Annotated in this window: 59 protein-coding genes, 1 pseudogene and 2 other annotated features (2 of these 62 running past the window's edge); of the genes and pseudogenes, 51 read left to right on the top strand and 9 right to left on the bottom strand. The window is 41.4% G+C overall.

The window, feature by feature from the left end:
• Window positions 1-282: the final stretch of a zinc-binding dehydrogenase gene (locus HMPREF2957_RS04280; protein WP_070677779.1), read on the top strand. The gene continues 756 nt to the left of window position 1, outside the view; the window shows 282 of its 1038 coding nt (coding positions 757-1038); the start codon falls outside the window, past its left edge; the stop codon is at window positions 280-282.
• A 64-nt stretch (window positions 283-346) separates the two neighbouring features.
• Here the strand turns inward: HMPREF2957_RS04280 and HMPREF2957_RS04275 are convergent, their stop codons facing one another.
• Complete coding sequence (locus HMPREF2957_RS04275; RefSeq protein WP_070677755.1) at window positions 347-1348, bottom strand: LacI family DNA-binding transcriptional regulator; 1002 nt, start codon at window positions 1346-1348, stop codon at window positions 347-349.
• 168 nt (window positions 1349-1516) lie between these two features.
• On the opposite strand from HMPREF2957_RS04275, the gene HMPREF2957_RS04270 reads away from it, so the two are divergent.
• From HMPREF2957_RS04270 to HMPREF2957_RS04260, 3 genes are all read left to right on the top strand, one after another.
• On the top strand, window positions 1517-2695 hold the full coding sequence (locus HMPREF2957_RS04270) for a galactokinase (RefSeq protein ID WP_049494334.1): 1179 nt from the start codon (window positions 1517-1519) through the stop codon (window positions 2693-2695).
• An 18-nt stretch (window positions 2696-2713) separates the two neighbouring features.
• Complete coding sequence (locus HMPREF2957_RS04265) at window positions 2714-4195, top strand: UDP-glucose--hexose-1-phosphate uridylyltransferase (protein ID WP_070677753.1); 1482 nt, start codon at window positions 2714-2716, stop codon at window positions 4193-4195.
• A 69-nt stretch (window positions 4196-4264) separates the two neighbouring features.
• Window positions 4265-4669 carry a PaaI family thioesterase gene (locus HMPREF2957_RS04260; RefSeq protein ID WP_006152721.1) on the top strand — a complete coding sequence of 135 codons (405 nt, stop codon included), beginning with the start codon at window positions 4265-4267 and terminating at the stop codon, window positions 4667-4669.
• 65 nt (window positions 4670-4734) lie between these two features.
• Here the strand turns inward: HMPREF2957_RS04260 and HMPREF2957_RS09365 are convergent.
• Window positions 4735-4824, bottom strand: a pseudogene (locus HMPREF2957_RS09365) (VOC family protein); the annotation flags it as partial.
• Between the two features lie 103 nt (window positions 4825-4927).
• Here HMPREF2957_RS09365 and HMPREF2957_RS04255 point away from each other — a divergent pair.
• Window positions 4928-5545: a hypothetical protein gene (locus HMPREF2957_RS04255; RefSeq protein ID WP_070677751.1), complete on the top strand. Its 618-nt coding sequence runs from the start codon at window positions 4928-4930 to the stop codon at window positions 5543-5545.
• An 84-nt stretch (window positions 5546-5629) separates the two neighbouring features.
• Here HMPREF2957_RS04255 and HMPREF2957_RS04250 read toward each other — a convergent pair whose 3' ends face one another.
• Both HMPREF2957_RS04250 and HMPREF2957_RS04245 read right to left on the bottom strand, forming a co-directional pair.
• Entirely contained in the window at window positions 5630-6016 is a 387-nt protein-coding gene (locus HMPREF2957_RS04250) for a bleomycin resistance protein (RefSeq protein WP_070677749.1), read from the bottom strand.
• An 11-nt stretch (window positions 6017-6027) separates the two neighbouring features.
• Window positions 6028-6855, bottom strand: a complete 828-nt coding sequence (locus HMPREF2957_RS04245; protein ID WP_070677747.1) for an exodeoxyribonuclease III — start codon at window positions 6853-6855, stop codon at window positions 6028-6030.
• 262 nt (window positions 6856-7117) lie between these two features.
• On the opposite strand from HMPREF2957_RS04245, the gene HMPREF2957_RS04240 reads away from it, so the two are divergent.
• The 12 genes from HMPREF2957_RS04240 (at window position 7118) to trpA (ending at window position 21093) form a co-directional block, all read left to right on the top strand.
• Window positions 7118-8863 (top strand): ABC transporter ATP-binding protein, encoded by a 1746-nt coding sequence (locus HMPREF2957_RS04240; protein ID WP_070677745.1) that lies wholly within the window; start codon window positions 7118-7120, stop codon window positions 8861-8863.
• Window positions 8853-10595, top strand: a complete 1743-nt coding sequence (locus HMPREF2957_RS04235; RefSeq protein ID WP_070677743.1) for an ABC transporter ATP-binding protein — start codon at window positions 8853-8855, stop codon at window positions 10593-10595. Before HMPREF2957_RS04240 ends, HMPREF2957_RS04235 begins: the two co-directional genes overlap by 11 nt.
• 106 nt (window positions 10596-10701) lie before the next feature.
• Window positions 10702-11394, top strand: a complete 693-nt coding sequence (locus HMPREF2957_RS04230) for a sugar transferase (RefSeq protein WP_070677741.1) — start codon at window positions 10702-10704, stop codon at window positions 11392-11394.
• Between the two features lie 38 nt (window positions 11395-11432).
• A complete protein-coding gene (locus HMPREF2957_RS04225) occupies window positions 11433-12659 on the top strand; it encodes a DegT/DnrJ/EryC1/StrS family aminotransferase (protein WP_070677739.1) in 1227 nt (408 codons plus the stop codon).
• A 60-nt stretch (window positions 12660-12719) separates the two neighbouring features.
• Window positions 12720-12950, top strand: a binding site (T-box leader).
• Between the two features lie 161 nt (window positions 12951-13111).
• The gene (gene trpB, locus HMPREF2957_RS04220) at window positions 13112-14290 is read left to right on the top strand and encodes a tryptophan synthase subunit beta (RefSeq protein ID WP_070677737.1); all 1179 of its coding nucleotides are present in this window, start codon (window positions 13112-13114) and stop codon (window positions 14288-14290) included.
• Window positions 14281-14513: a binding site (T-box leader), on the top strand. It overlaps the preceding gene by 10 nt.
• Window positions 14514-14827: 314 nt before the next feature.
• Window positions 14828-16189 (top strand): anthranilate synthase component I, encoded by a 1362-nt coding sequence (trpE, locus tag HMPREF2957_RS04215; RefSeq protein ID WP_070677735.1) that lies wholly within the window; start codon window positions 14828-14830, stop codon window positions 16187-16189.
• Window positions 16186-16752 (top strand): aminodeoxychorismate/anthranilate synthase component II, encoded by a 567-nt coding sequence (locus HMPREF2957_RS04210; RefSeq protein WP_070677733.1) that lies wholly within the window; start codon window positions 16186-16188, stop codon window positions 16750-16752. The genes trpE and HMPREF2957_RS04210 overlap by 4 nt, the downstream gene beginning before the upstream one ends.
• Window positions 16753-16762: 10 nt before the next feature.
• Window positions 16763-17767 (top strand): anthranilate phosphoribosyltransferase, encoded by a 1005-nt coding sequence (gene trpD / locus HMPREF2957_RS04205; RefSeq protein ID WP_004251462.1) that lies wholly within the window; start codon window positions 16763-16765, stop codon window positions 17765-17767.
• A complete protein-coding gene (trpC, locus tag HMPREF2957_RS04200) occupies window positions 17764-18531 on the top strand; it encodes an indole-3-glycerol phosphate synthase TrpC (RefSeq protein WP_070677731.1) in 768 nt (255 codons plus the stop codon). The genes trpD and trpC overlap by 4 nt, the downstream gene beginning before the upstream one ends.
• Window positions 18518-19117 carry a phosphoribosylanthranilate isomerase gene (locus HMPREF2957_RS04195; RefSeq protein WP_070677730.1) on the top strand — a complete coding sequence of 200 codons (600 nt, stop codon included), beginning with the start codon at window positions 18518-18520 and terminating at the stop codon, window positions 19115-19117. The genes trpC and HMPREF2957_RS04195 overlap by 14 nt, the downstream gene beginning before the upstream one ends.
• A complete protein-coding gene (gene trpB / locus HMPREF2957_RS04190; RefSeq protein ID WP_070677728.1) occupies window positions 19095-20318 on the top strand; it encodes a tryptophan synthase subunit beta in 1224 nt (407 codons plus the stop codon). Before HMPREF2957_RS04195 ends, trpB (HMPREF2957_RS04190) begins: the two co-directional genes overlap by 23 nt.
• Window positions 20311-21093, top strand: coding sequence for a tryptophan synthase subunit alpha (gene trpA / locus HMPREF2957_RS04185; protein ID WP_070677726.1), 783 nt, complete (start codon window positions 20311-20313; stop codon window positions 21091-21093). The genes trpB (HMPREF2957_RS04190) and trpA overlap by 8 nt, the downstream gene beginning before the upstream one ends.
• Here trpA and HMPREF2957_RS04180 read toward each other — a convergent pair.
• Window positions 21062-21724 (bottom strand): prepilin peptidase, encoded by a 663-nt coding sequence (locus HMPREF2957_RS04180; protein ID WP_070677724.1) that lies wholly within the window; start codon window positions 21722-21724, stop codon window positions 21062-21064. The two genes, trpA and HMPREF2957_RS04180, sit on opposite strands and share 32 nt — an antisense overlap.
• A 70-nt stretch (window positions 21725-21794) precedes the next feature.
• Between HMPREF2957_RS04180 and HMPREF2957_RS04175 the strand changes: the two genes are divergently transcribed.
• From HMPREF2957_RS04175 to HMPREF2957_RS04145, 7 genes are all read left to right on the top strand, one after another.
• Window positions 21795-22250 (top strand): GNAT family N-acetyltransferase, encoded by a 456-nt coding sequence (locus HMPREF2957_RS04175; protein ID WP_070677722.1) that lies wholly within the window; start codon window positions 21795-21797, stop codon window positions 22248-22250.
• An 85-nt stretch (window positions 22251-22335) separates the two neighbouring features.
• Window positions 22336-23085: a tRNA pseudouridine(38-40) synthase TruA gene (gene truA / locus HMPREF2957_RS04170; RefSeq protein ID WP_070677721.1), complete on the top strand. Its 750-nt coding sequence runs from the start codon at window positions 22336-22338 to the stop codon at window positions 23083-23085.
• A complete protein-coding gene (locus tag HMPREF2957_RS04165; RefSeq protein ID WP_070677718.1) occupies window positions 23075-23848 on the top strand; it encodes a bifunctional hydroxymethylpyrimidine kinase/phosphomethylpyrimidine kinase in 774 nt (257 codons plus the stop codon). The genes truA and HMPREF2957_RS04165 overlap by 11 nt, the downstream gene beginning before the upstream one ends.
• Window positions 23826-24287, top strand: a complete 462-nt coding sequence (locus HMPREF2957_RS04160) for an ECF transporter S component (protein ID WP_070677715.1) — start codon at window positions 23826-23828, stop codon at window positions 24285-24287. Before HMPREF2957_RS04165 ends, HMPREF2957_RS04160 begins: the two co-directional genes overlap by 23 nt.
• 58 nt (window positions 24288-24345) lie before the next feature.
• On the top strand, window positions 24346-24570 hold the full coding sequence (locus HMPREF2957_RS04155) for a YqgQ family protein (RefSeq protein ID WP_024053574.1): 225 nt from the start codon (window positions 24346-24348) through the stop codon (window positions 24568-24570).
• Between the two features lie 5 nt (window positions 24571-24575).
• Window positions 24576-24956 (top strand): rhodanese-like domain-containing protein, encoded by a 381-nt coding sequence (locus tag HMPREF2957_RS04150; RefSeq protein WP_004251440.1) that lies wholly within the window; start codon window positions 24576-24578, stop codon window positions 24954-24956.
• A gap of 85 nt (window positions 24957-25041) precedes the next feature.
• The gene (locus HMPREF2957_RS04145) at window positions 25042-25269 is read left to right on the top strand and encodes a hypothetical protein (RefSeq protein ID WP_070677712.1); all 228 of its coding nucleotides are present in this window, start codon (window positions 25042-25044) and stop codon (window positions 25267-25269) included.
• A 39-nt stretch (window positions 25270-25308) separates the two neighbouring features.
• Here HMPREF2957_RS04145 and HMPREF2957_RS04140 read toward each other — a convergent pair whose 3' ends face one another.
• Window positions 25309-26034, bottom strand: coding sequence for a pseudouridine synthase (locus tag HMPREF2957_RS04140; RefSeq protein ID WP_070677710.1), 726 nt, complete (start codon window positions 26032-26034; stop codon window positions 25309-25311).
• 161 nt (window positions 26035-26195) lie between these two features.
• Between HMPREF2957_RS04140 and typA the strand changes: the two genes are divergently transcribed.
• Window positions 26196-28037 (top strand): translational GTPase TypA, encoded by a 1842-nt coding sequence (gene typA / locus HMPREF2957_RS04135; RefSeq protein ID WP_004251427.1) that lies wholly within the window; start codon window positions 26196-26198, stop codon window positions 28035-28037.
• A gap of 19 nt (window positions 28038-28056) precedes the next feature.
• Window positions 28057-28311, top strand: a complete 255-nt coding sequence (locus tag HMPREF2957_RS04130) for a DUF3165 family protein (protein WP_004251425.1) — start codon at window positions 28057-28059, stop codon at window positions 28309-28311.
• Between the two features lie 53 nt (window positions 28312-28364).
• Here the strand turns inward: HMPREF2957_RS04130 and HMPREF2957_RS04125 are convergent, their stop codons facing one another.
• On the bottom strand, window positions 28365-29333 hold the full coding sequence (locus HMPREF2957_RS04125) for an aromatic acid exporter family protein (RefSeq protein ID WP_070677709.1): 969 nt from the start codon (window positions 29331-29333) through the stop codon (window positions 28365-28367).
• Between the two features lie 229 nt (window positions 29334-29562).
• Here HMPREF2957_RS04125 and HMPREF2957_RS04120 point away from each other — a divergent pair, with 229 nt between their 5' ends.
• From HMPREF2957_RS04120 to HMPREF2957_RS04005, 24 genes are all read left to right on the top strand, one after another.
• The gene (locus tag HMPREF2957_RS04120; RefSeq protein ID WP_070677707.1) at window positions 29563-30129 is read left to right on the top strand and encodes a mechanosensitive ion channel family protein; all 567 of its coding nucleotides are present in this window, start codon (window positions 29563-29565) and stop codon (window positions 30127-30129) included.
• A 51-nt stretch (window positions 30130-30180) separates the two neighbouring features.
• Entirely contained in the window at window positions 30181-31086 is a 906-nt protein-coding gene (locus tag HMPREF2957_RS04115; protein WP_070677705.1) for a magnesium transporter CorA family protein, read from the top strand.
• A 16-nt stretch (window positions 31087-31102) separates the two neighbouring features.
• Entirely contained in the window at window positions 31103-31630 is a 528-nt protein-coding gene (locus tag HMPREF2957_RS04110) for a YqeG family HAD IIIA-type phosphatase (protein WP_070677703.1), read from the top strand.
• Window positions 31631-31632: 2 nt separating this feature from the next.
• Window positions 31633-32739, top strand: coding sequence for a ribosome biogenesis GTPase YqeH (gene yqeH / locus HMPREF2957_RS04105; protein WP_070677699.1), 1107 nt, complete (start codon window positions 31633-31635; stop codon window positions 32737-32739).
• A 213-nt stretch (window positions 32740-32952) separates the two neighbouring features.
• Window positions 32953-33264: a ribosome assembly RNA-binding protein YhbY gene (gene yhbY, locus HMPREF2957_RS04100; RefSeq protein ID WP_004251407.1), complete on the top strand. Its 312-nt coding sequence runs from the start codon at window positions 32953-32955 to the stop codon at window positions 33262-33264.
• A 48-nt stretch (window positions 33265-33312) separates the two neighbouring features.
• Window positions 33313-33942 carry a nicotinate-nucleotide adenylyltransferase gene (locus HMPREF2957_RS04095; protein WP_004251404.1) on the top strand — a complete coding sequence of 210 codons (630 nt, stop codon included), beginning with the start codon at window positions 33313-33315 and terminating at the stop codon, window positions 33940-33942.
• Window positions 33942-34535 carry a bis(5'-nucleosyl)-tetraphosphatase (symmetrical) YqeK gene (yqeK, locus tag HMPREF2957_RS04090; protein WP_070677697.1) on the top strand — a complete coding sequence of 198 codons (594 nt, stop codon included), beginning with the start codon at window positions 33942-33944 and terminating at the stop codon, window positions 34533-34535. Before HMPREF2957_RS04095 ends, yqeK begins: the two co-directional genes overlap by 1 nt.
• A complete protein-coding gene (locus tag HMPREF2957_RS04085) occupies window positions 34536-35036 on the top strand; it encodes a cysteine hydrolase family protein (protein ID WP_070677695.1) in 501 nt (166 codons plus the stop codon).
• 11 nt (window positions 35037-35047) lie between these two features.
• A complete protein-coding gene (rsfS, locus tag HMPREF2957_RS04080) occupies window positions 35048-35398 on the top strand; it encodes a ribosome silencing factor (protein WP_070677693.1) in 351 nt (116 codons plus the stop codon).
• 312 nt (window positions 35399-35710) lie between these two features.
• A complete protein-coding gene (locus tag HMPREF2957_RS04075; protein ID WP_070677776.1) occupies window positions 35711-36451 on the top strand; it encodes a class I SAM-dependent DNA methyltransferase in 741 nt (246 codons plus the stop codon).
• A gap of 9 nt (window positions 36452-36460) precedes the next feature.
• Window positions 36461-36853, top strand: a complete 393-nt coding sequence (locus HMPREF2957_RS04070; RefSeq protein ID WP_006153606.1) for a hypothetical protein — start codon at window positions 36461-36463, stop codon at window positions 36851-36853.
• Window positions 36854-36867: 14 nt separating this feature from the next.
• The gene (locus tag HMPREF2957_RS04065) at window positions 36868-37965 is read left to right on the top strand and encodes a nucleotidyltransferase (RefSeq protein WP_070677691.1); all 1098 of its coding nucleotides are present in this window, start codon (window positions 36868-36870) and stop codon (window positions 37963-37965) included.
• A 217-nt stretch (window positions 37966-38182) separates the two neighbouring features.
• The gene (locus HMPREF2957_RS04060) at window positions 38183-39796 is read left to right on the top strand and encodes a ribonuclease Y (protein ID WP_070677689.1); all 1614 of its coding nucleotides are present in this window, start codon (window positions 38183-38185) and stop codon (window positions 39794-39796) included.
• A 136-nt stretch (window positions 39797-39932) separates the two neighbouring features.
• The gene (gene gmk, locus HMPREF2957_RS04055; RefSeq protein WP_000775049.1) at window positions 39933-40559 is read left to right on the top strand and encodes a guanylate kinase; all 627 of its coding nucleotides are present in this window, start codon (window positions 39933-39935) and stop codon (window positions 40557-40559) included.
• Window positions 40560-40583: 24 nt separating this feature from the next.
• Entirely contained in the window at window positions 40584-40898 is a 315-nt protein-coding gene (gene rpoZ / locus HMPREF2957_RS04050; protein WP_070677687.1) for a DNA-directed RNA polymerase subunit omega, read from the top strand.
• Between the two features lie 84 nt (window positions 40899-40982).
• The gene (locus tag HMPREF2957_RS04045) at window positions 40983-43379 is read left to right on the top strand and encodes a primosomal protein N' (RefSeq protein WP_070677685.1); all 2397 of its coding nucleotides are present in this window, start codon (window positions 40983-40985) and stop codon (window positions 43377-43379) included.
• Window positions 43380-43390: 11 nt separating this feature from the next.
• A complete protein-coding gene (gene fmt, locus HMPREF2957_RS04040; RefSeq protein ID WP_070677683.1) occupies window positions 43391-44326 on the top strand; it encodes a methionyl-tRNA formyltransferase in 936 nt (311 codons plus the stop codon).
• A complete protein-coding gene (gene rsmB, locus HMPREF2957_RS04035) occupies window positions 44319-45632 on the top strand; it encodes a 16S rRNA (cytosine(967)-C(5))-methyltransferase RsmB (RefSeq protein ID WP_070677774.1) in 1314 nt (437 codons plus the stop codon). Before fmt ends, rsmB begins: the two co-directional genes overlap by 8 nt.
• 15 nt (window positions 45633-45647) lie before the next feature.
• Window positions 45648-46385: a Stp1/IreP family PP2C-type Ser/Thr phosphatase gene (locus tag HMPREF2957_RS04030; RefSeq protein WP_036759242.1), complete on the top strand. Its 738-nt coding sequence runs from the start codon at window positions 45648-45650 to the stop codon at window positions 46383-46385.
• A complete protein-coding gene (pknB, locus tag HMPREF2957_RS04025; RefSeq protein ID WP_004251381.1) occupies window positions 46382-48247 on the top strand; it encodes a Stk1 family PASTA domain-containing Ser/Thr kinase in 1866 nt (621 codons plus the stop codon). The genes HMPREF2957_RS04030 and pknB overlap by 4 nt, the downstream gene beginning before the upstream one ends.
• Before the next feature lie 86 nt (window positions 48248-48333).
• Window positions 48334-49092 (top strand): threonine/serine exporter family protein, encoded by a 759-nt coding sequence (locus HMPREF2957_RS04020; protein WP_004251380.1) that lies wholly within the window; start codon window positions 48334-48336, stop codon window positions 49090-49092.
• 1 nt (window position 49093) lies between these two features.
• On the top strand, window positions 49094-49543 hold the full coding sequence (locus tag HMPREF2957_RS04015) for a threonine/serine exporter family protein (protein ID WP_070677681.1): 450 nt from the start codon (window positions 49094-49096) through the stop codon (window positions 49541-49543).
• A 176-nt stretch (window positions 49544-49719) separates the two neighbouring features.
• Window positions 49720-50892 carry a hydroxymethylglutaryl-CoA synthase gene (locus HMPREF2957_RS04010; protein WP_070677678.1) on the top strand — a complete coding sequence of 391 codons (1173 nt, stop codon included), beginning with the start codon at window positions 49720-49722 and terminating at the stop codon, window positions 50890-50892.
• The gene (locus HMPREF2957_RS04005) at window positions 50892-52166 is read left to right on the top strand and encodes a hydroxymethylglutaryl-CoA reductase, degradative (RefSeq protein WP_070677676.1); all 1275 of its coding nucleotides are present in this window, start codon (window positions 50892-50894) and stop codon (window positions 52164-52166) included. Before HMPREF2957_RS04010 ends, HMPREF2957_RS04005 begins: the two co-directional genes overlap by 1 nt.
• A 37-nt stretch (window positions 52167-52203) precedes the next feature.
• Here the strand turns inward: HMPREF2957_RS04005 and HMPREF2957_RS04000 are convergent, their stop codons facing one another.
• Window positions 52204-53169 carry a LacI family DNA-binding transcriptional regulator gene (locus HMPREF2957_RS04000; protein ID WP_070677674.1) on the bottom strand — a complete coding sequence of 322 codons (966 nt, stop codon included), beginning with the start codon at window positions 53167-53169 and terminating at the stop codon, window positions 52204-52206.
• Window positions 53150-54604, bottom strand: coding sequence for a sucrose-6-phosphate hydrolase (locus tag HMPREF2957_RS03995; RefSeq protein ID WP_070677672.1), 1455 nt, complete (start codon window positions 54602-54604; stop codon window positions 53150-53152). The genes HMPREF2957_RS04000 and HMPREF2957_RS03995 overlap by 20 nt, the downstream gene beginning before the upstream one ends.
• 364 nt (window positions 54605-54968) lie before the next feature.
• Here HMPREF2957_RS03995 and HMPREF2957_RS03990 point away from each other — a divergent pair, with 364 nt between their 5' ends.
• Window positions 54969-56267 carry the 5' portion of a sucrose-specific PTS transporter subunit IIBC gene (locus tag HMPREF2957_RS03990; protein WP_070677670.1) on the top strand. The gene runs 597 nt beyond the window's last position, so only the first 1299 of its 1896 coding nucleotides appear in the window; it begins with the start codon at window positions 54969-54971; its stop codon lies off the right edge, out of view.

Below are 56267 nucleotides of genomic sequence, written 5' to 3'. Positions count from 1 at the left end.
GCACTGGGTGTCCTTCATAATGGCGGTCGTATGGGAATTGTTGGTGTGCCTCACTATAATAACCGTGCCCTTGGTTCGACCTTTGCTCAGAATATTTCTGTTGCGGGTGGAGCAGCTTCTGCAACAACGTACGATAAGCAATTCTTGCTCAAAGCTGTTCTTGATGGTGATATCAATCCAGGTCGTGTCTTTACTTCAAGCTATAAACTGAAAGATATCGACCAAGCTTACAAAGCTATGGATGAACGCAAGACTATCAAGTCTATGATTGTGATGGATTAAAAAAAGAAAAACCTAATAGGATTTGAGAATCTCTATTAGGTTTTTTTATGTTTAAGTGTCGTACTTAATGCAAGGTGCTTTCTCTTAACGTCAGTTTGGTTCCAAGCATGGTGAGGCTTGGAGTTTTACGCCCATGAAGAACTTCTCTGTTAAGAATATCCATTCCTGTACGTCCCATTTCTTCGGTGTAGACTGAGATGCTGGAAAGGGGTGGGAACACTTGCTTGGTTAGAATAGTATCATTAAAGGAAATAATGCTGACGCGCTCTGGTATGCTGATGCTGGCTTCTTGAAGGGCGCGAAGGGCTCCGATTGCTAAACTATCACTAGCTGCAAAAAAGGCTTGTGGAAGTTTATCTCCTAACTTTTCGATAGCCTCTTTCATCAAGTCGTATCCAGATTGGGCAGTAAATAGACCTTGGAAAATGAATTTCTCGTTATAAATTCCTTTTTCTTGTGTATAGGATTTAAAGTAACCTAAGCGTTTGTCTGCGATGACTTCTTCTTGGTCAGTAGTAGTTTCAAGACCGGATAAGATACCAATCTTCTTAATCCCGTGGTCTGTAAAGTAATCGACTACCTGTCTAACAGCATTATTAAAATCTGTAATGACACAGGTGTGGCCCAAGGCTATGGTGTCACTATCTAGAAAAACTAGAGGTTTTTGATACTCTTCAAATGATGCAATCTGTGCTTGGCTAAATTTTCCAATACAAAGAATTCCAATGACTTCTTCGCTAAGCGTAAAAGGTTGATCATTGAAATAGCGTAAGATTTCGTAATCTAATTCTTGTGCCCTATTTTCGATTCCTAGTCGAATCTGGTAGTAGTAGAGGTCTTCTAACTCACCTTGTTCGCTGACCCATTGGATAATGGCAATCTTTTGTTTAAGTTTGTGACTTTCGCCTGTTTTGAGATGTTTGGTATAACCTAGTTCTTCGGCGACAGTTAAAATACGATGTCGGGTTTCTTCTGTGACAGATAGACTCTGATCGCGATTGAGGACACGGGATACAGTTGCGATTGAAACAGAGGCTAACTGAGCAATATCTTTAAGTGTAGCCATAATTCCCCTCCTTTTTAGGTTATTATATCATATTTTTCTATCTTTTTACTCATAGTTTAGTAAAATATCGGTAAAAATGTTGACCAAAGCAAAACCCTTGGGTACAATAGAAGAAAACGATTACAGGGTAAACTTTTTTACCTAACAAATTGTCAAAGGAGAATTCATATGACACAACATCTTACTGCTGATACACTTCGCAAGGACTTTCTTGCGGTTTTTGGTCAAGAAGCAGATCAAACTTTCTTCTCACCAGGCCGTATCAACTTGATTGGGGAGCATACTGACTATAATGGTGGCCATGTTTTCCCAGCTGCTATTTCGCTAGGAACTTATGGAGCTGCACGTAAGCGTGATGACCAAGTTTTGCGTTTCTACTCCGCAAACTTTGAGGACAAAGGCATTATCGAAGTTCCTCTAGCTGATCTTAAGTTTGAGAAAGAGCACAACTGGACCAACTATCCAAAAGGTGTCCTTCATTTCTTGCAAGAAGCTGGGCATGTGATTGATAAAGGTTTTGATTTCTATGTCTATGGGAATATCCCGAATGGTGCTGGTTTGTCATCTTCAGCTTCTTTGGAGCTTTTGACAGGTGTCGTGTCAGAATACCTCTTTGACCTAAAATTGGATCGTCTAGATTTAGTAAAAATCGGGAAATTGACAGAGAACAACTTTATTGGAGTTAATTCTGGTATCATGGACCAATTTGCTATCGGTATGGGGGCAGACCAACGTGCTATTTACCTTGATACCAATACTTTAGAATATGACTTGGTTCCCCTTGATTTGAAGGACAATGTTGTTGTTATCATGAATACCAACAAACGCCGTGAACTAGCAGATTCTAAGTACAATGAACGTCGTGCTGAATGTGAAAAAGCAGTAGAAGAACTCCAAGTGGCCTTGGACATTCAAACCTTGGGTGAATTGGATGAATGGGCTTTTGATGAATATAGCTACCTGATCAAAGACGAAAATCGCTTGAAACGTGCGCGTCATGCAGTTCTTGAAAACCAACGTACCCTTAAAGCGCAAGCGGCTCTTCAAGCAGGAGATTTAGACAAGTTTGGTCGTTTGATGAATGCTTCTCATGTTTCACTTGAGCACGATTACGAAGTAACTGGCTTGGAATTAGATACCCTTGTTCATACAGCTTGGGCTCAAGAAGGTGTTCTCGGTGCTCGTATGACAGGAGCAGGTTTTGGTGGCTGTGCGATTGCCTTGGTTCAAAAGGATGCTGTTGAGTCCTTTAAAGAAGCTGTAGGCAAGCACTATGAAGAAATCGTTGGTTACGCTCCAAGTTTCTATATCGCTGAAGTGGCAGGTGGAACTCGCATCCTTGAATAGTCAGAAGGAGGTTATTTAGTGACCTTAGTAGAAAAATTTGTGACCAAAGTCATTGCAGAAAGTAGCTTTGAAGAGTTGGATCGAATCTATCTAACCAATCGTGTTTTAGCGTTGGTGGGAGATGGAGTTCTTGAAGTTGAGACTGACCAGGATGATTTGATTGAACTAAAAGATCAGCTTGTCGAGGAAGCCGTTCGATTGGAAACAATTGAAGATAGTCAGACTGCGCGTGAGATTCTCGGTGCTGACCTCATGGACTTGGTAACGCCTTGTCCAAGTCAGGTTAATCGTGATTTTTGGGATACCTATGCCCAGTCACCAGAACAGGCAATTTCGGATTTCTACCAACTCAGTCAGAAGAATGACTACATCAAACTAAAGTCTATCGCAAAGAATATTGCTTATCGTGTACCATCTGACTACGGTGAATTAGAGATTACCATCAATCTCTCTAAGCCTGAAAAGGATCCAAAAGAGATAGCGGCGGCTAAGTTGGTTAAGTCGAGTAACTATCCTCAATGTCAGCTCTGTATGGAAAATGAAGGATACCATGGTCGTGTCAATCATCCAGCTAGAAGCAATCACAGGATTATTCGTTTTGATATTTCTGGGCAGGAGTGGGGCTTCCAGTATTCGCCTTACGCTTACTTTAATGAGCACTGTATTTTCCTAGATAGCAAGCATCGTCCTATGGCCATTAGTCGCCAAAGTTTTGAACGTTTGTTAGCGATTGTGGAGCAATTTCCAGGCTACTTTGCAGGTTCGAATGCTGATTTGCCAATCGTGGGTGGCTCCATCCTGACCCATGATCATTATCAAGGTGGTCGTCATGTTTTCCCAATGGAAGTGGCTCCTATTCAGAAAAACTTTATCTTTGAAGGTTTTGAAGCTGTCAAAGCAGGGATTGTTCAGTGGCCTATGTCTGTGATTCGACTAACTTCAGATTCTAAAGAGGATTTGACAGAACTAGCGGATAAAATCTTACTGGCTTGGCGTCAGTACTCAGATCCAAGTGTACAGGTCTTGGCAGAAAGCAATGGAACTCCGCATCACACTATCACACCGATTGCGCGTAAACGAGATGGACAGTTTGAGTTGGATTTGGTCTTGCGGGACAATCAAACATCTCCAGAGCATCCAGATGGTATCTATCATCCCCACAAGGATGTCCAACATATCAAGAAGGAAAATATCGGCTTGATAGAGGTCATGGGTTTGGCTATCTTGCCACCACGCTTGAAGGAAGAAGTGGAGCAGGTAGCAGCTTACCTAGTCGGAGAGGATGTTTCAGTTTCAGATTATCACCAAGAATGGGCAGATGAGTTGAAAGAATCCCATCCTGGATTGACTGACAAAGACCAAGCTCTTAATATCGTCCAAGAATCTGTAGGAAAAATCTTTGCTCGAGTTTTGGAAGATGCAGGAGTTTACAAGCAAACAGAAGAAGGACAAGCTGCCTTTATGCGCTTTGTGGAGCAGGTTGGTATTTTGCCCGAATAAGTGCTTGTCTCTTGCGTAGAGTCTTGAAAAGTAGTATCATAGTGTCGTTTGAAATATCAGGAGGAACGTATGAAAGATTTTCACTTTGACGCTATATCTGCCTTTGAAAATTACGAAATTGAAAAAATGAGAGACGGTCACGTGGTGGTGACAACAAAAGTAGTGGACTCCTCACTCAACTATTATGGGAATGCCCATGGAGGCTATCTATTTACCCTTTGTGACCAAATCAGTGGTCTTGTGGTGATTTCGCTAGGATTAGACGGGGTGACACTCCAGTCTTCCATCAACTATCTGAAAGCTGGAAATCTAGGGGATGTTCTCACTATCAAAGGAGAATGTGTCCATCAAGGACGTACCACTTGTGTCGTCGATGTTGACATCATCAACCAAGATGGCCGAAATGTCTGCAAGGCAACCTTCACCATGTTTGTCACAGGACAACGGTCTGAAGATAGACAGGTGAGGATATAGAAACAAAAAAAGAGGCAAGTGCCTCTTTTTTTATTACTTCCCCACTGTAATGCTCTGTCATGCTGTTCACTAAATCTTAAAAAATAGCTATCTGGATCTAGAACTGCAAATTCATGAGGATGGATATAATGGTCGCTAATACGAAATTTTCTTTTGTTATACCCTATGCTCTTCAGTGAAAAAATGTTGCCTATTTAAATAAACTTTAAAAAATGATAAAATATTTGTAAGCCAAGTACTTTAAGGAAATTCAGCATTATGAAAAGCAAAATTTTATTAGGTTCTATGACGCTCTTATCTGCGTTTATACTAGCAGCATGCGGAAATGGAGACAAGAAAACAAACGAAACTACAGCGGAACCAACAACAGAAGTAACAATAACTGCGGACACTTCTGATGAGACAAAAGCAGTCTCATATACAGACACTCAACGTATCGGAAGCGATGATATTGGGTATGTTAATATCCCGAAAGATTGGATATTCACTAAAAGCCAATATACGGAAGAAATATTACAGTACGAGTCAAAAGATAAAAATACCAGAGTCCTACTAAATTCTTTCGCTAAAAATGACGTACATCCACAGAACCAGGACGCTTTTGGAGTAAAGTTCATTGCTACTTATTTTTATAATACCCTTCGAAGCGAAGAAACTGTAGTCGATATAGACGGTGAATGGTCAAAGGTGGCTGGAATGAACGCCTATGTGCTTAAATCACACAAAAGAAATGGAGAGTATCTTTTTGACTGGTTTTTCCAAAAAGGCGAAAAAGTATACGTCTTCGGACTTGAAGGTACAGAGGAAAATATTACAACTTTCAGACCTATGCTCGAACAATCTTGGGGCTTAGATCCAAAAACTCCAGGTAAATAATCACTCACACACTAAAAGAGACTAATCAACGTGATTAGTCTCTTTCTTTTTTTGTTTCTTTTTCCACTGTAGTGTTCTATTATCTTATTCACTAAATCTTAAAAAATAGCCATCTGGGTCTAAAACTGCAAATTCATGAGGATAGATATACTGTTCGCCAACACGAAATTCTCTTTTGGTCAATGGACGATGAATAGGATAGTTAGATTCTAATAATTTCTGATAGAGTCGAGGGACATCCTCTATGCCAAAGGAAATGTTGACTCCACGACCAGAGGGGTAGGTCAGTTCAACTAATTCATCCTTTGTTCCCTCCTCTAACATTAGCTGGCAATCTTCAAGAGACAGGAAGAGAAATTTTTCTTCTGGTCGCTCATATTCGATCGTAAAACCCAGTAAATCACAGTAGAAGGAACGGGACTGTTCTATATTTGAGACCATAAACTCAGGAATAACTGCATTGTAGTCCATAAAGAAACTCCTTACAATTCAATCTCCAAGACAATCGGTGTATGGTCTTGGCGTGGGCCTGAGTCAATCATGTCTGACTTGGTAACCTTATCTGCTACACGGTTACTTGTGAGCCAGTAGTCGATTCTCCAGCCTGTATTGTTGATTTTTGAAGTTTTGCTACGTTGTGCCCACCAAGTGTAGCGTTCTGGAACATCTCCGTGAACATGGCGGAAGGTATCTGTAAATCCTTTGGCTAAAAGGTTTGTAAATCCTTCACGTTCTTCGTCTGTGAAACCTGGTGAACGACGGTTGCTTGCTGGGTTGGCAAGGTCAATTTCCTTGTGGGCAACGTTGTAGTCACCTGTAGCAAGAACTGGTTTTTTCTTGTCTAACTCAGCCAAGTATTCCGCATATTTGACGTCCCAGACTTGACGTTCTTCCAAACGTTTGAGTCCATCACCTGCATTTGGTGTGTAGACTTGAGTCACGAAAAATTTATCAAATTCCAAAGTAATGATGCGGCCTTCCAAGTCCATAGTAGAAGGGGCGCCAATCTCTGGGAAGCTAATAGTTGGAGTGAGTTCTTTCTTATAGAGGAACATGGTTCCAGCATAGCCTTTACGGGCAGGCTCTTGAGAGGAACGCCAGGTGTTTTCGTAGCCTGGGAAGAGTTCTTCCAGTACCTCAAGGTGTTTTTTAGTAGGACCTTTAGCTGAAAGCTTGGTTTCTTGGATAGCGATGATATCAGCGTCTTCGGCTACCAAAGTTTGGAGAACGTCTTGAGACAATTTCGCACGCGCAGAGTCGCTCGTCAATGCTGCATTGAGGGAATCAATATTCCATGAGATCAGTTTCATAGTGTGTTCCTTTTCATTCAGATTATAGACAATATTATACCAGAAAAAGATGTATTTCCCCAGCGTATAGTTTGAAAAATCAAGGTCATTCCTATATAATAAAGAATGATTTATGTAAAAGATTGAAAATAAATGAAATGTTACTCCTATGAATATTTTTATCGCTGAGTATGACAAAGTTTAAGTTAGTGTCATCACCTATGAATAGGAAAAACCTGAGGCAGTCGCCTCAGGTTTCCATTTGTCATTAGAAAGGAATTTTATGTCCATCATCCAAAAACTCTGGTGGTTTTTTAAATTAGAAAAACGCCGTTACCTAGTTGGAATTGTAGCTTTGGTTTTGGTTTCTGTACTAAACCTTATCCCACCGATGGTCATGGGGCGCGTGATCGATGCCATTACTTCAGGACGATTAACACAGGATGAGCTCCTGCTTCATCTCTTTTATCTCCTGCTTGCTGCTTTCGGGATGTACTACCTGCGCTATGTTTGGCGTATGTATATCCTAGGGACCTCCTACCGACTTGGGCAAATCATGCGTTCAAGACTATTTGAACACTTTACAAAAATGTCGCCTGCTTTTTATCAGAATTATCGAACAGGGGATTTGATGGCTCACGCAACCAATGATATCAATGCCCTGACTCGTTTAGCTGGTGGAGGTGTCATGTCTGCGGTAGATGCCTCAATCACAGCCTTGGTGACTTTACTGACTATGCTCTTTAGCATCTCGTGGCAGATGACCTTGGTTGCTATTCTTCCCTTACCATTTATGGCCTATGCGACTAGTCGTCTGGGGAGAAAGACTCATAAGGCTTTCGGAGAATCACAAGCAGCCTTTTCTGAACTCAACAATAAGGTTCAAGAATCTGTATCAGGTATCAAGGTAACCAAGTCCTTTGGCTATCAGTCTGATGAATTGGCATCTTTCCAGGAAGTCAATGATTTGACCTTCCAAAAGAATCTGCAAACCATGAAATATGATAGTCTCTTTGACCCGATGGTTTTGCTCTTTGTTGGTTCTTCTTATGCCTTAACTCTCTTAGTCGGTGCCTTTATGGTACAAGCGGGGCAGGTAACCGTCGGAAATCTGGTCACCTTTATCTCTTACTTGGATATGCTGGTCTGGCCTTTGATGGCGATTGGTTTCCTCTTTAATATTACTCAGAGAGGAAAAGTTTCTTATCAACGTATTGAGAGCCTCTTGTCTCAAGAATCACCTGTGAAAGATCCAGAGTCTCCACTTGACGGGATTGAAAATGGGCGTTTAGACTATGCCATTGATAGTTTTGCCTTTGAAGACGAGGAGACGTTGCGAGATATTTACTTTAGTCTTGAAAAAGGGCAAACTCTAGGCTTGGTTGGGCAAACTGGTTCAGGGAAAACCGCTTTGATTAAGTTGCTCCTACGTGAGTATGACGTTGACCAAGGGGCCATTTATCTAAATGGTCATGATATTCGTGACTATCGACTAGCTGACTTACGAAGTTTGATGGGATACGTCCCACAGGACCAATTTCTCTTTGCTAGCTCTATCCTAGACAATATTCGATTTGGGAATCCTGACCTGCCTTTCTCAAAAGTAGAAGAAGCAACCAAGTTGGCTCAAGTCTATCAAGATATTCAAGCCATGCCCCAGGGATTTGATACGGTTATCGGCGAAAAAGGTGTCAGTCTATCTGGTGGACAAAAGCAACGTCTGGCTATGAGTCGGGCTATGATTTTAAATCCTGATATCCTGATTTTAGATGATTCCTTGTCAGCTGTAGATGCCAAGACAGAGTTCGCTATCATCGATAATCTCAAGGAAACTCGCAAAGATAAAACGACCATCATTACTGCCCATCGTCTCAGTGCAGTTGTCCATGCAGATTTGATTTTGGTTATGCAAAATGGTCGCATCATTGAGCGAGGGACACACGAAGACTTACTCGCCTTGGATGGTTGGTATGCACAAACCTACCAGTCTCAGCAGTTAGAAATGAAAGGAGAAGAAGATGCGCAATAAACAAGCACAATGGGCTGTATTGAAACGCTTGATGTCCTATCTCAAGCCCTATGGTCTCCTCACCTTTTTAGCACTCGCCTTTCTCCTTACGACGACTGTTATCAAGAGTATCATCCCCTTGGTAGCTTCGCACTTTATCGACCAGTATCTAAACAACCTTAATCAGCTTGCTGTTACAGTTTTGCTAGTTTACTATGGTCTCTACATTCTTCAAACTATTGTCCAATATGTAGGGAACATCCTCTTTGCGCGAGTGTCCTACAGTATCGTTAGAGATATCCGACGTGATGCCTTTGCTAATATGGAGAAGCTAGGCATGTCTTATTTTGATAAAACACCTGCAGGTTCCATCGTTTCTCGTTTGACCAATGACACTGAGACTATTAGTGATATGTTTTCAGGAATCTTATCCAGCTTTATTTCAGCAGTCTTTATCTTTGTAACAACACTTTATACCATGCTCGTTTTGGACTATCGTCTGACAGCTTTAGTATTGCTCTTTTTACCCTTGATTTTCCTTTTGGTCAATCTCTACCGTAAAAAATCGGTCAAGGTTATCGAAAAAACCAGGAGTCTCTTGTCAGATATCAACAGTAAACTTGCAGAAAATATCGAAGGAATTCGCATCATTCAAGCCTTTAACCAAGAAAAACGCCTGCAAGAAGAGTTTGATGAGATAAACCAGGAACACCTAGTCTACGCTAACCGTTCAGTAGCCTTGGATTCTCTCTTTTTACGTCCAGCTATGAGTTTATTGAAGCTATTGGGCTATGCGGTTTTGATGGCTTACTTTGGTTATCGTGGTCTTTATATGGGGATAACAGCAGGGACCATGTATGCTTTTATCCAGTATATCAATCGTCTCTTTGATCCACTCATCGAGGTAACACAAAACTTTTCTACCCTTCAAACATCCATGGTGTCAGCAGGTCGTGTCTTTGCACTTATCGATGAGACTAACTATGAACCAGCCCAAGAAAATGGACAAGCGGAGATTAGAGAAGGAAATATCCGTTTTGAACATGTGTCCTTCTCTTATGATGGGCAACACCAGATTCTCGATGATATCACCTTTACCGTCAATAAAGGTGAAACCATCGCCTTTGTCGGGCATACTGGCTCTGGGAAATCCTCTATCATCAATGTTCTTATGCGCTTTTATGAATTCCAGTCTGGTCGGGTTTTACTTGATGGTGTGGATATTCGTAAGTATAGTCAAGAGGAGTTGAGAAAAAATATCGGTCTGGTCCTACAGGAACCTTTCCTCTATCATGGGACCATCAAGTCCAATATCGCCATGTACCAAGATATCAGCGATGACCAGGTTAAGGCAGCAGCAGAGTTTGTGGATGCAGATTCTTTCATTAAGGACCTTCCATTAGGCTATGATGCTCCAGTATCTGAGCGTGGTTCGAGTTTCTCTACTGGACAACGTCAACTACTTGCCTTTGCTAGAACCGTTGCCAGTCAACCGAAAATACTGATTTTGGATGAAGCAACAGCCAATATCGACTCTGAAACAGAAGCTCTGGTCCAAAATTCCCTAGCTAAGATGAGACAAGGTCGGACAACCATTGCCATCGCCCATCGTCTCTCTACTATCCAAGATGCCAACTATATCTATGTCCTTGATAAGGGACGTATTATTGAGAGTGGAACCCATGAGGAACTTTTAGCCCTGGGAGGTACCTATCACAAGATGTATAGTTTACAAGCAGGAGCTCTATCCTAAGGAAGAATTCCTTTAAAATACAGATTTCTTGCACTGCCTCTTTTATTTTGTGGTATAATGTAGAATGTTAATAAAGATTACATATTAAAAACAGAGGAGAATGTGCATGCTGAAATGGGATGAACTACCTCAAGAAATGCAATTAGATGAGGTAAAACCATACTACCAGCTTGTTTCTAAAAGAAAAGGCTCTCTGATTCTCAAGCGCTGTCTAGATTTGTTTCTAGCCTTGATCTTGTTAATCTTGACTTCACCCGTATTTCTAATTCTAAGTATTTGGATCAAACTAGATAGTAAGGGTCCAGTTATTTACAAGCAGGTGCGGGTAACCCAGTACAACCGACATTTCAAGATTTGGAAATTCCGGACCATGGTGACAGATGCGGATAAAAAAGGAAGTCTGGTGACTTCTGCAAATGATAGCCGCATCACCAAGGTTGGAAATTTCATTCGCCGTGTTCGTTTGGATGAACTTCCGCAATTGGTCAATGTCCTCAAAGGGGAGATGTCCTTTGTGGGAACTCGTCCAGAAGTACCACGTTATACAGAGCAGTACAGCCCTGAAATGATGGCCACCTTGCTCTTGCCAGCAGGGATTACATCGCTTGCCAGCATTAACTATAAGGACGAGGATGCTATTATCAGTCAAATGACTGCAAAAGGTATGACGGTTGACCAGGCCTATGTCGAAAGAGTCCTACCAGAAAAGATGCACTATAATCTAGCCTACCTACGTGATTTTAATTTCTTCGGGGATATTAAGATCATGTTCCAGACTGTATTTGAAGTTTTAAAATAAGTAGTTGCAAGATTGAAACCAATCAAAGGAGTAAAACAATGACAAAGTATAATATTCCATTTTCACCACCTGATATTACCGAAGCTGAGATTGCTGAAGTAGCAGATACCCTCCGTTCTGGTTGGATCACAACAGGTCCAAAGACAAAAGAATTGGAGCGTCGTCTGTCTGTCTATACTCAAACGCCTAAGACAGTCTGCCTCAACTCTGCAACAGCAGCTCTTGAATTGATCTTGCGTGTGCTTGAAGTGGGCCCTGGCGATGAAGTTATCGTTCCCGCTATGACTTATACAGCATCATGTAGCGTCATCACTCACGTAGGTGCTACACCAGTTATGGTTGATATCCAAGGTGATACCTTTGAAATGGATTATGACAAGCTTGAGCAAGCGATTACTGAGAAGACTAAGGTTATCATCCCAGTAGAACTTGCAGGGATTATCTGTGACTATGACCGTTTGTTCCAAGTTGTTGAGAAGAAACGTGACCTCTTTACAGCTACTAGCAAGTGGCAAAAGGCCTTTAACCGTATTGTGATTGTCTCTGATAGTGCTCATGCTTTGGGTTCAACCTATAAAGGACAACCAGCTGGTTCCATTGCAGACTTTACGTCCTTCTCTTTCCACGCAGTTAAGAACTTCACAACTGCTGAAGGAGGAAGTGCTACTTGGAAAGTTAATCCAGCTATTGATGATGAAGAAATGTACAAGGAATTCCAAATTCTATCTCTTCATGGTCAAACCAAAGATGCACTTGCCAAGATGCAACTAGGTTCATGGGAATATGATATCGTAACTCCTGCCTACAAGTGCAACATGACGGATATCATGGCTTCACTTGGTCTGGTTCAGTTGGACCGTTATCCTGCTTTATTACAACGTCGTAAGGACATCGTGGAACGCTATGACCGTGGATTTGCAGGGACTCCTATTCACCCATTGGCTCATAAGACAGATACTCTTGAATCTTGTCGTCACCTCTACATCACCCATGTAGAAGGAGCGAGTCTCGAACAACGCAACCAAATCATCCAAGAATTGGCCAAAGCAGGAATTGCAAGTAACGTTCACTACAAACCGCTTCCTCTTTTGACAGCCTATAAGAATCTTGGATTTGACATGGCTGATTATCCACGAGCTTATGCTTTCTTTGTAAATGAAATTACACTACCACTTCACACGAAATTAACGGATGAAGAAGTAGACTATATCATTGAGACTTTTGTCAGAGTTTCTGAAGAAGTTCTTGCTTCTACAAAAAACTAATTAAAAAAATTAGTAAAAAATGAATGAAAACGGTTGACAAAGAAAAGGCAATAACCTATAATTAACTCAACAAATCAGAAAAGTAGTTATTTTTGATCTTCAGGGAGCCTGTGGTTACTGTGAACAGGTGGTTGAAACTAGTGAAATTGGGCTGATTTTAAAAGTGAATTTGAAACAATGAAAATTCGGTGGGCACACCTTACAGTGCAACTTGTTGTTAGACAAGGCAGAGATGTAAAGAAGATAGTTTCTTTACAAATGAGGTGGTACCGCGTTACAAACGCCCTCACATGGAAGAAAAATCCGTGTGTGGGCTTTTTTCTATCCGTCATTTTGTTTATCTTTTATTAGGGTGTTAAGTCGCTTTGATGAACTTGAGTTCTATCTACAGCTCCTTGCCTACTACTAAAAGCAAATAAAAAGTCGGATTCATACAGAAGGAGGAAAAATTTATGACAACTAAAGGATATTTTGGACAATTTGGTGGTAGTTTTGTACCAGAACCAATTCAGGCTTTATTAGATGAGTTGGAAGTGACTTTTGAAAAATACAAGGATGATCCAGAGTTTTTAGCTGAGTTTCGCCATTACTTGAAGGATTATTCAGGTCGTGAAACACCACTCTATTTTGCTGAAAGCTTGACAGAGCACCTCGGTGGAGCTAAGATTTATCTCAAGCGTGAAGACCTTAACCACCTTGGATCTCACAAACTTAATAATGTTTTAGGTCAAATTCTTCTTGCTAAACGCATGGGTAAAAAACGTGTGATTGCTGAAACAGGAGCTGGTCAGCACGGTGTTGCGACAGCTGCAGCGGCAGCCAAATTTGGTATGGCATGTGATGTCTACATGGGGGCAGAAGATGTGGAGCGTCAACGTCTCAATGTCTTCCGCATGGAGATGATGGGAGCAACTGTTCATGCAGTTGAAACGGGAACTCGTACTCTTAAAGATGCGGTTGATGCAGCCTTTGGAGCATGGATGAATGACCTTGAGGCTTTCTATGTTCTAGGTTCGGCTGTAGGTCCTCACCCTTATCCAACCATTGTTCATGAATTCCAAAAAGTCATCAGTGAAGAATCACGTCGTCAAATCTTGGAAAAAGAAGGACGTCTGCCAGACTACGTTATTGCCTGTGTAGGTGGTGGTTCTAATGCCATCGGAGCTTTTTCACAGTATGTAGCTGATGAAGAAGTTAAATTGGTTGGGGTAGAAGCTGCTGGTCACGGTTTAGATACCGACAAACACGCGGCAACAATGACCAAGGGTAGTGTAGGAATTGTCGATGGAATGAAGACCTATGCAGTCTTTGGTGAAGATGGAAATGTTGCACCTGTTTACTCTATCTCTGCTGGTTTAGACTATCCAGGGGTTGGACCAGAACACGCCTTCTTTAAAGACTCTGGTCGTGTAGAGTATGTTGCAGCGACTGATGAAGAAGCTGTCCAAGCCTTACTTTTACTTAGCAAGACTGAAGGAATCATCCCAGCTATTGAGAGTTCCCATGCTATCGCAGAAGCAGTCAAACGAGCACCAAAACTAAGTAAAGATGAGATTATCGTCATCAATGTCTCTGGTCGTGGAGACAAGGACGTAGCTGCTATTGCAGACTATCTTGAAGCTAAAAAATAAAAGATGGAAAAGATACAGAGATTTCTCTCACAGAGAGCTTGTGGTTGCTGAAAACAAGCAGAGAAAACTGTAAGGTTGGGTCCATCTGAAAATGAGAGAAGAAAACATGATTCTCAAGGGAGTGCCCTTTATCGCACAGCCTGTTACAGGAAGGTTCTGAGACAGGAATGAGAGATAGGAGAATTCCTATAATTGAGGTGGCACCGCGAATTTCGTCCTCACGCAAGTTATTTTGCGTGGGGATTTTTATATATTTACCTCAGATATTGCGATTAATTTTTTAAATTTTTTCAATAAATAGGTCGTTATACAATATTTACGAACGAAGTGAGTTTCTAAAAGATGTTTCCCACCATGGTGGTATCCTAGAGAAGCAAAGATGCTTCTCTAGGACGGAATTTTTGAGACATATGGCTCAAAAATTAGGGATGAAATTTCGGAGAAAGTTGCTCCCGTCCGCACTATTTAAGGGAAATAGAAAAAGGTAAGAAATTAAGACTAAAAGTCTATAAATTATTGACTGAAAGGGAAATTACAATGGAACGAATCATTCATGGAGATGTTTTATCACCAATATTGGCGTATATGCGCTTGAACGGACAACACAAGGTCATACTTGAAAGTATCCCAAGAGAAAAGGAAAATGCTCGATTTTCTATCTTGGCCTATAATCCAGTTTTTGAGATTAAGTTTGAGAATGGAGTCCTATATCAAAATGGGCAAGTGATTGATCGTGACCCCTTGGATTTTCTCTATGAGGTAACTCATAAGAGCCAGCACCATTCAGAACTACCTTTTGGTGGTGGAGCTATTGGCTTTGTTGGCTACGATATGATTTCTCTCTATGAAGAAATTGGCCAGCTCCCTGAGGATACGATTGGGACGCCAGATATGCATTTCTTCGTCTATGAGAGTTATATAGTTTTTGACCATAAGAAAGAAAAAATTCATATCATCGAGGATGCTCTCTACAGTGAACGTAGTAATGAAGAACTAGAAGTGGCTTTAGATCAGGTTTTAGAAGAGTTGAAAATCCCTGCTCCAAATGAATTTGAAGATTTGGACGTTTCTCCACTTCAGTTTAGACCACATATTGCACCTCAGAAATTTGAAGAAATGGTAGAAACAGCTCGCGACTTGATTCGCAATGGAGATATGTTCCAATGTGTGCTTAGCCAGCGCTTCTCCGCAGAGGTAACTGGAAATCCTTTTGACTTCTACAGAAATCTCCGAGTGACCAATCCGTCAAATTACCTCTACTTTTATGATTTTGGAGATTATCAAATTATCGGTGCCAGTCCTGAGAGCTTGGTTTCCGTCAAGAATGGTATAGTGACAACCAATCCAATTGCAGGTACACGTCCTAGAGGTGCCAATGACGAGGAAGATGCGGCACTTGCAAGTGATCTCCTCTCTGATGAAAAGGAAACGGCAGAACACCGAATGTTGGTGGACTTGGGACGAAATGATATCGGTAGAATTGCTGAAACAGCAAGTGTCCAAGTAACTAAGTATATGGAAGTCGAACTTTTCCGCTATGTCATGCATTTGACCAGCGTGGTTAAAGGACGTTTGTTACCAGAACTGACTGCTATGGATGCCTTGAAGGCGACTCTTCCGGCAGGAACAGTATCGGGGGCACCAAAGATTCGGGCCATGAAACGCATCTATGAACTAGAAACAGAGAAGCGAGGCGTATACGCAGGAGCTATCGGTTACTTATCAGCAACTGGAGACATGGATTTTGCCATTGCTATTCGAACCATGATTCTTAAAAATAAAAGAGCCTACGTGCAGGCTGGTGCAGGAATTGTTTATGATTCCATCGCTCAGAACGAATACCAAGAAACGATTAACAAAGCTAAATCTATGACAAGAATGGGAGAACTAAGACCATGATCTTATTGATTGACAACTATGATTCATTTACCTATAACCTAGCTCAATATATCGGGAATTTCGCAGAAGTTCAGGTTTTGAGAAATGATGATCCACATCTTTATGAACATGCTGAAAAGGCAGATGGATTAGTTTTCTCTCCTGGCCCAGGTTGGCCAGCTGATGCTGGGAAAATGGAAGAAATGATTCGTGATTTTGCAGGTAAGAAACCTATTCTGGGGATTTGTTTGGGGCACCAAGCCATCGCAGAAGTCTTTGGTGGCAAGTTGGGCTTGGCTCCTAAAGTTATGCACGGGAAACAAAGTCAGATTCGATTTGAGGCTCCATCAGTTCTCTATCAAGGGATTGAGGACAATCGTCCAGTCATGCGTTACCACAGTATTTTAATTGAAGAGATGCCAGAAGAGTTTCAAGTGACCGCTCGTTCGACAGATGACCAAGCTATTATGGGGATTCAACATAAAAACTTGCCGATTTATGGCTTGCAGTATCATCCAGAAAGTATTGGAACGCCAGATGGCTTATCTTCTATTCAGAATTTTATCGAGAAAGTTGTAAAGTGAGGAACACAAAATGAAAGAAATTATTGAAAAATTAGCCAACTTTGAAGACCTATCAAGTGTTGAAATGACAGATGTTATCGAACGCATCGTGACAGGGCGAGTAACCGAAGCACAAATCGCATCACTCCTTTTAGCACTCAAGATGAAGGGAGAAACACCTGAAGAAAGAACAGCCCTCGCTCAAGTTATGAGAGGACATGCTCAACACATTCCAACAAACATTCAAGATGCTATGGATAACTGTGGTACAGGTGGAGATAAGTCATTTAGCTTTAACATCTCAACAACTGCAGCCTTTGTCTTGGCAGGTGGTGGTATTAACATGGCCAAACATGGCAATCGTTCTATCTCTTCTAAATCTGGTTCAGCAGATGTCTTGCAAGCTTTGGGAATCAATATTGATCTCAAACCATCACAATTGGGTAAGGTATTTGACCAAACAGGAATCGTCTTTCTCTTTGCCAAAAACATGCACCCAGCCATGAAATACATCATGCCAGCTCGTTTGGAGTTGGGAATTCCAACCATCATGAATTTGACAGGACCGCTCATCCATCCAATGGTTTTGGAAACACAGCTTCTAGGAATTAGTCGTCCAGAGCTTCTGGAAAGTACTGCTCAGGTTTTGAAAAACATGGGTCGCAAACGTGCCATTGTAGTAGCTGGTCCAGAAGGGTTGGATGAAGCTGGTTTGAATGGAACTACCAGTATTGCCCTTCTTGAAAATGGTGAAATTACTTTATCAACCTTTACTCCAGAAGATTTGGGAATGGAACGCATTGCTATTGAAGACATTCGTGGAGGAAATGCTCATGAGAATGCAGCCATTCTTGTCAGTGTTCTTAATAACGAACCAAGTCCATTCTTGGAAACAACAGTCTTAAATGCAGGTCTCGGATTCTACGCCAATGGTAAAGCAGACAGTATCAAGGACGGAGTTGAATTGGCACGTCAAGTGATTGCCAGTGGTAAGGCCCTTGAAAAACTCAGACTATTACAGGAGTATCAAAGATGAGTCAGGAATTTTTATCACGTATCCTAGAGCAAAAGGCGCGTGAAGTTGAAAAGATGGAGCGAGAGGAGCTTCAATCCTTGCGTCAGACCTATCGTTTGGCAGAATTTTTGAAGAATCACCAAGACCGTTTGCAAATCATTGCTGAGGTCAAAAAGGCAAGCCCAAGTCTAGGTGATATCAATCTCGATGTGGATATCGTACAACAGGCCCAGACTTACGAGGCTAACGGCGCGGTTATGATTTCTGTTCTGACAGATGAGGTTTTCTTTAAAGGGCATTTGGATTATTTGCGGGAAATTTCTAGTCAGGTAGAGATTCCGACGCTCAACAAGGACTTTATCATCGATGAAAAGCAAATCATCCGTGCTCGCAATGCAGGTGCGACAGTTATCTTACTCATCGTAGCGGCCTTATCAGAAGAACGCCTCAAGGAACTGTATGACTACGCGACAGAACTGAGTCTAGAAGTTTTGGTGGAAACTCATAATCTTGTTGAACTGGAAGTGGCTCATAGACTTGGAGCTCAAATTATTGGTGTCAACAATCGCAATTTAACAACCTTTGAAGTCGACTTGCAGACAAGCGTAGACTTGGCCAAACACTTTAAGGATGATTGCTTCTACATTTCCGAATCTGCTATTTTTACAGAGGAGGATGCAAAACGTGTTGCACCATACTTTAACGGAATTTTAGTAGGAACAGCCCTCATGCAAGCAGAAGATGTAGCCCAGAGAATCAAGGAGTTGCAAATTGACAAAGGTTAAGATTTGTGGACTATCGAATATAGAAGCGGTAAAAACGGCTGTGTCAGCTGGAGCAGACTATATTGGTTTTGTCTTTGCTCCTAGCAAAAGACAGGTGACCTTGGAACAAGCAGCAGAGCTGGCTAAGTTTATTCCTAGCCATATTCAAAAGGTTGGAGTATTTGTTTCACCCGGTCGGGCAGAACTGTTAGAAGCGGTAGACAAAGTTGGTTTGGACTTTGTACAAGTTCACGGTCAGGTAGTAGATAAACTATTTGAAAATCTACCTTGTGGCAGCATTCAGGCTGTTCAGGTCGATGAAGGGGGGCATGTACCCAATTCGCAGGCAGATTATCTACTTTTTGATGCTCCTGTGGCAGGGAGTGGACAAACCTTTGACTGGGGGCAACTGGATACGACAGAACTGGCCCAGCCTTTCTTCATCGCAGGTGGGCTTAACGAAGACAATGTAGCAAGAGCAATTCAGCATTTCTCTCCCTATGCAGTAGATGTATCAAGCGGAGTAGAAACAGACGGACAAAAAAATCATGAAAAGATTAGAAGATTTATAGAGAGGGCAAAGAATGGCATATCAAGAACCAAATAAAGATGGATTTTACGGGAAATTCGGTGGACGTTTTGTCCCAGAAACATTGATGACAGCAGTATTGGAATTAGAAGAGGCTTATCGTGAAAGTCAGGCAGATCCAAGTTTCCAAGAGGAGTTAAACCAACTTTTGCGCCAATATGTAGGTCGTGAAACACCTCTTTACTACGCAAAAAACTTGACCCAGCATATCGGCGGAGCCAAGATTTACCTCAAACGTGAAGACCTTAACCATACAGGTGCCCACAAGATTAACAATGCCTTAGGACAAGTTCTCCTCGCTAAACGTATGGGGAAAAAGAAAATTATCGCTGAAACAGGAGCCGGTCAGCACGGTGTGGCAACTGCAACTGCTGCAGCCCTCTTTAACATGGAATGTACCATCTACATGGGTGAGGAAGATGTCAAGCGCCAGGCCCTCAATGTCTTCCGTATGGAACTTTTAGGAGCCAAGGTAGAGGCCGTAACAGATGGTTCGCGCGTGCTCAAGGATGCGGTCAATGCAGCCCTGCGTTCATGGGTGGCAAATATCGATGATACTCACTATATCCTAGGCTCTGCCTTAGGCCCTCATCCTTTCCCAGAAATCGTTCGTGACTTCCAAAGTGTTATTGGTCGAGAAGCTAAACAACAGTACCGTGACTTAACAGGTCAGGATTTGCCAGATGCCCTAGTAGCCTGTGTTGGTGGTGGTTCTAACGCTATTGGGCTCTTCCACCCATTTGTAGAAGATGAGTCTGTAGCTATGTATGGGGCTGAAGCAGCAGGACTTGGTGTGGATACAGAGCACCACGCAGCTACCTTGACCAAGGGTCGCCCAGGTGTTCTTCACGGTTCCCTTATGGATGTACTCCAAGATGCTCATGGTCAAATTTTAGAAGCCTTCTCTATCTCAGCAGGTTTGGACTATCCAGGTATCGGTCCAGAGCATTCTCACTACCATGATATCAAACGTGCGACCTATGTACCAGTGACAGACGAGGAAGCCTTGGAAGGATTCCAACTCTTGTCTCGTGTGGAAGGGATTATCCCAGCCTTAGAATCCAGTCACGCTATCGCCTTTGCAGTGAAATTGGCCAAAGAACTTGGACCAGACAAATCCATGATTGTCTGTCTATCAGGTCGTGGGGACAAGGATGTGGTTCAAGTCAAGGACCGCTTGGAAGCAGATGCAGCAAAGAAGGGAGAAGCTCATGCCTAAGACTTTAACAGAAAAATTGAACGCTATTAAAACAGCAGGAAAAGGAATTTTCGTTCCCTATATCATGGCTGGAGACCATGAAAAAGGTTTGGATGGACTTGCTGAAACAATCCACTTTTTAGAAGACTTGGGTGTGTCTGCCGTTGAGATAGGAGTTCCCTTTTCAGACCCTGTTGCAGATGGTCCTGTTATCGAAGAAGCAGGCTTGCGCAGTTTAGCCCACGGAACTTCTACCCAGGTGTTGGTTGAAACCTTGAAAACCATTGAAACAGAGGTGCCACTTGTTATCATGACCTACTTCAACCCCCTCTTTCAGTACGGTGTGGAGAAATTTGTCAGAGATCTTGCTGATACAGCGGTTAAGGGATTGATTATTCCAGACCTACCTCATGAGCACGCTAACTTTGTAGAGCCCTTTTTGGTGAATACAGACATTGCTTTGATTCCACTTGTCAGCTTGACGACAGGAATGGAGCGTCAAAAGGAACTCATTGAAGGGGCTGAAGGTTTTGTCTATGCCGTTGCTATCAATGGGGTCACAGGGAAAGCAGGAAATTACCGAGATGACTTGGACAAGCACTTGAATCAACTTCATGAGGTAGCTAACATTCCAGTATTGACAGGTTTTGGTGTATCCACACAGGCTGATGTAGAACGCTTTAATGCAGTATCAGATGGCGTTATCATCGGTTCCAAGATTGTTAAGGCTCTACATGAAGGACAAGTAGCAGAAATCGCTGACTTTATCCGAGAAGCAGTAGCTTACCAAAAATAATCATACAAGCAGCCAGTAAGAGGAAAGGCACAAAAGGAAGTCTTTCCTTTTTCTTTAGTAGGAGAAAGGCTAGGATACCGGTCGTGGAGGCAAATTGAATTAAAATCAGCATTTCAGTTAGGCTAAAAATAAGTGCACAAGAGGCCAGAAAGAGAAAATCCCCTGCACCTATGCGGATATCGATGAAGTGAGCCAAAATTCCCAAGATAAGAAAGAAAATCATAACTAGATTCCAACCACAGCAAACCATGAGGAATAAGTGAAAAATCAGCCAGACGAGCAAGGGATATTCCTGATGACGAAAGTCGTAGATGCCCAAAGTCAAGCCGGCAGTTATCAAGATGACTTGCCCAAAAGTTAAAAATCCCACAGACTCAGCTAGAAAGAGCAGTCCCAAAGACAACTCAAAGAAGGCATACCAGACAGGATAGCTTGACTTGCAATAGCGACAGCGAAAGCGATTGAATACCTGTGAGAGAAATGGAATCAAATCCAGTGATTTCAAGCGAGTCTGACAAGAATCACAGTGACTAGCAGGGAAAACAATGGATTGCTCAGGGAAACGATCAATGACCAATCCAAGAAAGGAAGCAAAAATAGCTCCAACAAGAAAAAAGTAAAGATGAATCATACTTATTTATTCGGAAAAAATAAGAGAAAGAGTATAATAGTTGGATAAAGGAGAAATTTTAGGAGCAAATATGAAAATTCACTTTGAAAAAGGACTTCAGATAGAAAATGCCCAACTCATTTGTCGCTGGTCTAATGCTTTGGGAGAAAGTTTTCAGAAGCAATGGATGGGACCAATGATTCCTTTTCCCTTGACAATTCAAGTCTTGCAAGATTTGGAAGGAATTTTTTCAATATTTGATGGACAAGAGTTTGTGGGGCTTATCCAGAAAATCAGGCTAGAAGACAGGAATCTTCATATCGGGAGATTTTTTATCAATCCTCAGAAACAGGGGCAGGGATTAGGTAGCCAGGCTTTAAGGAAATTTGTTAGTTTGGCCTTTGAAAATGAAGACATAGATACTATTTCTCTAAATGTCTACGAGGCAAATCAAACAGCTTACAATCTTTACCAAAAAGAAGGTTTTGAAATCGTTCAAATGGTTGAAGTACCTGTACGAAAATATATAATGAGAAAATCGAGGTAAGGACTAGTTGATATCTAAAACTGCACCCGTACAATTTTTGGTTTTCAAACTTGTTGCAGAGAGATTTTCTTGATAAAATAGACATATGACTAGATATAAAGCAATCATTTCCTATGATGGCTACGCTTTTGCTGGTTTTCAGCGGCAACCACACGCGCGTAGTGTCCAAGAGGAAATTGAAAAAACTTTAACCAAATTAAATAAAGGGCAGGCCATTACCATCCATGGTGCAGGGCGAACGGATAGTGGTGTTCATGCGCTAGGGCAGGTTATCCACTTTGATCTTCCCTATCAGATGGATGAGGAAAAGCTTCGCTTTGCTCTCGATACTCAAAGTCCTGAAGATATAGATGTCATTTCGATTGAGGTAGTGGCTGATGATTTTCATTGCCGTTATGCCAAGCATAGCAAGACCTACGAGTTTATCGTGGATAGAGGGCGTCCTAAAAATCCTATGAGACGTCATTATGCCACCCACTATCCCTATTCACTAGATGTGGAACGCATGCAAAAGGCTATGAAGAAATTAGAAGGAACCCATGATTTTACCGGTTTTACTGCTGCCGGAACCAGTGTGGAGGACAAGGTAAGAACGATCACGGAAGCCAGTCTTAGGGTTGACGAGACCGGTCAATTTTTGACCTTTACTTTCTCTGGCAATGGCTTCCTCTATAAGCAGATTCGAAATATGGTTGGGACCTTGCTGAAAATTGGTAATAACAGAATGCCGATAGAGCAGATTGACCTGATTTTGGAGAAAAAAGACAGACAGTTGGCAGGTCCAACTGCAGCACCCAATGGTTTGTATTTGAAGGAGATTCGTTATGAAGAATAATCGTATTTTAGCACTTTCAGGAAATGATATTTTTAGTGGTGGTGGACTAGCTGCTGACCTTGCGACCTATACTTTAAATGGTTTGCATGGTTTTGTAGCTATGACTTGCTTAACTGCTTTGACGGAAAATGGTTTTGAGGTCTTTCCGACAGATGAGACTATTTTCCAACAACAGTTGGATAGTCTGAAGAGCGTAGACTTTGTAGGGATTAAGATTGGTCTCTTACCGACTGTTGGTGTTGCTGAGAAAGCTCTTAACTTTATCAAGGAACGTAAAGGAGTTCCAGTGGTATTGGATCCAGTTCTCGTTTGTAAGGAAACGCATGATGTTGCTGTCAGCGAGCTTTGCCAAGAGTTGATTCGCTTTTTCCCTTATGTGACTGTAATTACACCCAATCTTCCTGAGGCAGAATTGCTAGCAGGCCAAAAGATTGAAACCTTGGACGATATGAAGGATGCAGCGCAGAAATTACATGACTTGGGTGCGCCAGCAGTGATTATTAAGGGTGGAAATCGCCTCAGTCAGGATAAGGCTGTGGATGTCTTTTATGATGGAGAGAACTTTACCATTCTTGAAAATCCAGTCATTCAAGGACAAAATGCTGGTGCAGGATGTACCTTTGCATCAAGCATTGCCAGCCAGTTAGTCAAGGGAGAGGAGCTCTTACCAGCAATTGAAAGTTCCAAAGCCTTTGTTTACCGTGCCATTGCACAAGCAGATCAGTATGGAGTAAGACAATATGAAGCAAACAAAAACAAGTAAAATCGCCCTAGTATCCATCCTAGCAGCTCTATCCGTAGTTTTGGGCTATTTCGTAAAAATCCCAACACCAACAGGATTTCTAACACTTTTGGATGCAGGAATATTCTTTACGGCCTTTTACTTTGGGAGTCGCGAAGGAGCTGTTGTCGGAGGATTAGCGGGATTTCTAATTGACCTGATTTCAGGTTACCCCCAGTGGATGTTCTTTAGCTTGATTTTCCATGGTTCGCAGGGATATTTGGCAGGTGTTAAAGGGAAATGGCAGTGGCTAGGATTAGTCTTGGCAACTATCATCATGGTGGCAGGTTACGCTTTTGCATCGGCTTGGATGAATGGTTGGGGAGCAGCCATACCAGAAATCGTCCCAAATCTTGTGCAAAATATCGTTGGTATGACAGTAGGCTTTCTTCTTTGTCATAGTGTGAAGAAAGCTAGATAATAGTAAAAAGAGCAATCCTCCATGGGAACTATTGAAAAAACTCTGATTTTTTGCTAAAATGAAAGCTATGAAAACACTCTACGATGTGCAACAATTTCTTAAACAGTTCGGCATTCTTGTCTATATGGGCAAACGCCTCTATGATATTGAACTAATGAAGATAGAACTTTCTCGAATCTACGATGCTGGCTTGATGGATAAGCTGGATTATCTAGAAGCGGAGGCTGTTCTTCGCAGAGAGCACAAACTAGAATTAGACTATTTAGAAAAAAATGGAGATTAGATATTATGGTAACTTGGGTATTATGGGGACTTGTAGTGGCGATGTTGGCATGGATGGGATACAACTATCTTCGTATTCGCCGTGCAGCAAAAATTGTAGACAATGCAGAGTTTGAATCTTTGATTCGTACAGGTCAGCTAATTGACTTGCGTGAGCCAGCTGACTTCCACAGAAAACATATCCTCGGAGCTCGTAATATTCCTTCAAATCAATTGAAGACAAGTCTTGCAGCTCTTCGCAAGGATAAACCTGTCCTTCTATATGAAAACCAACGTGCGCAACGTGTAACCAATGCAGCACTTTTCTTGAAAAAACAAGGTTTCTCAGAAATTTATATCCTTTCTTACGGATTGGATTCTTGGACAGGCAAGGTTAAGACCAGCTAATATTCTGTAAAAAGTTATTGAATTGTAGATAAATCTAGCTTTTTGTGATATAATTAATTTGTATTAAATTTAAGGAGTTTTTATTATGCAAGAAAAGAAAAAAGCATCACTTGTTTTAGGTATCCTATCTATCGTCCTTGGTTTGTTATCTCCAATCGTAGGTCTTGTTTTGGGTATCATTGGACTTGTTTTGGCTAATTCGCACGAAAAACAATCTGAACTAGTGTATAAAACAGAAAAAATTCTCAATATCGTAGGTATTGTCATTTCTGTACTTAACTGGATTGCAGCCATCGCAATGATTTTTAGCTAATCAAAAACAAAAAAGCTTTAGTTTTAAAGCTTTTTTGTTTTATCCACTTTTCGTTAAGTGGTTTTTAATAATTTTCAATTCCTCTTGATTCAAGAGTCGGTATTGACCTTCTGCTAGGTCAGGATCTAATAGAAAATCTCCGAACTGAACTCTTTTGAGGGCAGTGACCTTGACACCGACTGAGAGGAACATTTTCTTGACCTGATGAAATTTCCCTTCAGAGATGGTGATGGTTGCTCGGCTGATACTAGGACTTGAAGATAGAATCTCAAGCTGAGCAGGTTTACAAATAGTTCCATCAAGAAAGACAATCCCGTTTTTGAACTGCTGGATGTGATCTGGTGTGAGCAATCCGTTCACTTCAACTTGATAAGTTTTATCGACATGATATTGAGGGTGGAGAAGTTGAAAACCTAGAGGGCCATTGTTTGTTAAGAGGAGGAGCCCTGTCGTATCTCGATCTAGCCGACCGATAGCATAGAGTTGGTCTGATTGGAGGTGTTGAGGTAGTATGTCCATAACCGTTGGGAGCTTCTTGTCCTTGCTTGCTGTCACGACACCATTTGGTTTGTGAAGCATGAGATAGGTGTGCTCATATCCTTGGATTTTTCTACCCTGAAAAATCAACTCTTGTAATCCCGTATCAACATTTTGTGCAAGGGAAGTAGCAGGGACTCCATCTACTAAGATTTCTTTTTTTAGGAGAGCCTGTTTCATGGCTTTTCGACTGATTTTTTCCTGGGCTAATAAATTATCTAAACGCATACCAGCCTATCTTATCACAAGTCGGGATTTTTGAAAAGAAAAGATAAGTCATGAATTTTCTTTTGAAAACATTTACACTTACTTGAGTTAAGTCATTTGCTTAAAATTGTGGTATAATTGCTCAGTTAGAAAATAAATTTTTGAATATAACAGAGGAAATCATGACAAAATTAAGAGAAGATATCCGTAATATCGCGATTATCGCCCACGTCGACCACGGTAAAACAACACTCGTTGACGAATTATTAAAACAATCTGAAACTCTTGATGCGCGTACAGAATTAGCTGAACGTGCAATGGATTCAAACGATATTGAAAAAGAGCGTGGAATTACCATCCTTGCGAAGAATACAGCAGTTGCCTACAACGGAACTCGTATCAATATCATGGACACACCAGGACACGCGGACTTCGGTGGAGAAGTTGAACGTATCATGAAAATGGTTGACGGTGTAGTCTTGGTAGTGGATTCTTACGAAGGTACTATGCCTCAAACTCGTTTCGTATTGAAAAAAGCTTTGGAACAAGACCTTGTCCCAATCGTTGTTATCAATAAAATTGACAAACCATCAGCTCGTCCAGCAGAAGTAGTGGATGAAGTTTTGGAACTCTTCATCGAGCTTGGTGCAGATGATGATCAGCTTGACTTCCCAGTAGTCTATGCTTCAGCAATCAACGGAACATCTTCATTGTCAGATGATCCAGCCGACCAAGAAAAGACTATGGCGCCAATCTTTGATACCATTATTGACCACATTCCAGCTCCAATCGATAACTCAGATGAGCCACTTCAATTCCAAGTGTCACTCTTGGACTACAATGATTTCGTTGGTCGTATCGGTATCGGACGTGTCTTCCGTGGTACTGTTAAGGTCGGAGACCAAGTTACTCTTTCTAAACTTGATGGTACAACCAAGAACTTCCGTGTTACAAAACTCTTTGGTTTCTTTGGTTTGGAACGTCGTGAAATCCAAGAAGCTAAGGCTGGTGACTTGATTGCCGTATCAGGTATGGAAGACATCTTCGTTGGGGAAACAATCACTCCAACAGATGCAGTCGAAGCTCTTCCAGTTCTTCACATCGACGAACCTACTCTTCAAATGACCTTCTTGGTTAACAACTCACCATTTGCTGGTCGTGAAGGAAAATGGGTGACTTCTCGTAAGGTTGAAGAGCGTCTTCAAGCAGAATTGCAAACAGACGTATCTCTTCGTGTAGATCCAACAGACTCACCAGATAAATGGACAGTTTCAGGACGTGGGGAATTGCACTTGTCAATCCTCATCGAGACTATGCGTCGTGAAGGTTATGAGCTTCAAGTATCTCGTCCAGAAGTTATCGTCAAAGAAATCGATGGTGTGAAGTGTGAGCCATTTGAGCGCGTGCAAATCGACACACCAGAAGAATACCAAGGATCTGTTATCCAAAGCCTTTCTGAACGTAAGGGTGAAATGTTGGATATGATTTCAACTGGTAACGGTCAAACTCGTTTGGTCTTCCTAGTTCCTGCGCGTGGTTTGATTGGATACTCAACTGAGTTCTTGTCAATGACTCGTGGTTACGGGATCATGAACCATACCTTCGACCAATACTTGCCATTGATTCCAGGAGAAATTGGTGGACGTCACCGTGGTGCCCTTGTTTCAATCGATGCTGGTAAAGCAACAACCTACTCAATCATGTCGATCGAAGAACGTGGTACTATCTTTGTCAACCCAGGTACTGAGGTTTACGAAGGAATGATCATCGGGGAAAACTCTCGTGAAAATGACTTGACTGTTAATATCACGAAAGCAAAACAAATGACCAACGTTCGTTCCGCTACTAAGGACCAAACAGCGGTTATCAAGACTCCTCGTATCTTGACTCTTGAAGAATCACTTGAGTTCTTGAACGACGATGAGTACATGGAAGTAACGCCTGAATCTATTCGTTTGCGTAAACAAATCCTCAACAAGGCAGAGCGTGAGAAAGCAAACAAAAAGAAAAAATCAGCTGAATAAGAGCTAGAAAGAGATAAAGATGGTCTATTTAATCATAGGGATACTCTTATTACTACTCTATGTATTTGCGACACCTCAAAGTATCAAGGGGACAGTCAATGTTGTAATATTAGTCTTTGGACTTGTTGCCCTCGTAATCTTGTTGCTCTTGTCTGCCCTGCAGATTTTCCAACTTCCAGCAGAAATCTTTATTACATTGGGAATGCTGGCTCTTACTTACTTTAGTTTGAGAGATATCAGTCTCATGTCGATTCGAAAGAAGCGCGAAAATTAAATCTATTCATAACAAAAAACTTCTATCAGCAACTCAGTTGCCGATAGAAGTTTTTATTTGTTACTGTTTTTGTCAGAATAACGGTTGTAGAAATCTACTTTTATCTGGATAAAATGTTCTAATTCACGAAAGAGTTGTAGAAGCGTAGCCCGTGTCTCAAACTCTTCTCTAGTTTTAGGGAGAGATCGATTGCGAAACACCTCTAGGTAGCTCTCGATATCATTCAATAAGTCGTAGGCTGGATTGGTTTGACTCAGTTGGCTAGCTGTCTTTGAAAAGAGCTGAGCGACAATCAAACTCTCACTAGCAGCTAGTTGGCATGTGTTAATCTGTTGAGCCATATTTCTTAAGATACGCGTTTGTCTTTGCCGCATCTCAAAGTAGTGGATATGATAATCTGTCTGGTGAAAGAGATGGTCAGAGTGATCGAGGTAAACTAGCTTAAGAGCATCCTCAAGCAGTTGATCAAGTTCATTTACAAGTTGAGCCTGATTACGGCCATCTCCTCTTTTCAGATAGTAAGAAAGCCGTAGAAGAACATCTCTGAGTTTTTCTTCAACAAGCGTATGATAATGTTGAATTTCTTTTTCACGTGAAGGCATGTAGAGATTGACCAGAAGTGCAAATCCAGTACCGATTAGGAAGAGTAAGAGCTCATTCAGTAAAAGTGCTGGTGCTGTTGATTGTTGGATTAAGAGATGGCTGACCAGAACGCTACTAGGAGTGATTCCAATTTCCCAACCCAGTTTATAGGCTAGAGGAACATAGATTGCTAAGTAAAGTCCAAAACTCCAAATATGATAGCCAGTCAGTTGGAAAGCTATAACACCAACTAAGAGAGCTAGAAGAGTTGAAAAAAGACGATTGCGGGCTAGTTTGATCGTGCTTCTTCGAGTATCAGAAAGACTCAAGATAGCAATGATACCAGCTGATACAGCTGATGACAAATCAAAAAAGTAGGCTAGTAAACAGGCAAAACAGGTTGCTAGGACTAGTTTTAAAGTACGTTGTGTGATAGACATCAAATACTTCCTTGGGATAAGTGATTGAAAGTTTCAGTGGTGGGTAGGAGACAATGAGTTATTTCAATAGACTCATTGAGTAACTAATTGCTTCTTTTTGTAGTGGTTTGATTATAGTATAAATATGCTTTGAAATCAAGTCTATGTATGTTTGATGGACCTGGAATGAATACTTATGAAGCCAGACACAACTTCGTTTTGTGGTATAATAATTAGAAAGGAGTTTTACATGCAAGAATTTTTTAAAAGTTATTTTAATAAGCTAGATTTAACAACGGTATTTGAGAATCTTTTAACGAAAGTGATTTCTCTTTTAATTTTATTTGTGCTATTTTACATAGCTAAACAGCTTCTCCATGCAGCTGTCAAGAGAATTGTGAAGCCTTCACTTAAGTATTCAAAACGTGATGCAGGACGACAAAAGACAATCTCGCGTTTATTAGAAAATATTTTTAATTACACCCTTTATTTCTTTTTAGTTTACTGCATTTTGTCTATCCTAGGACTACCTGTATCCAGTTTACTAGCTGGTGCTGGGATTGCTGGGGTTGCAATTGGTATGGGGGCGCAGGGCTTCTTATCAGATGTTATCAATGGCTTCTTTATTCTCTTTGAACGCCAGTTGGATGTAGGGGATGAAGTTGTTCTGACAAATGGTCCCATTACTGTATCGGGAAAAGTAGTTAGTGTCGGCATTCGAACCACTCAACTAAGAGGTGAAGACCAGGCTCTCCACTTTGTTCCCAACCGTAATATTACTGTGGTTAGTAATTTTTCAAGAGATGAACAGAACTGAAATTTTACTTGATTTATGGTACAATAGAGGGAGTTTGACAGAGGAGAAATGATGGTTTTAGATAAACAATTAGGAAATGGTTGTACCTGGATAAATCTTGATATCGAAAAAATTAAAAATCTTGAAGATTTATCTGAAATCTATGGTTTGGATAAGGAAACCATCGAATATGCTCTGGATAGAAATGAAAGAGCCCATATGGATTACAACCGTGAGAATGGGACTGTGACCTTTATTTATAATGTTCTTGACCTAGAAAAAGACAAGGAATACTATGAAGCCATTCCCATGACCTTTATCGTTGAAAAACAACGAATCATCACAATCAGCAATCATAAGAATGCCTATGTGATTGAACGTATGCTAACTTATCTGAAAACTCATGAAATTATTTCGATTTACAAGTTTCTCTTTGCTGGTTTAGAGATTATCAGTAACGCTTATTATCCTGTCATTGAAGAGATGGATAAAAGTAAGGACGTAATTAGTGCCTTGCTACGTCAAACTACAACAAAGAAAAATCTCTTCGCCCTCTCTGACTTGGAGACTGGTATGGTTTACTTGACAGCAGCAGCAAAACAAAATCGACTCCTCTTGGAACATATCCAGGGCCATGCTCTTTATCGGAAATTTAATGATGTCGAACGAGAGCAGTTTGATGATGCGATGATTGAAGCCCATCAGTTGGTGTCTATGACAGACTTGATTTCTCAAGTCTTGCAACAACTCTCAGCTTCTTACAACAACATCCTAAACAACAACCTGAATGATAGTTTGACAATTTTGACTATTATCTCCGTCTTACTAGCAGTACTTGCGGTTATTACAGGTTTCTTCGGAATGAATGTTCCTCTACCATTTACAGAAGAGCCAAATGCTTGGATTTATATCTTAATGACTAGCTTGATTTTATGGGCGGCCTTATCTCAATGGCTGAAGAAAATTACTAGAAAATAAAAGAAAAGGAACCAAAATGGTGATTGAAAACTACATGCCAGACTTTGCTGTAGAAGCAGTTTATGATTTGACAGTCCAAAGCCTGAAAAACCAAGGGATCAAAGCTGTTTTGGTGGATTTGGACAATACTCTGATTGCTTGGAATAACCCTGACGGGACTCCAGAGATGAAACGATGGTTGCATGACCTTCGTGACGCAGGGATTCGCATTATTGTAGTCTCAAATAATTCTAAAAAACGTGTCCAACGAGCAGTTGAAAAATTTGGGATTGATTATGTCTACTGGGCTTTGAAGCCTTTTACTTTCGGGATTGATCGTGCTATGAAGGAATTCCACTATGAGAAAAACGAAGTGGTCATGGTTGGGGATCAACTCATGACGGATATTCGAGCTGCTCACCGAGCAGGGATTCGTTCGATTTTGGTCAAACCCTTGGTCCAGCATGACTCTATCAAAACGAAGATTAACCGTGCTCGTGAGCGCCGTGTCATGAAACAAATCACTGAAAAGTACGGGCCTATCACATATAAAAAAGGAATCTAACTATGGAAGAAATTCTCTGTATTGGCTGTGGAGCAACCATTCAGACGACAGATAAGACCGGTCTAGGCTTTACGCCTCAGTCAGCACTCGAAAAAGGTTTGGAAACTGGTGAAGTTTATTGCCAACGTTGTTTCCGTCTTCGTCATTACAATGAAATCACAGATGTGCAGTTGACGGATGATGATTTTCTAAAACTCTTGCACGAGGTGGGAGACAGTGATGCCTTGGTGGTCAATGTTATTGATATCTTTGACTTTAATGGCTCTGTTATCCCAGGATTGCCTCGTTTTGTATCAGGCAATGATGTTCTCTTGGTTGGAAATAAAAAAGACATCCTACCTAAGTCTGTTAAACCAGGTAAGATTAGTCAATGGCTCATGGAACGTGCCCACGAAGAAGGTCTACGTCCTGTTGACGTCGTTCTGACTTCAGCCCAAAACAAGCATGCTATCAAGGAAGTCATTGATAAAATTGAGCACTACCGTAAGGGTCGTGACGTCTATGTAGTTGGGGTTACCAACGTTGGGAAATCAACTCTTATCAATGCTATTATCCAGGAAATTACGGGTGACCAGAACATCATCACAACTTCACGCTTCCCAGGAACAACCTTGGATAAGATTGAAATTCCGCTCGATGATGGTTCTTATATCTACGATACGCCTGGAATTATCCATCGTCATCAGATGGCCCACTACTTGACGGCTAAAAACCTCAAGTATGTCAGCCCTAAAAAGGAAATCAAACCTAAAACTTACCAGCTCAATCCTGAACAAACTCTCTTTTTAGGAGGTTTGGGACGCTTTGACTTCATCGCAGGAGAGAAGCAAGGCTTCACAGCTTTCTTTGACAATGAACTCAAACTTCATCGTACCAAGCTTGAAGGAGCGAGTGCCTTTTACGACAAGCACCTTGGAACCCTCCTTACACCACCAAATAGCAAGGAAAAAGAAGATTTTCCCAAACTGGTCCAACATGTCTTTACTATCAAAGATAAGACAGACCTCGTTATCTCAGGACTAGGCTGGATCCGTGTAACAGGAACTGCCAAAGTCGCCGTCTGGGCACCAGAAGGCGTCGCAGTCGTCACACGAAAAGCAATTATTTAAACACAGAAAGGAAAGAGTTATCTTTATAAAGGCGAGCATTGCGAGCCCCTAGAAGATACTTTTCGCCGTGGTGTTAGTTGGTACAAGTGATTGTACCAACTGAGGAAAATTTGAGACTTTAGGCTCAAATTTTAGTCATGAAAGTCCAGAGGACTTTGCTGACGTCCGTCACCACTTCAGAAAAGTATAAAAAGAAACTCTTTTAAATGAATTATGTCATTAACATCAAAACAACGTGCCTTCCTCAACAGCCAGGCACACACCCTCAAACCCATTATTCAAATCGGGAAAAATGGACTCAACGACCAAATCAAAACCAGCGTTCGTCAGGCACTTGACGCCCGCGAATTGATCAAGGTTACTCTCTTGCAAAACACAGATGAAAACATCCACGAAGTAGCTGAAATCTTGGAAGAAGAAATCGGTGTGGATACAGTACAAAAAATTGGTCGTATCTTGATTTTGTATAAACAATCAAGCAAGAAAGAAAATCGCAAGATTTCTAAAAGAGTCAAAGAAATCTAAGCATATACTCCCAAACTGTTTTTACAGAAGACTAAAGGAGATTAGCCTATGGCAATCGAATTATTAACTCCCTTTACAAAAGTGGAGTTAGAGCCAGAAATCAAGGATAAAAAACGTAAGCAAGTTGGAATCTTAGGGGGAAATTTTAACCCTGTTCACAATGCCCACCTTATCGTCGCAGACCAAGTGCGCCAACAGTTGGGATTGGATCAAGTGCTGCTTATGCCTGAATACCAACCACCTCACGTAGACAAAAAGGAAACCATTTCTGAACACCACCGCCTCAAGATGCTTGAATTGGCAATTGACGGAATCGAAGGTTTAGCTATTGAGACCATCGAGCTGGAGCGTAAGGGTATTTCCTATACCTACGACACCATGAAGATTTTGACAGAGAAGAATCCAGATACAGATTATTACTTTATCATCGGTGCTGACATGGTAGACTATCTGCCTAAGTGGTACAGAATTGATGAATTGGTCGACCTCGTTCAGTTTGTAGGAGTTCAACGACCACGCTACAAGGCTGGGACTTCTTATCCAGTCATTTGGGTAGATGTGCCTCTTATGGATATTTCATCCAGTATGGTACGTGATTTTATCGCCCAAGGACGAACACCTAACTTTCTCCTACCCAAACCAGTGCTAGACTATATCGAGAAAGAAGGTCTCTACTAATGGCATATCAAGACTACATCAACTGTTCCCGAGAGGAATTGTTGGGGAAAATGGCAGAGCTTCTACCCGAGAAACGCCTAACCCATTGTTTGGGTGTAGAGCGTGCAGCCATAGAATTGGCTCAGCGCTTTGGTGTGGATGTTGAGAAAGCTGGTCTTGCAGGTCTCCTTCATGACTATGCTAAAAAGTTGTCAGATCAGGAATTCCTAGACTTGATTGACCGTTATCAGCTAGACCCTGACCTCAAAAACTGGAGCAATAATGTCTGGCATGGTATGGTCGGCATTTACAAAATCAAGGAAGATTTGAACTTGCAAAAACCTGAAATCCTGCGAGCTATTGAAATCCATACGGTCGGTGCTGGCCAGATGACGGACCTTGATAAGGTCATCTACGTCGCAGACTATATCGAGCACAATCGTGCCTTTCCAGGGGTGGACCAGGCACGTGAGATTGCTGAGCTATCGCTCAATAAGGCTGTGGCCTACGAAACAGCTCGTACTGTAGAGCATTTAGCTCGCCAGGGATTTCCCATCTATCCCCAAACCCTTGAAACCTATAACGCCTATGTGCACTATTTGAAAGAGAATTAAATGAAGACGGCTTTTATCATTATTGATGTACAAAATATTTTAGTGGAAACAGGTTTTAAGACAGATAGTCTATTGGAAAAGATTTCTTATTTACAAAACCAAGCTAGAAGTAAGAATATCGAAATTATCTATGTTCAACATATTGAGAACCCTGAAGCCCAAACATCAGAAGATTGGCAGTTATCTGAGCTTTTAAGTCGAAAACCTGATGAAAAGGTCTTTCAGAAGAAGTATAATAGTATTTTCAAAGAAACTGGTTTAAGAGAATACTTGGATAAACAGGGAATTGAAAAATTAGTTTTATGTGGTATGCAGACTGAATATTGTGTGGATACCTCTGTCAAGGTTGCTTTTGAATATGGCTATCAGCTTATTATTCCAGAAGGAACTTGCACAACGTTTGATGGGGATGACATTCCAGCAGAAACGATAAATGAATTTTATGAGGGCATTTGGGAGGGGCGCTTTGCAGATGTCCTAGATTGTAAAAATATTTTTTAAAAGAGGATTAAATGAAGGAAAAAGAATTACTAGAACTAGTCGTGAAAGCGGCTGATGAGAAACGTGCTGAGGATATCCTCGCACTTGATGTACAAGAATTAACTAGTGTGACAGACTACTTTGTTATCACTAGCTCTATGAATAGCCGTCAGTTAGATGCTATCGCTGAAAATATCCGTGAAAAAGTAGCTCAAGCAGGCTTTAAAGGTAGTCATGTTGAAGGTGATGCAACTGGAGGCTGGGTCTTACTCGACCTCGGTGGTGTAGTAGTGCATATCTTCTCAGAAGAAATGCGTGCTCACTATAACCTAGAAAAACTATGGCATGAGGCTGCCTCTGTAGACCTCTCAGAAACTTTATAGTCTTTTCCTTTATCTTTTATTACGGCGTTAACTCATTTTGCCTAACTCTAGTTATGCCTGCAATTCGTTGCCTAGTACTAAAAGCAAACGAAAAGACTATAGCGTTACAATTGAACTCAGTTGCAGTCAACTGGGTTTTATTTGCTTATTTTAGAAAAATTGATTGAAAGGTAAGAGCGTCGTGTTTTGTTCATCTCGAAACTAAACACGAGCTAAAAGCTGCGAGAAAAAGATAAACTTCCTTTGTATCTGACGATACAGCAGAAAGTTTCCTATTTTCTCCTTGCTTTTAACGCTCTTTGTATCTTAATTATGGCTACTTATGAAACTTTTGCGGCTGTTTACGATGCAGTCATGGATGATAGTTTATACGACAAGTGGACGGACTTTTCCCTCCGTCATCTACCTAAGACTAAGGAGAGAAAGAGACTCTTGGAATTGGCTTGTGGGACAGGAATTCAGTCTGTCCGCTTTTCGCAGGCTGGTTTTGATGTAACTGGACTGGACTTGAGCGCGGATATGTTGAAGATTGCCGAAAAGAGAGCTACTTCAGCCAAGCAAAAGATTGATTTTATTGAAGGCAATATGTTGGACCTGTCCAAGGCAGGTAAATACGACTTTGTGACTTGCTATTCGGACTCTATCTGCTATATGCAGGACGAGGTGGAAGTAGGGGATGTCTTTAAGGAGGTCTATAATGCCCTCAATGAGGACGGAGTCTTTATCTTTGATGTGCATTCGACCTACCAGACTGATGAGGTTTTCCCAGGTTATTCTTATCATGAAAATGCGGAAGATTTTGCCATGCTCTGGGATACCTATGAGGATGCAGCACCACATTCCATCGTGCATGAACTGACTTTCTTTATCAAAGAAGCGGACGGTTCCTTTAGTCGTCATGATGAAGTCCATGAGGAGCGTACATACGAAGTTTTGACCTATGACATTTTGTTGGAACAAGCTGGTTTTAAGTCCTTTAAACTTTTTGCGGACTTTGAGGACAAGGAGCCAACAGAGACTAGTACCCGTTGGTTTTTCGTCGCACAGAAGTAGGAGATGGATATGGTTCGATCAAAATATTCTTGGGAAGAAGTTTCGCAGTTTAATCGTATCCGTCAAAATGGAACGCTTTGGGAAAAAGATGGGCAATACTTCTATGTTCAGGAAGAAGGAACCGTGTTTTCAGAGTTAGTCGTTTACGATATGTCTAAGAAGCTTTTTGATATGTTAGTAAATGGAATAAAATCAGAGGATGATATCCGACATATGCTGATGTATGGAACATGGCCAATGACGGTTGCTGGATGCCATAGACCAACTATGTTGATAGCTTATCCTGAGTTACAAAAAAATTATAGCAACGAACAACTGGCAGAAATCCTTCCAGTAGGAGAAAAACAATGGCTTAACTGGAGAGGAAGATTGCCTGAGCGGTATCGTAGATTTCGTCATTAGAAAGGGAGAACATCATGACTATCACAGGTATTATTGCGGAGTTCAATCCTTTTCATAATGGCCATAAATACCTGCTGGAACAGGTAGATGGCCTGAAAATTGTGGCTATGTCTGGGAATTTTATGCAACGGGGAGAGCCTGCGATTGTGGACAAGTGGACACGGGCTCAAATGGCGCTAGAAAATGGGGCGGATTTGGTCGTAGAATTACCCTTTTTAGTCAGTGTCCAAGCAGCGGATTTCTTCGGTCAAGGTGCTGTAGATATCTTGGCTCGTTTGGGGATTGAGACCCTTGCCTTTGGGACAGAAGAAGTTCTGGATTACCAGCAAATTGCTGATTTATACGCAGAACGTGGTCAAGAGATGGAATTCTTCATGGAAAACTTACCTGATTCTCTTTCTTACCCTCAGAAAACCCAAGCTATGTGGAAGGAATTTGCAGGTCTTGATTTTTCAGGCAATACACCCAATCATGTCCTTGCTCTCGCCTATGCCAAGGCGGTTGCTGGACGTAACATTAAGCTTCATCCAATAAAGCGTCAGGGAGCGGGTTACCATTCTGTGGACAAGGATGTGGACTTTGCCTCAGCGACAGCTCTTCGTCAGCATCAAAATGATCAAAATTTCTTAGAACGTTTTATGCCTTCGGTTGCTCTTTTTGAAAATGCTAGTAAGGTAAACTGGGATAACTATTTTCCCTTGCTTCGCTATCAAATCTTGTCAAACCCTGACTTAACCACTATCTATCAGGTCAATCAAGAAATGGCTGTTCGTATCAAGGATGCCATCAAGACAGCCCAGACTGTGGAAGAATTGGTCGAGGCAGTTTCCACCAAACGGTACACAAAAGCGCGTGTGCGACGCCTCTTGACTTATATCTTGGTGCAAGCCAGAGAAAGTGACCTGCCAGAAGCCATTCACGTCCTCGGTTTTACCGAAAAAGGCAGACAATACCTTAAAAATCTTAAGGAGCAGGTTAATCTAGTTAGCCGAATCGGTAAAGAACCCTGGGATGCTATGACTCAAAAGGCAGACCAAATTTATCAACTGGGACACCCAAGCATCGCAGAACAAAATTTTGGTCGAGTGCCAATCAGAATCGAATCAAACTAAGTCTACTGAAAGGTAGGCTTTTTACTTATTTTTTTGTAAAAAATTCTATAAAAAATTGGGTTCGTTAAAGAAGCCTATTTTACTGGGGAAAATAACAATTTCAACTCAAAAAATGACCAAAATATCTTCCATTTAAGGTTTGTTAAAAATATTTTTTTGTGGTAAAATGTATAAGAATGCATGTCATTCAGATAAACAAATAAATTGAGGTAAAAACATGGAAATTATGACAATTGTTATAGTTGTTTTTGCCGTCATCATTGGTTTAGTCATTGGATATGTCAGCATCTCAGTCAAGATGAAATCATCACAAGAGGCTGCAGAGTTGATGCTTTTAAATGCTGAACAAGAAGCAACTAATTTACGAGGACAAGCTGAGCGCGAAGCGGATTTATTACTCAATGAAGCTAAGAGCGAAAGCAAATCCCTTAAAAAAGAAGCACTATTGGAGGCTAAAGAGGAAGCCAGAAAATACCGCGAAGAAGTGGACGCTGAATTTAAGTCGGAGCGTCAAGAACTCAAGCAAATCGAAAGTCGTTTGACGGAGAGAGCTACGAGCCTTGACCGTAAAGACGATAATTTGACGAACAAAGAAAAAACACTTGAACAAAAAGAACAAAGTATTTCTGATAGAGCAAAAAACCTTGATGCACGTGAAGAGCAACTAGAGGAAATTGAAAAGCAAAAGCAAGCTGAACTAGAGCGTGTCGGAAGTCTGACACAGTCAGAGGCAAAAGATATTATCTTAGCCCAAACAGAGGAAGACTTGACCAAGGAAATTGCTAGCCGCATTCGTGAGGCGGAGCAAGAAGTCAAGGAACGTTCAGATAAGCTTGCTAAGGATATCCTGTCCCAAGCCATGCAGAGAATTGCTGGTGAGTATGTAGCTGAGTCTACCAACTCGACAGTTCATCTGCCTGATGATACCATGAAAGGTCGTATCATTGGTCGTGAAGGTCGCAATATCCGTACCTTTGAAAGTTTGACAGGGGTTGATGTCATCATTGATGATACGCCAGAAGTGGTAACCTTGTCAGGTTTTGATCCTATCCGCCGTGAGATTGCCCGTATGACGATGGAAACCTTACTTAAGGATGGACGTATTCACCCAGCTCGTATCGAAGAGTTGGTTGAGAAAAACCGTCAAGAAATTGATAACAGAATTCGTGAATATGGTGAAGCTGCAGCCTATGAAATCGGTGCACCAAACCTTCACCCAGACTTGATGAAGATCATGGGTCGCTTGCAGTTCCGTACTTCATACGGACAAAATGTCTTGCGTCACTCAATTGAAGTGGCTAAGTTAGCTGGTATCATGGCTAGCGAACTTGGTGAAAATGCAGCCCTTGCCCGTCGTGCAGGATTCCTTCACGATATTGGTAAAGCCATTGACCGTGAGGTAGAAGGTAGCCACGTTGAGATTGGTACTGAATTAGCTCGCAAGTACAAAGAACATCCAGTTGTGATTAACACGATTGCTAGTCACCACGGAGATGTAGAGCCTGAAAGTGTGATTGCAGTTCTCGTTGCTGCAGCGGACGCCTTGAGCGCAGCCCGTCCAGGAGCTCGTAGCGAATCACTTGAAAGCTACATCAAACGTCTCCATGATTTAGAAGAAATCGCTAATAGCTTTGAAGGAGTTCAAAATAGCTTTGCCCTTCAAGCAGGTCGTGAAATCCGCATCATGGTAAATCCAGGTCAAATCAAGGACGACAAGGTCACAATCTTAGCTCACAAAGTTCGTGAGAAAATCGAAAGCAGCCTAGATTACCCAGGAAATATCAAGGTAACCGTGATTCGTGAACTTCGTGCAGTTGATTATGCAAAATAAATAAGAAAGAGCAGTTGAAAAATTACTGCTTTTTTGTTACACTAGATAGAAAGATTGTAGTAAGCAGAAATGCCTTCACAAAGAGAATTCTGAATGAATTTTCAAGTCATTTCACAAACTATCCAAAGGAGACATCATGGCAGACCGTGGCTTACTAATCGTTTTTTCAGGTCCTTCTGGAGTCGGAAAAGGAACGGTTAGACGAGAAATTTTTGAGAGTTCTGAAAATCAATTCCAATATTCTGTATCTATGACAACACGGGCGCAACGTCCAGGTGAAGTAGACGGAGTTGACTATTTCTTCCGTACACGTGAAGAATTTGAAGAATTGATCCGTCAAGGACAGATGTTAGAGTATGCAGAGTATGTGGGTAACTACTATGGAACTCCTCTGACTTATGTTAATGAAACGCTTGATAAAGGAATCGATGTCTTTCTTGAAATTGAAGTGCAGGGAGCTCTTCAGGTTAAGAAAAAAGTTCCAGATGCTGTCTTTATCTTTTTGACACCACCAGATTTGGAAGAATTGCAAGATCGTCTCGTTGGTCGTGGTACAGATAGCGCAGAAGTGATTGCCCAACGTATCGAAAAAGCCAAAGAAGAAATTGCTTTGATGCGTGAGTATGACTATGCTATTGTCAATGACCATGTTCCTCTTGCTGCAGAACGTGTCAAACGTGTAATTGAAGCTGAACATTTCCGTGTCGATCGTGTCATCGGTCACTATCAGGATATGCTACCAAAGTCTCCGACTATTCGATAAACTATAGAAAACAGGTACAAACAAATGATGCTTAAACCCTCTATCGATACCTTGCTTGATAAGGTACCATCAAAATATTCACTCGTAATCTTGGAAGCAAAACGTGCTCACGAATTAGAAGCTGGAGCAACTCCAACACAAGAATTCAAATCTGTAAAATCTACACTTCGTGCCTTGGAAGAGATTGAATCTGGGAATGTAACCATCCACCCAGATCCAGAAGGAAAACGCGAAGCTGTTCGTCGTCGTATTGAAGAAGAAAGACGCTTGAGAGAAGAAGAAGAAAAGAAAATCAAAGAGCAAATCGCAAAAGAAAAAGAAGAAGGTGAAAAAATTTAAGGTTGGGGGGACTCAATCTTATTTTTTCTATTGCAAGAATACTCAATCAATTGAAACGATTTAAGAAGAGAAGGAGGTGAGGAAATGACTATTGCAAAAATCATTGTAGATGTTCCTTTGATGCAGACGGACCAGCCCTATAGCTACAAGATTCCAGAGGAATTTGAAGGGATGCTGGAAGTCGGCATGCGAGTCCACGTTCCATTTGGAAAGGCCAATCGCTTGATTCAAGGGATAGTTCTTGGAATTGAACAAGAAAATGATGCGGAAGTGGCAGACGATGACTTGAAAGAGATTGCCGAAGTGCTGGATTTTTCTCCTGTCTTAACGGAGGAACAACTCTGGCTAGCTGAAGAGCTACGTAAGTCAGTTTTTTCCTATAAAATTTCGATTTTAAAAGCTATGCTTCCTGGGTTTTTGAACTCTAGCTATGATAAGATCCTCTATCCTCTGGAAGGCTTGAGTCAAGAAGACAGACATCGTTTGTTTGGTTCGCAGGAGTCTTTAGCATTTTCATCTCTCGACCTAGAAAAGCAATCTGAGATGATGCGTTTGACCCGAAAAGGGCTCTTGAAGCTAGAGTATCAGGCTGTAGACCAGAAGAAAGTTAAGACGCAGTCTTGGGTTGAAGTGAATCTTGACAAATTAGAAAAACTAGAAATCTCAAAGCGTGCCAAGAAGAAATTGGAGTTGCGAGATTATTTATTCAAACATCCTGAAACAGTTCCTTTGGCTGATTTGTTAGAACATTACTCACGCGAACAAGTTAACTTCTTTGTGGAACATGGTGCTGTTACCATCGCTCAAAAGGAAGTCCAACGTTCAGCTGCCTACTTTGAAGGAATTGAATCCAGCCAATCTTTAGAGTTAAATCCAGAACAAAAAGAAGCCTGTGAGGCGGTTGTTGGAGCGATTGGGAAAGAACATCCTCCATTTCTTCTACAAGGAATCACAGGAAGTGGGAAAACGGAGGTTTACTTGCAGATTATCCAAGGAGCCTTGGATATGGGGAAAACAGCTATCGTTTTAGTCCCAGAAATCTCTTTGACACCTCAAATGACAGAGCGTTTCATTGCTCGTTTTGGTGATAAAGTAGCCATTCTCCATTCAGGTTTGTCCAATGGTGAAAAGTACGACGAATGGCGCAAGGTGGAGCGAGGAGAAGCCCAGGTAGTTGTTGGTGCTAGGTCTGCCATTTTTGCACCTTTGAAAAATCTAGGGGTAATCATTATCGATGAGGAGCACGAGGCCAGCTATAAGCAAGATAGCAATCCACGTTATCATGCTAGGGATGTGGCTATTTTACGTGCTCAATACAATCAAGCTGCCTTAGTTCTTGGTTCTGCAACGCCAAGTTTAGAAAGTCGTGCGCGCGCTGGTAAGGGTGTCTATCAACATCTACGTCTGACTCAACGGGCCAATCCTTTAGCAAGTATTCCTGAGGTTCAACTGATTGATTTCCGTGACTATATCGGGCAGAATGAAACATCAAACTTTACACCACCACTGATTGAGGCTATTCAAGATCGACAGGATAAAAAAGAGCAGGTTGTTCTCATGCTCAATCGTCGTGGTTATTCTAGTTTTGTCATGTGCCGGGAATGTGGGACTGTGGATACCTGTCCCAACTGCGATATTTCCTTGACGCTGCATATGGATACTAAGACTATGAACTGTCATTATTGTGGATTTTCTAAGGAAATTCCTCATGTCTGTCCAAACTGTCAGAGTCGTAGTATTCGATACTATGGAACGGGAACTCAAAAGGCCTATGATGAGCTAGCAGAACTCTTTCCAGAGGCACGCATTCTACGCATGGATGTGGATACAACTCGTAAAAAGGGTAGTCACCAAGCTTTACTTGAACAATTTGGCAATGGTGAAGCGGACATATTGCTAGGAACCCAGATGATTGCCAAGGGCTTGGATTTTCCAAATGTGACCTTGGTTGGTGTTCTCAATGCGGATACGGCTTTGAACTTACCTGATTTTCGTTCTTCTGAGAGAACCTTCCAACTCTTGACCCAGGTGGCAGGTCGCGCCGGTCGTGCTGAAAAGGCAGGTCAGGTCTTGATTCAGTCCTATAATCCTCAGCATTATGCCATTCGTTTTGCCAAGGATCAGGATTACGAAGGTTTTTATGCCTATGAAATGGGCATCAGACGTCAGTTGGGTTATCCACCTTATTATTTTACTATTGGAATCACCTTATCTCATAAAAAAGAAGAAGAGGTTCTTAGACGTGCTTATCAAGTCATGGAGATTTTGCGGTCAGGTTTATCGGATGCTAGTGTAATTCTAGGTCCGACGCCAAAACCCATCGCTCGTACTCATAACCTCTACCACTACCAAATTTTGATTAAATACCGTTTAGAAGATGAGTTGGCTTCTACCCTTAATCAGGTCTTAGCCCTAACTCAAGAACGTGAAAATAGCGAACTTCGTCTCAGTATTGACCACGAACCGCAACAATTTTTATAGAAGGAGAAAAGATGACAAAACTAATCTTTATGGGAACTCCCAATTTTTCAGCAACTGTTTTAAAGGGGCTTTTGTCAGATGACCGCTACGAGATTGTAGCGGTTGTAACTCAGCCAGATCGTGCTGTCGGCCGTAAAAAAGTTATCCAGGAAACCCCAGTCAAACAAGCTGCCAAAGAGGCAGGTCTGCCCATCTACCAACCAGAAAAATTATCAGGTAGTCCAGAGATGGAAGCTATCATGAATTTGGGAGCTGACGGGATTGTAACTGCAGCTTTTGGGCAGTTTCTCCCAAGTAAACTCCTTGATAGCATGAATTTTGCAGTCAACGTTCACGCCTCCCTCCTTCCCAAACACCGTGGTGGAGCTCCTATCCATTATGCCTTGATTCAAGGTGATGAGGAGGCAGGAGTAACCATTATGGAAATGGTCAAGGAAATGGATGCAGGGGACATGATTTCCCGTCGCAGTATTCCCATTACTGATGAGGACAATGTAGGAACTTTGTTTGAAAAATTGGCCATTGTTGGGCGTGATTTGCTTTTGGATACTCTACCTGCTTATATAGCTGGTGAAATTCAGCCTCAACCACAAGACCCAAGCCAAGTAACTTTCTCACCAAATATCAAACCTGAGGAGGAAAAACTGGACTGGAACAAGACCAACCGTCAACTTTTCAACCAAATCCGTGGGATGAATCCATGGCCAGTTGCTCATACCTTCCTCAAGGGAGAACGCTTCAAAATCTATGAAGCTTTGCCTGTAGAAGGTCAGGGGAATCCGGGTGAGATACTCTCCATCGGTAAGAAAGAATTGATTGTCGCAACGGCAGAAGGAGCTCTATCTCTCAAACAGGTTCAACCAGCAGGAAAACCTAAAATGGACATTGCTTCCTTCCTTAACGGTGTTGGACGAAGTTTGGCTGTAGGAGAACGATTTGGTGACTAAAGTAGAAACGGCTAGAAACTTAGCCTTAAAGGTGCTAGAGGATGTCTTTGTCAATCAAGCCTACTCCAATATCGCCTTAAATAAACACCTCAAGGGAAGTCAACTGTCAGCAACTGACAAAGGTTTGGTGACAGAGCTTGTTTATGGAACCGTAGCTCGTAAACTAACTTTAGAATGGTATTTGTCTCACTTTATTGAGGATAGAGACAAGCTAGACAGCTGGCTCTATGTTTTGCTTCTCATGAGCGTCTATCAACTCCAATATTTGGATAAGCTTCCTGATCATGCAGTGGTCAATGAAGCGGTAGAAATTGCAAAACTTCGTAAAAAAGGTAGCGAAAAACTGGTCAATGCAGTCCTTCGCCGTATCTTGCGTGAGAGCTTGCCAGATATTGCCAGTATCAAGCGTAAGAACAAGCGTGATTCTATCGCCTACTCTTTGCCAGTGTGGTTAGTTTCTAAGCTCAAGGAAGAGTATGGAGAAGAGCGAGCGCAAGCGATTTTTGAAAGTCTATTAAAACGTAATAAAGCCAGTATCCGGGTGACAGATTTGAGCCGAAAAGAGGAAATTAAAGCTCTGCTTGATGCAAGTGATTCTGCTTTATCAGCTTCTGGTCTGGTCAAAGAACAGGGGCATTTTGCGGGTCATGACTTGTTTGCTGAAGGGGCTATTACTATCCAGGATGAGTCTAGTCAACTGGTTGCTCCAACTCTTGATTTACAAGGAGAGGAGCAGGTTTTGGATGCTTGTGCAGCTCCAGGTGGGAAAACAGCCCATATGGCATCTTATCTCACGACAGGTCAGGTAACAGCTCTGGATCTCTACGACCACAAACTCACTTTGATTCAAGAGAATGCCCAGCGTTTAGGTGTAGCAGACCGTGTTCAAACACAAAAATTGGATGCCCGAAAGGTTCACGAGTTTTTTGGTAAGAATCAATTTGATAAGATTCTTGTTGATGCCCCTTGCTCAGGGATTGGTCTATTACGTCGAAAACCAGATATCAAATACAACAAAGACACTGCTGACTTCGCGTCATTACAGGAAATTCAGTTGGAAATATTAGGTAGTGTTTGTCAAACGCTACGTAAAGGTGGTATAATAACTTATAGTACCTGCACTATTGTCTCTGAGGAGAACTTTCAAGTGGTTCAAGCATTTTTAGAAAGTCATCCAGAGTTCGAGCAGGTTAAACTAGAACACGAATGCAAGGATATCCTAAAAGATGGCTGCATCCTCATTACTCCTGAATTGTATGGAAGTGATGGATTCTTTATTAGCCAATTTCGTAAGATATCCAATTAGGAAGGAACTGACACAATGGAGATTTCATTATTAACAGATGTGGGTCAGAAACGTACAAATAATCAAGACTATGTCAATCTTTTTGTCAACCGTGCCGGTCGCACGATGATTATCTTGGCTGACGGGATGGGAGGACACCGCGCAGGTAATATTGCCAGTGAGATGGCAGTTACGGACTTAGGTGTTGCCTGGGTAGATACTCAGATTGATACCGTTAATGAAGTTCGTGAATGGTTTGCAGAACATCTAGAGATTGAAAATCAAAAGATTTACCAATTAGGTCGAGATGAAGCATATAAGGGAATGGGTACAACTCTAGAAGCCCTTGCAATCATTGATAACCAAGCCATCTATGCTCATATTGGCGATTCTCGTATCGGCTTGGTTCGTGGAGAAGAGTACCACCAATTAACGAGTGATCATTCATTAGTCAATGAGTTGCTCAAGGCAGGTCAATTAACACCTGAAGAAGCTGAAGCGCATCCACAAAAAAATATCATCACCCAGTCTATTGGACAAAAAGATGAGATTCAACCTGATTTAGGGATTGTAAGCTTGGAACCTGGTGACTATATCGTTATGAACAGTGATGGTCTCACGAATATGATTTCAGGAAGTGAAATCTATGACATCGTGACAAGTGATATTTCACTTGAAGACAAGGCGGCAACCTTAGTACGTTTTGCAAACAATGCCGGAGGGCTTGATAACATTACTGTTGCCTTGATTGCGATTGAGGAGGAATCAAAATGATCCAGATCGGCAAGATATTTGCCGGACGATATCGGATTATCAAACAAATTGGCCGTGGTGGGATGGCAGATGTCTACCTGGCCAAAGATTTGATTCTGGATGGGGAAGAGGTAGCGGTGAAGGTTCTGAGGACCAACTACCAAACGGACCCAATCGCTGTTGCACGTTTTCAGCGTGAAGCACGTGCGATGGCGGACCTAGATCATCCTCATATCGTTCGAATTACGGATATCGGTGAAGAAGACGGTCAACAATATCTAGCTATGGAATATGTAGCTGGGCTTGACCTCAAACGTTATATCAAAGAACACTACCCTCTATCAAACGAGGAAGCTGTTCGTATCATGGGTCAAATTCTCTTGGCTATGCGTTTGGCGCATGCAAAGGGGATTATTCACCGTGATTTAAAACCTCAAAATATACTCTTGACTCCTGATGGAACTGCAAAAGTTACTGACTTTGGGATTGCAGTGGCCTTTGCAGAAACCAGTTTGACACAGACCAACTCCATGTTGGGTTCTGTTCACTATCTATCACCTGAGCAGGCGCGTGGTTCTAAGGCGACCATACAGAGTGATATTTATGCAATGGGAATTATTTTCTTCGAAATGTTGACAGGCCATATTCCTTATGATGGAGATAGTGCTGTTACCATTGCACTTCAGCATTTCCAAAAACCGCTTCCTTCTGTCATTGCAGAAAACCCGTCAGTGCCACAATCCTTGGAAAACGTAGTTATAAAAGCGACAGCTAAAAAGTTGACAGACCGTTATCAAACTGTCTCAGAGATGTATGTTGACTTATTGAGCAGTCTTTCTTATAACCGTCGAAATGAACCAAAGCTGGTATTTGAAGATACAAGTAAAGTTGACACAAAAACCTTACCGAAAATTTCACAGTCTACTTTAACAGCGATTCCTAAAGTGCAACCAAAGGAAGAAAGTCCTCAGAGCCAAAAGCCGACTCAAAAGGCAACTAGTAAAGAAACTGTTGCAAAACCAGTCAAGAAACGTCGTTTTAAAGCGAGGTATTTGGTGCTTTTAGCTAGCTTTATACTTGTTTTGGCTTCTCTCTTTTGGATAGTATCCAAAACACCAGCAACTGTTGAAATTCCAAATGTTGTAGGACAAACTGTAGCAGAAGCTAAGGAAAAACTTAAAAAAGCTAATTTTGAAATTGGCGAGGAAAAGTCTGAAGCTAGTGATACAGTAGAAGAAGGCCGAGTGATTCGAACGGATCCAGATGCCGGTTCGTCTCGTAAAGAAGGTACTAAAGTTAATCTCATTATCTCTTCAGGTCAGCAATCGTTTAAGATTGGAAATTATATTGGACGCAAATCTACGGACGTCATTGCAGAGTTGAAAGGGAAAAAAGTTCCTGAAAATCTCATCAAGGTTGTAGAAGAAGAATCAAGTGAAACAGAGGCAGGACTTGTTATGAGACAGAGTCTGCCAGAAGGAACCACTTATGATCTTAGTAAGGCGACAGAGATTACCTTGACAGTAGCCAAGAAGGTAACTAGCGTTCCTATGCCAAGTTATATTGGATCAAGTCTTGAATTTACTAAGAATAACTTGATTCAGATAGTTGGTGTAAAAGAAGCTAATATTGAAGTGGTAGAGGTCTCTACAGCTCCAGAAGGAACTGCTGAGGAAACTGTTGTCAGTCAGAGTCCAAAACCAGGTGAAGGTGTAGATTTGAATACAACTCGTATCAAGATTTCTATCTATAAACCGAAAACAACTACAACAACAAATCCATCACAAGGGAACCCTTATCGTGGAGAAACATCTCCACAGATTAGAGAACCACAGACTAATCAAACTACCACAACTTCAGATATCCATCAAGGTGAGAACTAATCAATCTTTGTCACAGTTTTTGTGGCAAAGATTTTTTTTCCTTAAAATTTATGATAAAATAAAAGGAGTTTAAAAAGGAGGGGAGCATGGACGAATCAAAAAAACTGAATGCAGTCATTGATGTCATTATGTTAGCAGGTACAATTCTGCTTCGTAATGGTTCTGAAATCTATCGTGTCGAAGACACCATGATTCGAATTGCTCATTCACAAGGCATCATAGATTGTAATGTTTTGGCCATGCCTGCAGCTATTTTTTTCTCCATTGAAAATACAAATATCTCTCGAATGAAACGAGTAACCTCCTCTGCCTATAATATTGAGAAGGTGTGTGATGTCAACCAGATTTCACGGCAACTTGTATCGGGACAGCTTGATTTGGAGACAGCCTTTATCCAATTAAAGGAATTGAATGCCAAGGCATCTCCCTACACCAATGTTCAGCTAACTGCTGCAGCGACCCTTAGTGCTCCCTTCTTCTCTATCATGTTCGGGGGGAATGTCTACGATGCCATTGGTGCAGGAGTAGCAACCATATTTGCTTTCACCTTTTCTCTTTACGTAGAAAAATTTATTCGTATTCCCTTTATGACAGCTTTTGCAGGTGCTCTTGTTTTTGGTTTGATTGCACAATTTTGGGCTCGCTATTCTGGCTTTCCTTCGACAGCCGATTTGGTCATTGCAGGTGCGGTCATGCCATTTGTACCGGGAATTGCTCTGACCAATGCTGTTAGAGATATTATGACCAATCACATTAACTCTGGTATGAGCAAGATGTTTGAATCCTTGCTGGTTACCCTTGCTTTAGGGGCAGGCACCTCTGTCGCCCTCGTACTCATGAACTAATATGACTCTAACAACATTTTTATTGCAGGCTCTAGCTAGTCTGCTAGCTATTATCACTTTTTTAATCGTTTTAAATGTCCAGCGTTCCATGCTCATTCCTGGTGGAGTTTTGGGGATGTCTATCTGGTTGCTCTATCTGCTACTTAAGGAACCAACCAATGTCATTTTAGCAACCTTTATTGCTGCGGTGATTGGTTCGTGTATCAGCCAGATTATGAGTATTATCTACAAAACACCAGCCGTAGTTTTTGCTTTAGCCATCTTGGCTCCACTAGTTCCAGGTTACCTATCCTATCGAACAACTTCCTTCTTCGTTACAGGTGATTACGGCCATGCCATTTCTAGTGCCATGTTAGTCATGATGTTGGCTCTCGTTATTTCCATTGGAATGGCCAGTGGAACAGTTTTGTTGAAATTGTATCATTATCTCAAAAAGAATCGAGCTAACTAAGACTCGATTTTTTATGGCCCTAAAGTTCTGTTTGTTGGACTAGCCTAAAAATGAGATAAACTTTTAAAAATGAACTTGATTTGGTGAATCAAGTCTTTTTTCGCTCATTTGACCTCAATTGTGATAAAATAGAGGTGAACGAATTTTTACAATGAATGATAAAAATAGAGGTAAATATGACAATCGGTATTGATAAGATTGGTTTTGCGACCAGTCAATACGTTTTGAAATTACAAGATTTGGCAGAAACCCGAGGAATTGATCCTGAAAAATTGAGTAAAGGACTCCTTTTAAAAGAATTGAGTATCGCTCCTTTAACAGAAGATATTGTTACCTTGGCTGCTAGTGCAGGAAATTCTATCCTGACTGAAGAAGATAAGCATGAGATTGATATGGTTATCGTGGCGACAGAGTCTGGGATTGACCAGAGTAAAGCTGCAGCTGTCTTTGTACACGGCTTGCTTGGAATTCAACCTTTTGCTCGTAGTTTTGAAATCAAGGAAGCTTGCTATGGTGCAACTGCGGCTCTCCACTATGCTAAGTTACATGTAGAAAATTCTCCTAAATCAAAGGTTTTGGTGCTAGCTAGTGATATTGCCAGATATGGTGTTGAAACTCCTGGAGAACCAACTCAAGGTGCAGGATGTGTTGCTATGTTGATTAGCCAAAATCCACGTGTGATGATTTTCAACAATGATAATGTTGCGCAGACTCGTGATATCATGGACTTTTGGCGTCCAAATTATTCGACAACACCATTTGTAAATGGGGTTTATTCGACGCAACAATATCTTGATAGCTTAAAAACGACTTGGGAAGAGTACCAAAAGCGTTATGACTGTAACTTGGACGATTTTAAGGCTGTATGTTTCCACTTGCCTTATCCGAAGCTAGCTCTCAAGGGTTTGAAGAAAATTCTTGACAAGTCCTTGCCTCAAGAGAAGAAGGACTTGCTTCAAAAGCACTTTGATGAATCTATTATTTATAGCCAAAAAGTTGGGAACATTTATACAGGTTCACTTTTCTTAGGTCTCTTGTCTCTTCTTGAAAATTCTGATAGCCTGAAAGCTGGAGATAAGATTGCCCTCTATAGCTATGGTAGTGGTGCTGTATCTGAGTTCTTTAGTGTGGAATTGGTTGAAGGCTATGAACAGCAATTGCAGCATAATCGCTTAGAGTTGCTAGACCAACGTCAAGCATTGAGCGTAGCTGATTATGAACGAATGTTCTTTGAGGAAGCCCAATTAGATGAGTCTGGATCTGCAACGATGTCAGGTTATGAAGGGCAAGACTATGCCCTTGTTGAGATTGTAGACCACCAACGTCGCTACAGCAAGGTTGAAAAATAATGAAAAAAAATTGGAATGGATTTGCTAAAAAATCAATTCAAGAGCGCCTAGAGCTTGTTAAGTTTCAGGCGCTTACTTCTATCGAAGTCCAAGAAAGTCTTGAGCAAAATGAAAATCTTAGTCTAGCAGTAGCGGACCAATTGAGTGAAAATGTAGTAGGAACCTTCTCACTTCCATACTCAATCGTTCCAGAAGTTCTGGTAAATGGTCAAGAATACACAGTTCCCTATGTAACCGAAGAACCATCTGTAGTTGCTGCAGCCAGTTTTGCCAGTAAGATTATCAAACGTGCTGGAGGTTTTACAGCTCAAGTTCATCAACGACAAATGATAGGTCAGGTTGCTCTTTATCAGGTTCCGGATAGAGAGCGAGCTTACCAGGCTATTCTGAGTCAAAAAGCAGAACTGCTAGAACTAGCAAATCAAGCCTATCCTTCTATTGTCAAACGGGGTGGCGGTGCTCGTGATTTAAAGGTTGAGAAAATTTCTGGTGAGACGGACTTTTTAGTAGTCTATCTCCATGTAGATACTCAGGAAGCCATGGGCGCCAATATGCTCAATACCATGCTTGAGGCCCTAAAACCTAGTCTAGAAGCCCTTAGTCATGGGCAAAGTTTAATGGGAATCTTATCCAACTATGCAACTGATTCATTGGTAACTGCGACTTGCCGCATCGCCTTTCGTTATTTGAGTCGCCAAAAAGATGAAGCGCGTGAACTGGCAGAAAAAATGGTATTAGCCAGTCAGTTTGCCCAAGCAGATCCTTATCGAGCAGCCACTCACAATAAGGGAATCTTTAATGGTATTGATGCTTTCTTGATTGCTACTGGAAATGATTGGCGTGCTATAGAAGCGGGAGCGCATGCCTATGCGAGCCATGATGGCGCCTATCGAGGGCTCAGTCGTTGGAGGATAGATCTGGAAACTGAAGAGCTAATTGGGGAAATGACCATGCCGATGCCAGTTGCCACAAAGGGTGGTTCTATTGGTCTTAATCCTCGTGTAGTTCTCAGCCATGAGCTGCTAGGTCATCCATCTGCTAAAGAATTGGCTCAAATTATCGTTTCGATTGGTCTTGCGCAGAATTTTGCAGCCCTTAAGGCTCTTGTCAGCACAGGGATTCAGCATGGCCACATGAAACTTCAGGCAAAATCGTTAGCGCTTCTAGCAGGTGCGACTGGGGCAGAAGTACCTAAGTTGGTAGAAAGCTTGATTGCTGAAAAAACTTTTAATCTAGAAAAAGCACAAACTCTTTTGAAAAACTTAAGATCATAAGAAAAACTCAGACGAACCTAGTCTGAGTTTTTTGTGCTTAAATACTTTTACCTGGTAAGAGACTAACTGGTAAAAAATAACCAGTCGTGGCAACTTCTTTGCCCTCGATTTTTTGAAGGAGTAAATCAACTGTCAGGCGAGCAATTTCTTCTAAAGGTTGTTTAATGGTAGTAAGGTGAGGATAGAAATTCTCGATAAAATAAGTTCCATCGTAGCCAATAACCTTAAGTTGTTCTGGAACAGAAATACCAAGTTCCTGAGCAATCTTCATCACCAAGATGGCTGTCAAATCATCCGATGCGAAAATAGCATCTGGTTTTTGTTTGGTTAGGATAGTTTTGATTTCCATTTCCTTGCGGAGGGGTGAAAAATCACTGGAAATATTGATAATGGGAGCTTTAGGGAAGATAGAAGCAAAGCCTGCATGCCGAAGTCCAGTTGGTGAGTTGGAGTTGTCATTACCTGTAATCATAATAACAGACTTAGCTCCAGTTTTCTCTAAAGTTTGAGCTGCAAGAACTCCACCAGCATAGTTATCAGAGGAAACGACAGGAATGTCCGGTGATAGGTTTCGGTCAAAAGAAATGATAGGAGCAGTAACGCGATTGTAATCTTCAATTCCCAAGTTATGGCTACCAGATATAATGCCATCCACTTGGTTTGCTTCCAACATTTCGATGTATTCACGTTCCTTCTCAGAATCGTGCTCGCTATTACAAATAATAGTCTTGTAGCCTTTTTTGAAGAGTTCGTGCTCCAATTTGTCAATCAATTCAGCATAGAAAACATGGCTGATTTTTGGGAAAATCAAACCGATTAACTTGGCTGATTTTCCTTGAAGACTTCGAGCTAAGTTATTAGGTTTATAGCCCAGCTCACGCATAGCCTCATTGACCTTTTGAATGGTTTTTTCTGAAAGATACCCCTTTTTGTTGATGACACGTGAAACAGTAGTAGGGCTGACGCCAGCTAATTTTGCGACATCAGTTAGTTTTGCGACCATATTCTAATTCGTAGTATGTTCCAGTTGGGTTTCCAGATTTAATGAGAATTCCATTTTGATCTGCATGCGGGAATACACGACCAGAAAATACTTTTTCTCCTTTATTAATGAAAATTTCAAAGACTGAATTATCGATGAAGATATTTACGGTAGTAGCTTGATTATCAATTGGACATGAGCGAGTAGTTCCAAATTCTTGAGCGTATTGCTCACCTGCTTGACTGCGGTCGACGGTTACTTGACCATTGACAAGGTCAAAATTGATAGAGAGTCCCTTGCCATCCTTATCAGCAAGAAGGATGATTTCACTTTGGCTATTAGCCTCTAAGTTTAGTTCAAGTTCGTAGGTGTTCTTAGTTTCAGAACGATTTGAAAATTCCTCTTTTGAAGCACGGAGGTCCTTGATGGCTGCTACAGGATACTGATAGAGTTTTCCATCTTTAATAGTTAATTCTTTGACCAATGAGAAAGTTCCTTGGTGATTAAAGCGATCAGATGGATAAGAAACATCTGGTAAACCAAGCCAACTTACTGCTAAGGCACGTCCATCAGGAGCGTTGAAGGCCTGAGTAGCATATGCTTCGAAACCATAGTCTAGATTGTGTAGTTCAGACACATCTACCATACGTGCATTTTCAGGATCGAAGGAAGCACCAATTTTATACATATTTGGATAGATATTGTCATAGTCAAAAACTTTTTTATCCAAACCTTGTGGACAGTAGAGAAGGACAGGTTGTTCTCCGACAAAGACAAGATTTGGGCACTCCATCATATAGGCAGTACGGTCATTGTTGAAGTCCAAATCACCAACTTCTTTCCAGTTTGTATAATCATTATCGACAGCTTTGTAGAGACGGACAAATCCTTTTTTCTCCAAATCTTGACCACCAACGATAGCATAGTATTGTCCTTTAAAGTTAAAAATCTGTGGATCGCGAAAGTGGTCGGTAGCGTCAGAAGGTTTATCAATCAAGACCTTATCAATCTTTTCAATCTTACCGTCCTTATCCATTAAGGCACCAATCTGATAAGGGTGACGCACCCAGTTTTCATCACGGACATTTCCTGTATAGAATAGGAACAATTGATCACCAAACTGCATAGCAGATCCAGAGTAAGCGCCGTGGCTATCAAGTGGAGTATCAGGTAAGATTTTTACACCTGTTTCAGTAAAGTGAACCAAGTCGTCGCTTTCAAGCTGAACCCAAGATTTCAAACCGTGAGCTGCACCAAAGGGGAAGTTTTGGTAAAAGACAACCCACTTGCCATCAAAGTAAGAGAAACCGTTTGGGTCGTTAAGGAGTCCTTCCTTTGGTTCAATGTGATAGCTGACATGCCATGGGGATTGTGCCATCTTTTCTTGGATTTCTTTTCTTTCTTCTTGTGTCCAATCTTCATAACGTCTGTAACGACGTTCAGTAGTCCATTCCATTTATATTCCCTCCATAAATTCTACTATCTTTATAGTAAACGTTTCCTTTTAAAAAAGCAAGTCTTTTATCATAAAATTAAGAAAAAAATGTCAAACGATTGACAGAAACGGATTGAAGGATTTTATGAAAATAAATGAAAAAATGAAAGAATTTGCAAAAAAATATTTAAAAACCTCACAATAATAGGTAAAATATTGCTTTTTTTATTTAAAAAACATCAAAAACAATCAAAAAGTTCAAAATGCTAAAATTTTTTCTGCAAAACGCTTGACATATTTTAAAAACATGATAGAATTATATGCGTAGGGCGGATAAAATCGCTTTCAAACATTTTACAAATTTTTTATAAGGAGATTTTTGCAAATGACGAATACAGAAATTGCAAAAAAAGTCATCGAAGCCTTAGGTGGACGTGAGAACGTTAATAGTGTAGCTCACTGTGCGACTCGTCTTCGCGTTATGGTTAAAGATGAAGCGAAAATTAACAAAGATGCTATCGAGAGCTTGGAAAAAGTTCAAGGTGCTTTCTTTAACTCAGGTCAATACCAAATCATCTTTGGTACTGGTACAGTAAACAAGATGTACGATGAAGTCGTAGCTCTTGGTTTGCCAACTTCAACAAAAGCTGAAATGAAAGCAGAAGCTGCTAAACAAGGAAATTGGTTCCAACGTGCCATCCGTACTTTCGGTGACGTCTTCGTTCCAATCATTCCAGTTATCGTAGCAACTGGTCTCTTCATGGGTGTTCGTGGTCTCTTGACTGCTCTTGGAATGACACTTCCAGAAGATGTGACAACTTATACTCAGATCTTGACTGACACTGCCTTTATTATCTTGCCAGGTTTGGTTGTTTGGTCAACTTTCCGTGTATTCGGTGGTAACCCAGCCGTTGGTATCGTTCTTGGTATGATGCTCGTTTCTGGTTCACTTCCAAATGCCTGGGCTGTTGCGTCTGGTGGTGAAGTAACTGCAATGCAGTTCTTCGGATTTATCCCAGTTGTAGGTTTGCAAGGTTCAGTTCTTCCAGCTTTCATTATCGGGGTTGTTGGAGCTAAGTTTGAAAAAGCAGTTCGCAAGGTTGTTCCAGATGTACTTGACCTCTTGGTAACACCGTTCGTAACACTCCTTGTAATGTCAATTCTTGGATTGTTTGTTATCGGACCAGTCTTCCACGTTGTTGAAAACTACATCCTCATTGGAACTAAAGCAATTCTTAACTTGCCATTCGGACTTGGTGGTTTCTTGATTGGTGGAGTTCACCAATTAATCGTCGTATCAGGTGTTCACCACATCTTCAACTTGCTTGAAGTTCAATTGCTTGCTGCTGACCATGCTAACCCATTCAACGCTATCATCACAGCTGCCATGACTGCTCAAGGTGCTGCGACAGTAGCCGTTGGTGTGAAAACTAAAAATCCTAAACTTAAAACACTTGCTTTCCCAGCTGCTCTTTCTGCCTTCCTAGGTATTACTGAGCCTGCTATCTTCGGGGTTAACTTGCGTTTCCGTAAACCATTCTTCCTTTCATTGATTGCTGGTGCAATCGGTGGTGGATTGGCATCTATCCTTGGACTTGCTGGTACTGGTAATGGTATCACAATCATCCCTGGTACAATGCTTTACATTGGTAACGGACAACTTCTACAATACCTTCTTATGGTA

This window comes from Streptococcus sp. HMSC062D07, assembly GCF_001814215.1.
Classification (GTDB): Bacteria; Bacillota; Bacilli; order Lactobacillales; family Streptococcaceae; genus Streptococcus; species Streptococcus infantis_I.
The sequence above is the reverse complement of the archived record's forward strand: the minus strand, read 5'-3'. Positions and strand labels throughout refer to the sequence as shown.

Excerpts from the sequence above, each read along its gene's own strand:
- gmk (WP_000775049.1), top strand. The coding sequence starts at position 39,933 with ATGGCAGACCGTGGCTTACTAATCGTTTTTTCAGGTCCTTCTGGAGTC.
- trpA (WP_070677726.1), top strand. The coding sequence starts at position 20,311 with ATGCCTAAGACTTTAACAGAAAAATTGAACGCTATTAAAACAGCAGGA.
- HMPREF2957_RS04045 (WP_070677685.1), top strand. The coding sequence starts at position 40,983 with ATGACTATTGCAAAAATCATTGTAGATGTTCCTTTGATGCAGACGGAC.
- HMPREF2957_RS04005 (WP_070677676.1), top strand. The coding sequence starts at position 50,892 with ATGAAAAAAAATTGGAATGGATTTGCTAAAAAATCAATTCAAGAGCGC.
- yqeK (WP_070677697.1), top strand. The coding sequence starts at position 33,942 with ATGGCATATCAAGACTACATCAACTGTTCCCGAGAGGAATTGTTGGGG.
- HMPREF2957_RS04165 (WP_070677718.1), top strand. The coding sequence starts at position 23,075 with ATGAAGAATAATCGTATTTTAGCACTTTCAGGAAATGATATTTTTAGT.
- HMPREF2957_RS04030 (WP_036759242.1), top strand. The coding sequence starts at position 45,648 with ATGGAGATTTCATTATTAACAGATGTGGGTCAGAAACGTACAAATAAT.
- HMPREF2957_RS04260 (WP_006152721.1), top strand. The coding sequence starts at position 4,265 with ATGAAAGATTTTCACTTTGACGCTATATCTGCCTTTGAAAATTACGAA.
- pknB (WP_004251381.1), top strand. The coding sequence starts at position 46,382 with ATGATCCAGATCGGCAAGATATTTGCCGGACGATATCGGATTATCAAA.
- trpB (WP_070677728.1), top strand. The coding sequence starts at position 19,095 with ATGGCATATCAAGAACCAAATAAAGATGGATTTTACGGGAAATTCGGT.
- HMPREF2957_RS04245 (WP_070677747.1), bottom strand. The coding sequence starts at position 6,855 with ATGAAACTGATCTCATGGAATATTGATTCCCTCAATGCAGCATTGACG.
- HMPREF2957_RS04235 (WP_070677743.1), top strand. The coding sequence starts at position 8,853 with ATGCGCAATAAACAAGCACAATGGGCTGTATTGAAACGCTTGATGTCC.
- HMPREF2957_RS04275 (WP_070677755.1), bottom strand. The coding sequence starts at position 1,348 with ATGGCTACACTTAAAGATATTGCTCAGTTAGCCTCTGTTTCAATCGCA.
- HMPREF2957_RS04210 (WP_070677733.1), top strand. The coding sequence starts at position 16,186 with ATGATCTTATTGATTGACAACTATGATTCATTTACCTATAACCTAGCT.
- truA (WP_070677721.1), top strand. The coding sequence starts at position 22,336 with ATGACTAGATATAAAGCAATCATTTCCTATGATGGCTACGCTTTTGCT.
- yhbY (WP_004251407.1), top strand. The coding sequence starts at position 32,953 with ATGTCATTAACATCAAAACAACGTGCCTTCCTCAACAGCCAGGCACAC.
- trpB (WP_070677737.1), top strand. The coding sequence starts at position 13,112 with ATGACAACTAAAGGATATTTTGGACAATTTGGTGGTAGTTTTGTACCA.
- HMPREF2957_RS04155 (WP_024053574.1), top strand. The coding sequence starts at position 24,346 with ATGAAAGCTATGAAAACACTCTACGATGTGCAACAATTTCTTAAACAG.
- HMPREF2957_RS04075 (WP_070677776.1), top strand. The coding sequence starts at position 35,711 with ATGGCTACTTATGAAACTTTTGCGGCTGTTTACGATGCAGTCATGGAT.
- yqeH (WP_070677699.1), top strand. The coding sequence starts at position 31,633 with ATGGAAGAAATTCTCTGTATTGGCTGTGGAGCAACCATTCAGACGACA.
- HMPREF2957_RS04095 (WP_004251404.1), top strand. The coding sequence starts at position 33,313 with ATGGCAATCGAATTATTAACTCCCTTTACAAAAGTGGAGTTAGAGCCA.
- HMPREF2957_RS04145 (WP_070677712.1), top strand. The coding sequence starts at position 25,042 with ATGCAAGAAAAGAAAAAAGCATCACTTGTTTTAGGTATCCTATCTATC.
- HMPREF2957_RS04240 (WP_070677745.1), top strand. The coding sequence starts at position 7,118 with ATGTCCATCATCCAAAAACTCTGGTGGTTTTTTAAATTAGAAAAACGC.
- HMPREF2957_RS04110 (WP_070677703.1), top strand. The coding sequence starts at position 31,103 with ATGGTGATTGAAAACTACATGCCAGACTTTGCTGTAGAAGCAGTTTAT.
- HMPREF2957_RS04115 (WP_070677705.1), top strand. The coding sequence starts at position 30,181 with ATGGTTTTAGATAAACAATTAGGAAATGGTTGTACCTGGATAAATCTT.
- trpC (WP_070677731.1), top strand. The coding sequence starts at position 17,764 with ATGAGTCAGGAATTTTTATCACGTATCCTAGAGCAAAAGGCGCGTGAA.
- HMPREF2957_RS04120 (WP_070677707.1), top strand. The coding sequence starts at position 29,563 with ATGCAAGAATTTTTTAAAAGTTATTTTAATAAGCTAGATTTAACAACG.
- HMPREF2957_RS04250 (WP_070677749.1), bottom strand. The coding sequence starts at position 6,016 with ATGGACTACAATGCAGTTATTCCTGAGTTTATGGTCTCAAATATAGAA.
- HMPREF2957_RS04000 (WP_070677674.1), bottom strand. The coding sequence starts at position 53,169 with ATGGTCGCAAAACTAACTGATGTCGCAAAATTAGCTGGCGTCAGCCCT.
- HMPREF2957_RS04180 (WP_070677724.1), bottom strand. The coding sequence starts at position 21,724 with ATGATTCATCTTTACTTTTTTCTTGTTGGAGCTATTTTTGCTTCCTTT.
- HMPREF2957_RS04150 (WP_004251440.1), top strand. The coding sequence starts at position 24,576 with ATGGTAACTTGGGTATTATGGGGACTTGTAGTGGCGATGTTGGCATGG.
- HMPREF2957_RS04140 (WP_070677710.1), bottom strand. The coding sequence starts at position 26,034 with ATGCGTTTAGATAATTTATTAGCCCAGGAAAAAATCAGTCGAAAAGCC.
- HMPREF2957_RS03995 (WP_070677672.1), bottom strand. The coding sequence starts at position 54,604 with ATGGAATGGACTACTGAACGTCGTTACAGACGTTATGAAGATTGGACA.
- rsfS (WP_070677693.1), top strand. The coding sequence starts at position 35,048 with ATGAAGGAAAAAGAATTACTAGAACTAGTCGTGAAAGCGGCTGATGAG.
- fmt (WP_070677683.1), top strand. The coding sequence starts at position 43,391 with ATGACAAAACTAATCTTTATGGGAACTCCCAATTTTTCAGCAACTGTT.
- HMPREF2957_RS04085 (WP_070677695.1), top strand. The coding sequence starts at position 34,536 with ATGAAGACGGCTTTTATCATTATTGATGTACAAAATATTTTAGTGGAA.
- trpD (WP_004251462.1), top strand. The coding sequence starts at position 16,763 with ATGAAAGAAATTATTGAAAAATTAGCCAACTTTGAAGACCTATCAAGT.
- trpE (WP_070677735.1), top strand. The coding sequence starts at position 14,828 with ATGGAACGAATCATTCATGGAGATGTTTTATCACCAATATTGGCGTAT.
- HMPREF2957_RS04020 (WP_004251380.1), top strand. The coding sequence starts at position 48,334 with ATGGACGAATCAAAAAAACTGAATGCAGTCATTGATGTCATTATGTTA.
- HMPREF2957_RS04130 (WP_004251425.1), top strand. The coding sequence starts at position 28,057 with ATGGTCTATTTAATCATAGGGATACTCTTATTACTACTCTATGTATTT.
- HMPREF2957_RS04160 (WP_070677715.1), top strand. The coding sequence starts at position 23,826 with ATGAAGCAAACAAAAACAAGTAAAATCGCCCTAGTATCCATCCTAGCA.
- HMPREF2957_RS04065 (WP_070677691.1), top strand. The coding sequence starts at position 36,868 with ATGACTATCACAGGTATTATTGCGGAGTTCAATCCTTTTCATAATGGC.
- HMPREF2957_RS04010 (WP_070677678.1), top strand. The coding sequence starts at position 49,720 with ATGACAATCGGTATTGATAAGATTGGTTTTGCGACCAGTCAATACGTT.
- HMPREF2957_RS04270 (WP_049494334.1), top strand. The coding sequence starts at position 1,517 with ATGACACAACATCTTACTGCTGATACACTTCGCAAGGACTTTCTTGCG.
- HMPREF2957_RS04125 (WP_070677709.1), bottom strand. The coding sequence starts at position 29,333 with ATGTCTATCACACAACGTACTTTAAAACTAGTCCTAGCAACCTGTTTT.
- HMPREF2957_RS04225 (WP_070677739.1), top strand. The coding sequence starts at position 11,433 with ATGACAAAGTATAATATTCCATTTTCACCACCTGATATTACCGAAGCT.
- HMPREF2957_RS04230 (WP_070677741.1), top strand. The coding sequence starts at position 10,702 with ATGCTGAAATGGGATGAACTACCTCAAGAAATGCAATTAGATGAGGTA.
- HMPREF2957_RS04255 (WP_070677751.1), top strand. The coding sequence starts at position 4,928 with ATGAAAAGCAAAATTTTATTAGGTTCTATGACGCTCTTATCTGCGTTT.
- rpoZ (WP_070677687.1), top strand. The coding sequence starts at position 40,584 with ATGATGCTTAAACCCTCTATCGATACCTTGCTTGATAAGGTACCATCA.
- HMPREF2957_RS04060 (WP_070677689.1), top strand. The coding sequence starts at position 38,183 with ATGGAAATTATGACAATTGTTATAGTTGTTTTTGCCGTCATCATTGGT.
- HMPREF2957_RS04070 (WP_006153606.1), top strand. The coding sequence starts at position 36,461 with ATGGTTCGATCAAAATATTCTTGGGAAGAAGTTTCGCAGTTTAATCGT.
- typA (WP_004251427.1), top strand. The coding sequence starts at position 26,196 with ATGACAAAATTAAGAGAAGATATCCGTAATATCGCGATTATCGCCCAC.
- HMPREF2957_RS04015 (WP_070677681.1), top strand. The coding sequence starts at position 49,094 with ATGACTCTAACAACATTTTTATTGCAGGCTCTAGCTAGTCTGCTAGCT.
- HMPREF2957_RS04175 (WP_070677722.1), top strand. The coding sequence starts at position 21,795 with ATGAAAATTCACTTTGAAAAAGGACTTCAGATAGAAAATGCCCAACTC.